The organism is Streptomyces sp. NPDC005794 (assembly GCF_042871445.1).
Taxonomy (GTDB): domain Bacteria; phylum Actinomycetota; class Actinomycetes; order Streptomycetales; family Streptomycetaceae; genus Streptomyces.
In genome coordinates, this window is sequence record NZ_JBIAIN010000015.1 from 57,148 (window position 1) to 113,930 (window position 56,783).

48 protein-coding genes, 1 tRNA gene, 4 pseudogenes and 1 riboswitch (2 of these 54 only partly in view) are annotated in these 56,783 nt (G+C 70.9%); of the genes and pseudogenes, 31 read left to right on the forward strand and 22 right to left on the reverse strand.

The genetic code is table 11. The features are described from left to right. Positions 1–888 carry the 5' portion of a sodium:solute symporter family protein gene (locus tag ACFYQ5_RS23765; protein WP_389200171.1) on the reverse strand. 783 nt of this gene lie to the left of the window's left edge, so 888 of the gene's 1,671 nt are visible here — the first part of the coding sequence; its start codon is at positions 886–888; the stop codon falls past the left edge of the window. A 237-nt stretch (positions 889–1,125) separates the two neighbouring features. Here ACFYQ5_RS23765 and galT point away from each other — a divergent pair, with 237 nt between their 5' ends. The 3 genes from galT to galK are packed head-to-tail and all read left to right on the forward strand — an operon-like array spanning position 1,126 to position 4,318. Next, positions 1,126–2,169: a galactose-1-phosphate uridylyltransferase gene (gene galT / locus ACFYQ5_RS23770; protein ID WP_389200173.1), complete on the forward strand. Its 1,044-nt coding sequence runs from the start codon at positions 1,126–1,128 to the stop codon at positions 2,167–2,169. Beyond that, positions 2,166–3,146, forward strand: a complete 981-nt coding sequence (gene galE / locus ACFYQ5_RS23775) for a UDP-glucose 4-epimerase GalE (protein ID WP_389200175.1) — start codon at positions 2,166–2,168, stop codon at positions 3,144–3,146. The genes galT and galE overlap by 4 nt, the downstream gene beginning before the upstream one ends. Continuing rightward, positions 3,143–4,318 carry a galactokinase gene (galK, locus tag ACFYQ5_RS23780; protein ID WP_389200177.1) on the forward strand — a complete coding sequence of 392 codons (1,176 nt, stop codon included), beginning with the start codon at positions 3,143–3,145 and terminating at the stop codon, positions 4,316–4,318. The genes galE and galK overlap by 4 nt, the downstream gene beginning before the upstream one ends. On the opposite strand, the pseudogene ACFYQ5_RS23785 reads toward galK, so the two are convergent. After that, positions 4,308–4,745: pseudogene (locus ACFYQ5_RS23785) on the reverse strand (GNAT family N-acetyltransferase); the annotation flags it as partial. The gene galK and the pseudogene ACFYQ5_RS23785 overlap by 11 nt on opposite strands. A 270-nt stretch (positions 4,746–5,015) precedes the next feature. Here ACFYQ5_RS23785 and ACFYQ5_RS23790 point away from each other — a divergent pair. Next, on the forward strand, positions 5,016–5,810 hold the full coding sequence (locus ACFYQ5_RS23790) for a LuxR C-terminal-related transcriptional regulator (protein ID WP_389200179.1): 795 nt from the start codon (positions 5,016–5,018) through the stop codon (positions 5,808–5,810). On the opposite strand, the gene ACFYQ5_RS23795 is transcribed toward ACFYQ5_RS23790, so the two are convergent. Then, positions 5,769–6,266: a MarR family winged helix-turn-helix transcriptional regulator gene (locus tag ACFYQ5_RS23795; RefSeq protein ID WP_389200180.1), complete on the reverse strand. Its 498-nt coding sequence runs from the start codon at positions 6,264–6,266 to the stop codon at positions 5,769–5,771. The two genes, ACFYQ5_RS23790 and ACFYQ5_RS23795, sit on opposite strands and share 42 nt — an antisense overlap. Before the next feature lie 88 nt (positions 6,267–6,354). On the opposite strand from ACFYQ5_RS23795, the gene ACFYQ5_RS23800 reads away from it, so the two are divergent. Further along, a complete protein-coding gene (locus tag ACFYQ5_RS23800; protein ID WP_389200182.1) occupies positions 6,355–7,152 on the forward strand; it encodes a trans-aconitate 2-methyltransferase in 798 nt (265 codons plus the stop codon). 16 nt (positions 7,153–7,168) lie between these two features. On the opposite strand, the gene ACFYQ5_RS23805 is transcribed toward ACFYQ5_RS23800, so the two are convergent. The 3 genes from ACFYQ5_RS23805 to ACFYQ5_RS23815 form a co-directional block, all read right to left on the reverse strand. Continuing rightward, on the reverse strand, positions 7,169–7,294 hold the full coding sequence (locus tag ACFYQ5_RS23805) for a hypothetical protein (RefSeq protein WP_389200184.1): 126 nt from the start codon (positions 7,292–7,294) through the stop codon (positions 7,169–7,171). Between the two features lie 77 nt (positions 7,295–7,371). Next, the gene (locus tag ACFYQ5_RS23810) at positions 7,372–8,058 is read right to left on the reverse strand and encodes a TetR family transcriptional regulator (RefSeq protein ID WP_389200186.1); all 687 of its coding nucleotides are present in this window, start codon (positions 8,056–8,058) and stop codon (positions 7,372–7,374) included. Further along, a complete protein-coding gene (locus ACFYQ5_RS23815) occupies positions 8,055–9,041 on the reverse strand; it encodes an acyl-CoA desaturase (protein ID WP_389200188.1) in 987 nt (328 codons plus the stop codon). The genes ACFYQ5_RS23810 and ACFYQ5_RS23815 overlap by 4 nt, the downstream gene beginning before the upstream one ends. A gap of 326 nt (positions 9,042–9,367) precedes the next feature. On the opposite strand from ACFYQ5_RS23815, the gene ppc reads away from it, so the two are divergent. Next, positions 9,368–12,097 (forward strand): phosphoenolpyruvate carboxylase, encoded by a 2,730-nt coding sequence (ppc, locus tag ACFYQ5_RS23820; protein ID WP_389200190.1) that lies wholly within the window; start codon positions 9,368–9,370, stop codon positions 12,095–12,097. A gap of 30 nt (positions 12,098–12,127) precedes the next feature. On the opposite strand, the gene ACFYQ5_RS23825 is transcribed toward ppc, so the two are convergent. From ACFYQ5_RS23825 to ACFYQ5_RS23850, 6 genes are all read right to left on the reverse strand, one after another. Then, positions 12,128–12,598, reverse strand: a complete 471-nt coding sequence (locus ACFYQ5_RS23825; protein ID WP_389200191.1) for a hypothetical protein — start codon at positions 12,596–12,598, stop codon at positions 12,128–12,130. Positions 12,599–12,673: 75 nt separating this feature from the next. Continuing rightward, positions 12,674–13,267, reverse strand: coding sequence for an aminoacyl-tRNA hydrolase (gene pth, locus ACFYQ5_RS23830; protein ID WP_389200193.1), 594 nt, complete (start codon positions 13,265–13,267; stop codon positions 12,674–12,676). 106 nt (positions 13,268–13,373) lie between these two features. Then, complete coding sequence (locus ACFYQ5_RS23835; RefSeq protein ID WP_389200195.1) at positions 13,374–13,952, reverse strand: 50S ribosomal protein L25/general stress protein Ctc; 579 nt, start codon at positions 13,950–13,952, stop codon at positions 13,374–13,376. Between the two features lie 199 nt (positions 13,953–14,151). Further along, the gene (locus ACFYQ5_RS23840) at positions 14,152–15,132 is read right to left on the reverse strand and encodes a ribose-phosphate diphosphokinase (protein ID WP_359477011.1); all 981 of its coding nucleotides are present in this window, start codon (positions 15,130–15,132) and stop codon (positions 14,152–14,154) included. A 119-nt stretch (positions 15,133–15,251) separates the two neighbouring features. Beyond that, the gene (gene glmU / locus ACFYQ5_RS23845) at positions 15,252–16,700 is read right to left on the reverse strand and encodes a bifunctional UDP-N-acetylglucosamine diphosphorylase/glucosamine-1-phosphate N-acetyltransferase GlmU (protein WP_389200197.1); all 1,449 of its coding nucleotides are present in this window, start codon (positions 16,698–16,700) and stop codon (positions 15,252–15,254) included. 107 nt (positions 16,701–16,807) lie between these two features. Continuing rightward, a tRNA-Gln gene (locus tag ACFYQ5_RS23850) sits at positions 16,808–16,879 on the reverse strand. 187 nt (positions 16,880–17,066) lie between these two features. Between ACFYQ5_RS23850 and ACFYQ5_RS23855 the strand changes: the two genes are divergently transcribed. Next, positions 17,067–18,380 (forward strand): sensor histidine kinase, encoded by a 1,314-nt coding sequence (locus ACFYQ5_RS23855; RefSeq protein WP_389200199.1) that lies wholly within the window; start codon positions 17,067–17,069, stop codon positions 18,378–18,380. Between the two features lie 6 nt (positions 18,381–18,386). On the opposite strand, the gene ACFYQ5_RS23860 is transcribed toward ACFYQ5_RS23855, so the two are convergent. Beyond that, complete coding sequence (locus ACFYQ5_RS23860; RefSeq protein WP_389200200.1) at positions 18,387–18,896, reverse strand: SUKH-3 domain-containing protein; 510 nt, start codon at positions 18,894–18,896, stop codon at positions 18,387–18,389. 10 nt (positions 18,897–18,906) lie between these two features. Next, a complete protein-coding gene (locus tag ACFYQ5_RS23865) occupies positions 18,907–19,428 on the reverse strand; it encodes a YwqJ-related putative deaminase (RefSeq protein ID WP_389200201.1) in 522 nt (173 codons plus the stop codon). Between the two features lie 237 nt (positions 19,429–19,665). Here ACFYQ5_RS23865 and ACFYQ5_RS23870 point away from each other — a divergent pair, with 237 nt between their 5' ends. The 4 genes from ACFYQ5_RS23870 (at position 19,666) to ACFYQ5_RS23885 (ending at position 26,159) form a co-directional block, all read left to right on the forward strand. Then, positions 19,666–20,643: an SMI1/KNR4 family protein gene (locus ACFYQ5_RS23870; RefSeq protein ID WP_389200203.1), complete on the forward strand. Its 978-nt coding sequence runs from the start codon at positions 19,666–19,668 to the stop codon at positions 20,641–20,643. A 5-nt stretch (positions 20,644–20,648) separates the two neighbouring features. Continuing rightward, positions 20,649–23,219: an SUKH-4 family immunity protein gene (locus tag ACFYQ5_RS23875; protein ID WP_389200204.1), complete on the forward strand. Its 2,571-nt coding sequence runs from the start codon at positions 20,649–20,651 to the stop codon at positions 23,217–23,219. Between the two features lie 203 nt (positions 23,220–23,422). Further along, a complete protein-coding gene (locus ACFYQ5_RS23880; protein ID WP_389200206.1) occupies positions 23,423–24,322 on the forward strand; it encodes a cellulose-binding protein in 900 nt (299 codons plus the stop codon). A 376-nt stretch (positions 24,323–24,698) separates the two neighbouring features. Beyond that, on the forward strand, positions 24,699–26,159 hold the full coding sequence (locus tag ACFYQ5_RS23885; RefSeq protein ID WP_389200208.1) for an MFS transporter: 1,461 nt from the start codon (positions 24,699–24,701) through the stop codon (positions 26,157–26,159). A gap of 109 nt (positions 26,160–26,268) precedes the next feature. Here the strand turns inward: ACFYQ5_RS23885 and ACFYQ5_RS23890 are convergent, their stop codons facing one another. The 4 genes and pseudogenes from ACFYQ5_RS23890 to ACFYQ5_RS23905 all read right to left on the reverse strand — a co-directional run bounded on the left by ACFYQ5_RS23890 (position 26,269) and on the right by ACFYQ5_RS23905 (position 28,929). Further along, complete coding sequence (locus ACFYQ5_RS23890) at positions 26,269–26,487, reverse strand: DUF397 domain-containing protein (protein ID WP_389200210.1); 219 nt, start codon at positions 26,485–26,487, stop codon at positions 26,269–26,271. Positions 26,488–26,521: 34 nt separating this feature from the next. Beyond that, a pseudogene (locus tag ACFYQ5_RS23895) lies at positions 26,522–26,770 on the reverse strand (Scr1 family TA system antitoxin-like transcriptional regulator); the annotation flags it as partial. Between the two features lie 97 nt (positions 26,771–26,867). After that, positions 26,868–27,374 (reverse strand): GNAT family N-acetyltransferase, encoded by a 507-nt coding sequence (locus ACFYQ5_RS23900; RefSeq protein WP_389200212.1) that lies wholly within the window; start codon positions 27,372–27,374, stop codon positions 26,868–26,870. 109 nt (positions 27,375–27,483) lie between these two features. Then, entirely contained in the window at positions 27,484–28,929 is a 1,446-nt protein-coding gene (locus ACFYQ5_RS23905; RefSeq protein WP_389200214.1) for an NCS2 family permease, read from the reverse strand. Between the two features lie 334 nt (positions 28,930–29,263). Here ACFYQ5_RS23905 and ACFYQ5_RS23910 point away from each other — a divergent pair, with 334 nt between their 5' ends. Next, positions 29,264–29,884 (forward strand): helix-turn-helix domain-containing protein, encoded by a 621-nt coding sequence (locus ACFYQ5_RS23910; RefSeq protein WP_389200215.1) that lies wholly within the window; start codon positions 29,264–29,266, stop codon positions 29,882–29,884. A 57-nt stretch (positions 29,885–29,941) separates the two neighbouring features. Here the strand turns inward: ACFYQ5_RS23910 and ACFYQ5_RS23915 are convergent, their stop codons facing one another. Beyond that, positions 29,942–31,561, reverse strand: a complete 1,620-nt coding sequence (locus ACFYQ5_RS23915; RefSeq protein ID WP_389200217.1) for an MFS transporter — start codon at positions 31,559–31,561, stop codon at positions 29,942–29,944. Positions 31,562–31,679: 118 nt separating this feature from the next. Here ACFYQ5_RS23915 and ACFYQ5_RS23920 point away from each other — a divergent pair. After that, positions 31,680–31,922: pseudogene (locus ACFYQ5_RS23920) on the forward strand (hypothetical protein); the annotation flags it as partial. Between the two features lie 407 nt (positions 31,923–32,329). Then, positions 32,330–35,860: a transcription-repair coupling factor gene (gene mfd, locus ACFYQ5_RS23925; protein ID WP_389200218.1), complete on the forward strand. Its 3,531-nt coding sequence runs from the start codon at positions 32,330–32,332 to the stop codon at positions 35,858–35,860. A 19-nt stretch (positions 35,861–35,879) separates the two neighbouring features. Here mfd and ACFYQ5_RS23930 read toward each other — a convergent pair whose 3' ends face one another. Next, positions 35,880–36,455, reverse strand: a complete 576-nt coding sequence (locus ACFYQ5_RS23930; RefSeq protein ID WP_389200220.1) for a TetR/AcrR family transcriptional regulator — start codon at positions 36,453–36,455, stop codon at positions 35,880–35,882. A 109-nt stretch (positions 36,456–36,564) separates the two neighbouring features. Between ACFYQ5_RS23930 and ACFYQ5_RS23935 the strand changes: the two genes are divergently transcribed. From ACFYQ5_RS23935 to ACFYQ5_RS23945, 3 genes and pseudogenes are all read left to right on the forward strand, one after another. Further along, the gene (locus ACFYQ5_RS23935) at positions 36,565–37,431 is read left to right on the forward strand and encodes a hypothetical protein (RefSeq protein WP_389200222.1); all 867 of its coding nucleotides are present in this window, start codon (positions 36,565–36,567) and stop codon (positions 37,429–37,431) included. Positions 37,432–37,484: 53 nt separating this feature from the next. Next, positions 37,485–38,237, forward strand: coding sequence for an HNH endonuclease family protein (locus ACFYQ5_RS23940; protein WP_389200224.1), 753 nt, complete (start codon positions 37,485–37,487; stop codon positions 38,235–38,237). A gap of 11 nt (positions 38,238–38,248) precedes the next feature. Then, positions 38,249–38,605 (forward strand): annotated as a pseudogene (locus ACFYQ5_RS23945) (N-acetyltransferase); the annotation flags it as partial. Positions 38,606–38,670: 65 nt separating this feature from the next. Here ACFYQ5_RS23945 and ACFYQ5_RS23950 read toward each other — a convergent pair. After that, positions 38,671–39,489: a DUF4352 domain-containing protein gene (locus ACFYQ5_RS23950; protein WP_389200225.1), complete on the reverse strand. Its 819-nt coding sequence runs from the start codon at positions 39,487–39,489 to the stop codon at positions 38,671–38,673. A 197-nt stretch (positions 39,490–39,686) separates the two neighbouring features. Between ACFYQ5_RS23950 and ACFYQ5_RS23955 the strand changes: the two genes are divergently transcribed. From ACFYQ5_RS23955 to ACFYQ5_RS24020, 14 genes are all read left to right on the forward strand, one after another. Then, positions 39,687–41,813, forward strand: a complete 2,127-nt coding sequence (locus ACFYQ5_RS23955) for an N-6 DNA methylase (protein ID WP_389200226.1) — start codon at positions 39,687–39,689, stop codon at positions 41,811–41,813. Between the two features lie 98 nt (positions 41,814–41,911). After that, on the forward strand, positions 41,912–42,544 hold the full coding sequence (locus ACFYQ5_RS23960) for a hypothetical protein (protein ID WP_389200228.1): 633 nt from the start codon (positions 41,912–41,914) through the stop codon (positions 42,542–42,544). Beyond that, positions 42,541–44,097, forward strand: coding sequence for a serine/threonine-protein kinase (locus ACFYQ5_RS23965; protein ID WP_389200230.1), 1,557 nt, complete (start codon positions 42,541–42,543; stop codon positions 44,095–44,097). Before ACFYQ5_RS23960 ends, ACFYQ5_RS23965 begins: the two co-directional genes overlap by 4 nt. A 190-nt stretch (positions 44,098–44,287) precedes the next feature. Beyond that, positions 44,288–44,944, forward strand: a complete 657-nt coding sequence (locus tag ACFYQ5_RS23970; protein WP_389200232.1) for a SurA N-terminal domain-containing protein — start codon at positions 44,288–44,290, stop codon at positions 44,942–44,944. A 29-nt stretch (positions 44,945–44,973) separates the two neighbouring features. Beyond that, positions 44,974–45,981 carry a nucleoside triphosphate pyrophosphohydrolase gene (locus tag ACFYQ5_RS23975; RefSeq protein WP_389200233.1) on the forward strand — a complete coding sequence of 336 codons (1,008 nt, stop codon included), beginning with the start codon at positions 44,974–44,976 and terminating at the stop codon, positions 45,979–45,981. Continuing rightward, positions 45,978–47,273, forward strand: a complete 1,296-nt coding sequence (locus tag ACFYQ5_RS23980) for a cytochrome P450 (protein ID WP_389200235.1) — start codon at positions 45,978–45,980, stop codon at positions 47,271–47,273. The genes ACFYQ5_RS23975 and ACFYQ5_RS23980 overlap by 4 nt, the downstream gene beginning before the upstream one ends. Positions 47,274–47,380: 107 nt before the next feature. Continuing rightward, entirely contained in the window at positions 47,381–48,370 is a 990-nt protein-coding gene (locus tag ACFYQ5_RS23985) for a transglycosylase family protein (RefSeq protein WP_389200237.1), read from the forward strand. A 290-nt stretch (positions 48,371–48,660) separates the two neighbouring features. Next, a riboswitch (cyclic di-AMP (ydaO/yuaA leader) is annotated at positions 48,661–48,832 on the forward strand. Beyond that, positions 48,833–49,525, forward strand: a complete 693-nt coding sequence (locus tag ACFYQ5_RS23990) for a transglycosylase family protein (RefSeq protein ID WP_389200238.1) — start codon at positions 48,833–48,835, stop codon at positions 49,523–49,525. It abuts the riboswitch before it with no gap. A gap of 317 nt (positions 49,526–49,842) precedes the next feature. Then, positions 49,843–51,129 carry a phosphopyruvate hydratase gene (eno, locus tag ACFYQ5_RS23995; protein ID WP_014155837.1) on the forward strand — a complete coding sequence of 429 codons (1,287 nt, stop codon included), beginning with the start codon at positions 49,843–49,845 and terminating at the stop codon, positions 51,127–51,129. Between the two features lie 94 nt (positions 51,130–51,223). Beyond that, positions 51,224–51,694: a septum formation initiator family protein gene (locus tag ACFYQ5_RS24000; protein WP_389200240.1), complete on the forward strand. Its 471-nt coding sequence runs from the start codon at positions 51,224–51,226 to the stop codon at positions 51,692–51,694. Positions 51,695–51,790: 96 nt separating this feature from the next. Further along, the gene (locus ACFYQ5_RS24005; protein WP_389200373.1) at positions 51,791–52,321 is read left to right on the forward strand and encodes a DUF501 domain-containing protein; all 531 of its coding nucleotides are present in this window, start codon (positions 51,791–51,793) and stop codon (positions 52,319–52,321) included. 50 nt (positions 52,322–52,371) lie between these two features. Further along, complete coding sequence (locus ACFYQ5_RS24010; RefSeq protein ID WP_389200242.1) at positions 52,372–53,313, forward strand: exopolyphosphatase; 942 nt, start codon at positions 52,372–52,374, stop codon at positions 53,311–53,313. A gap of 448 nt (positions 53,314–53,761) precedes the next feature. Continuing rightward, entirely contained in the window at positions 53,762–55,165 is a 1,404-nt protein-coding gene (locus ACFYQ5_RS24015; protein WP_389200243.1) for an NAD(P)/FAD-dependent oxidoreductase, read from the forward strand. A gap of 251 nt (positions 55,166–55,416) precedes the next feature. Next, on the forward strand, positions 55,417–56,721 hold the full coding sequence (locus tag ACFYQ5_RS24020) for a class I SAM-dependent methyltransferase (RefSeq protein ID WP_389200245.1): 1,305 nt from the start codon (positions 55,417–55,419) through the stop codon (positions 56,719–56,721). A gap of 60 nt (positions 56,722–56,781) precedes the next feature. On the opposite strand, the gene ACFYQ5_RS24025 is transcribed toward ACFYQ5_RS24020, so the two are convergent. Beyond that, on the reverse strand, positions 56,782–56,783 hold a 2-nt sliver of the coding sequence (locus ACFYQ5_RS24025) for an ABC transporter permease (protein ID WP_389200247.1). 2,536 nt of this gene lie beyond the right edge of the window; just 2 of its 2,538 coding nucleotides fall inside the window; its start codon lies off the right edge, out of view — the gene reads right to left on this strand; the stop codon is cut by the window's right edge — 2 of its three bases fall inside, at positions 56,782–56,783.

The following is a 56,783-nucleotide window of genomic DNA, read 5'->3' on the forward strand; positions in this document are numbered from 1 at the left end:
GAAGATCTTCGGGAAGGCGGCGATCAGCGGGGTGCGCTTGGCCGCCGAGAGGTTCTTCGCGGACAGGGCGCGCTGCACCTCGGCGAAGTTGGTGGTCCAGTAGCCGAAGGAGAGCACGAAGCCGAGGCCGAGGATGATCGTCAGCCAGTTGGCGCCGAGCGGGTTGGCGTCACCGATGCCGGTACCGCCCCAGGCGGACATGAAGTCCGTGCCGTGCTGCTTCTCCAGCGAGCCGCTCAGCCCGTCCCAGCCGCCGACGCGCTTGAGGCCCAGCAGGGTCAGCGGGATCAGCGCGGCGAGGATGACGAAGAACTGCAGCACCTCGTTGTAGATCGCCGAGGAGAGACCGCCGATGGTGATGTAGAGCAGGACGAACACGCCGGCGACGACGATCGCGACCGAGCGGTCCCAGCCCAGCAGCGCCTCCACGACGATCGACAGGGCGTAGAGGTTCACGCCCGCGATCAGGATCGCCGCGAAGGCGAAGAGCACGGAGCTCAGCAGGTGCGCCGACTTGTCGAAGCGCTGGAGCAGGAACTCCGGTACGGAACGGACCTTCGACCGGTAGTAGAAGGGCATCATCACCAGGCCGAGGAAGACCATGGCCGGGATGGCGCCGATCCAGTACCAGTGGACGACCGCGACGCCGTACTGCGCGCCGGTCGCCGCCATGCCGAGGATCTCGGTCGCCCCGAGATTCGCCGCGACGAAGGCCAGACCGGTCACCCAGGCGGGCAGCGACCGTCCGGAGAGGAAGAAGTCGAGGCTCGTCCTCACACTGGCCCGGGCGGCGAAGCCGATGCCGAGCACCACGACGAAGTAGATCGCCAGGATTGTGTAATCGAGCCCGTTCGTGGGGAGCCGGAGCCCTTCGGCCAGATAGTGCATGGGGGGTACTCGCTTCGTTGCGCGAACTGAACCCGTCGGAACCTACGCCTTTGTGTTCAGAAAATGAACAGCTTGTATGACGTTCTTTGTTTGATCGTGATCGGACAGGGTGGAATGTCCGGATCTTGGTGATCGTTTACACGGGACGGGCACAGGATCTGACGGCATTGACGCACCTGTTGGGTTGTGATTAGTTATGTGCGGTTCTGTTTAGAGGGCGTTACATGGAGGAGCCTGGTGAAGAAGACGGTTACGACCCTCGCCGACGGCCGTGAGCTGATCTATTACGACTCCGCGGATGACACCGTCCGCGACGCCGTCGACCTGCGGCCGCTGGATGCCGTATCGACGTCCTCGGAGATCCGCCACGACCCGCTGCTCGGCGACTCGGTGGCCATCGCCTCGCACCGGCAGGGGCGTACGTACCACCCGCCGGCCGACGAATGCCCGCTCTGCCCGTCGAGTGAGGGCCGGCTCAGCGAGATCCCCGACACCGGCTACGACGTCGCCGTCTTCGAGAACCGCTTCCCCTCCCTCGCCGGTGACTCGGGCCGCTGTGAGGTCGTCTGCTTCACCTCCGACCACGACGTGTCCTTCGCCGGCCTCACCGAGGACCAGGCCGCCCTGGTCCTGGAGGCCTGGACCGACCGCACGGCCGATCTCGCCGAGCTCCCGCAGGTCACCCAGGTGTTCTGCTTCGAGAACCGCGGCGCCGAGATCGGCGTCACCCTCGGCCACCCGCACGGGCAGATCTACGGCTACCCCTTCGTCACCCCGCGCACCGAGCTGATGATGCGCTCGGCGCAGACCCACCGCGCCGAGACCGGCCGCAACCTCTTCGACGACGTCGTCGCCCGGGAACTGGCCGACGGCGACCGTGTCGTCCTGGAGGGCGAGCACTGGGTCGCCTTCGTGCCGTACGCCGCGCACTGGCCCTACGAGGTCCACCTCCACCCGCGCCGCCGCGTCCCCGACCTGCGGGAGCTCGACGAGGGTGCCCGCACGGAGTTCCCACAGATCTATCTGGAACTCTTGAGGCGATTCGACCGGATCTTCGGCCCCGGCGAGCCGCCGACCCCGTACATCTCGGCCTGGCACCAGGCGCCCTTCAGGGTCCCCGGCCGCGAGGAGTTCGGGCTGCACCTCGAGCTCTTCACCATCAGGCGGACCACCGGCAAGCTGAAGTTCCTCGCGGGCTCCGAGTCCGGCATGGGCGTGTTCATCAACGACGTGCCGCCGGAGGCCGCGGCCCAGCGACTGCGAGAGGTAGCGAGCGAGTGAGCAACACCGGCAAGAAGTACCTGGTGACGGGTGGCGCGGGATACGTCGGCAGTGTCGTCGCCGCACACCTGCTGGAGGCCGGCCACACCGTGACCGTCCTCGACGACCTGTCGACCGGTTTCCGCGAAGGCGTCCCCACGGGCGCCGAGTTCATCGAGGGACGCATCCAGGACGCCGCGAAGTGGCTGGACCCCTCCTACGACGGAGTGCTGCACTTCGCCGCGTACTCCCAGGTCGGCGAGTCCGTCGCCGACCCCGAGAAGTACTGGGTCAACAACGTCGGCGGCACCACCGCACTCCTCGCCGCCATGCGCGACGCGGGGGTGCGCACCCTCGTCTTCTCCTCCACCGCGGCGACCTACGGAGAACCGGTCTCCAGCCCCATCACGGAGACCGACCCCACCGCGCCCACCAGCCCGTACGGCGCCTCCAAGCTGGCCGTCGACCACATGATCAGCGGCGAGGCGACCGCCCACGGCCTGGCCGCCGTCTCCCTGCGCTACTTCAACGTCGCCGGCGCCTACGGCAGCTGCGGCGAGCGCCACAGCCCCGAGTCGCACCTCATCCCGCTGGTCCTCCAGGTCGCCCTCGGACAGCGCGACTCGATCTCCGTCTACGGGGACGACTACCCGACCCCCGACGGCACCTGCGTACGCGACTACATCCACGTCGCCGACCTCGCCGAGGCCCATCTGCTGGCCCTGGACGCGGCCACCGCGGGCGAACACCTCATCTGCAACCTCGGCAACGGCAACGGCTTCTCCGTACGCGAAGTCATCGAGACCGTCCGCCAGGTCACCGGCCACCCGGTCCCCGAGACCGCGGCGCCCCGGCGCGGCGGCGACCCGGCCGTCCTCGTCGCCTCCGCCGCCACCGCCAGGGAGAGGCTCGGCTGGCAGCCGTCCCGCGCCGACCTGGCCGCCATCGTCGCCGACGCGTGGACGTTCGCCCGCCGAGAGGAGCCCACCGCACCATGACCGACAACGCCGACCTGACCGCCTCCTTCACCGAGCTCTACGGGACCGTCCCCGAGGGGATCTGGGCGGCACCCGGACGAGTGAACCTGATCGGTGAGTACACCGACTTCAACGACGGCTTCGTCATGCCGCTGGCCCTCCCGCACCACGCGCGCGCGGCCGTCGCCCGCCGCTCCGACGGACAGCTGCGCCTGCACTCCACCGACGTACCGGGTGGCGTCGTCTCCCTGCGCGTCGACGAGCTGGTCCCGCACTCCGGCCACGGCTGGGCCGCCTACCCGGCCGGTGTCGTCTGGGCGCTCCGCGAGGCGGGTCACGCGGTCACCGGGGCGGACATCCAGCTCACCTCCACCGTGCCGGTGGGCGCCGGACTCTCCTCGTCGGCCGCCCTCGAGGTCGTCACCGCGCTCGCCCTGAACGACCTCTTCGAACTCGGCCTGAGCGAACCGGAGATCGCCGTGCTCGGCCAGCGCGCCGAGAACTCCTTCGTCGGCGTGCCCTGCGGCGTCATGGACCAGATGGCCTCCGCGTGCTGCACCGAGGGCCACGCGCTGTACCTCGACACCCGCGATCTCACCCAGCGCCAGGTCCCCTTCGACCTGCCCGCACACGGGCTGCAACTGCTCGTCGTCGACACCCGGGTCAAGCACGCCCTGGGTGACGGCGCGTACGCGGAGCGCCGGGCCGGCTGCGAGGCGGGCGCCCGGGCGCTCGGCATCCCCACCCTCCGCGACCTTCCGTACGAGGGCCTGGACGCCGCACTGGAGACCCTCGCGGCGGCGGGCGAGGACGAGTCGGTCGTGCGGTACGTCCGTCATGTGGTGAGCGACAACCACCGGGTGGAACAGGTCATCTCGCTGCTCGACGCGGGCGAGGTGCGCGCGGCGGGCCCGGTCCTCAACCAGGGGCACCTCTCGCTCCGCGACGACCTGCGGGTCTCGTGCCCGGAGCTGGACCTCGTGGTCTCCACGGCGAACACCGCCGGGGCACTCGGGGCCAGGATGACCGGGGGCGGCTTCGGCGGCTCGGCGATCGTGCTGGTGGAGGAAGCGATGGCGGACACCGTCGCCAAGGCCGTTTCGGAGGCCTTCACCTCCGCCGGTCACGCCGCCCCGGGAATCTTCCCCGCGGTCCCTTCGGCGGGGGCCCGGCGGATCGCTCCAGCTGCTTGACCAGGATGAACTCCGCGACGCCGGGCGGGTAGTCCGCTACCTCGCCGACCACCTCGTACCCCTGCTTCCGGTAGAAGTCCGGGGCCTGGAAGCCCCAGGTCTCGAGCCGGGAGCGGGTACAGGCCCGGTCGTCGTGGGCGAGGCGTTCCGCCTCGGCGAGCAGTCGCGCGCCGAGGCCGGCGCGGCGGTGGGAGGCGTCCACCCAGAGCAGGTCCACATGGAGCCAGTAGGCCCAGGTCCGCCCGCTCAGCCCGCCGGCCAGCTCTCCGTCGTCGTCCAGGAGCCAGACCTCCAGCGGGACTTCGTGCTCGGCGGGGGTGGAGTGCAGGGCGCGCAGCTCCGGTGATCCGTCCCAGTTGTCGTCGTGCAGCCGACGGCCCAGCAGAATACGACGTTCCTTGTCCACTTCGGTCTCAAGACGGAACATGAACAACACCCTAAACACCTTCGGTGGTCAGTTCCGCGAATCACCTTCCCCCGCCCACCGCCCGCCGTACGCTGATGCTCAGCACCGGTGGGGGCCGGTGCCGTTTCAGGGGACGAGACAGTCGGATACGACGCCCGGGGCGGGTGGCGGCCGGCACACGGCGGCGGCCGTGCGCCGACGGACCACCGGAGTGCTCCGGGCGTCGTGTTCGCCGCGGTCCGTCCCCGTCGGGGCCGGCCTTGAACGAGGCGCCCCAGGAGCTCACGCAGCATGGGGGTGTCTGTGGCTCGTATCCGGGTTCTGGTGGTCGACGACCACCGCATCTTTGCCGAGTCCCTCGCGGCGGCCCTCGCCGCCGAACCGGACGTCGACGTGTCCGCGGCGGGCAGTGGCCCCGCCGCGCTGCGGTGTCTGGAGCGCGCGACCGCCGAGGGGCGCCGCTACGACGTGCTGCTGGTCGACGCCGAACTGGGCGTTCCGGCCCCGGGCGGGGCCCGGACCGTTCCCGCGCCGCGCGGCGCACCGGAGGACGCTGCCGGCGGTGCGCCGGTGGACGGCATCTCGCTGGTGGCCGGGGCTCGTGCGGGGCATCCGCACATGCGGACGGTGGTGCTCGCGGAGACGGACGACCCACGCCGGGCCGCGACGGCGCTGCAGGCCGGGGCGTCGGGCTGGGTCGCCAAGGACTGTTCGCTGCAACGGCTTCTGACGGTCATACGGGGTGTGCTGCGTGATGAGACGCATCTGCCGGCCGCCTTGCTGACCGGGGTCCTGCGGGAGCTGACCGCGGCCCGCAAGCACCGCACCGAGAGCGAGCAGCTCGTCGAGTCGCTGACGCCGCGCGAGCGAGAGGTGCTGCGCTGCATGGTGGCGGGCCTGGGGCGCAAGGCGGTCGCGGAGCGGCTCTTCCTGTCCCCGCACACGGTGCGTACCCATATGCAGAACGTGCTGGGGAAGCTGGGTGTGCACTCGACCCTGGCGGCCGTGGCGCTGGCCCGGCGGGCGGGGGTGGGCCCGGCCGCGCTAACCGGGGATGTTGTCGAACGGGGCGGTCAACTGGCGTAGCAGCCCGGCCAGTTCGGACCGCTGCTGACGGGAGAGCTCGCCCAGGATGGCCCGCTCCTGGTCGAGCAGCCCGGCCAGCGACTGGTCGGCCTTGTCACGGCCCAGGTCGGTCAGCCTCACCAGGACGCCGCGGCGGTCGCTCGGGTCGGGCAGCCGCTCCACCAGGTTCTTCTTGGTCAGCCGGTCGATGCGGTTCGTCATCGTGCCCGAGGTGACCAGGGTCTGGGTCAGGAGCTGGCCGGGGGAGAGCTGATACGGGGCACCGGCGCGGCGCAGGGACGTCAGGACGTCGAATTCCCAGGGCTCCAGCTCGTGCTCCGCGAAGGCGATCCTGCGGGCCCGGTCCAGATGCCGGGCCAGCCGGGAGACGCGGCTCAGGACCTCGAGTGGTTCCACGTCGAGGTCGGGGCGCTCTCGGCGCCATGCAGCGACCAGCCGGTCGACCTCGTCCTCCATGTCGATCAGTGTAGAGGGTCCCTCGACATGAAGTCTCTTGAATTCAAGTGTCTTGACATCAAGAGACTTTCTTGGTGATCCTGGGCTCATGACAGCACCCACCTGGGACCCCCTGCAATACCTCCGCCACGCCGACCACCGCACCCGCCCTTTCCATGACCTCCTGGCCCGGACCGGACCCCTGCCGCACGAACCCGCACCCCGGATCGCCGACCTCGGCTGCGGCGCGGGCAACGTCACCGCCCTCCTCGCGGCACGCTGGCCCGGCGCCCGCATCACCGGCTACGACAGTTCCCCCCAGATGCTCGAACGAGCCCGCGCCCACGCCGGCCCCCTCCTCGACTTCACCGAGGCCGACGCCACCACCTGGGCGCCCACCGAGACGTACGACCTCATCGTCTCCAACGCCCTGCTCCAATGGGTCCCCGGCCACACCGACCGCTTCCCGCACTGGCTGGACGCCCTCGCCCCCGGCGGCACCCTCGCCTTCCAGGTCCCCGGCAACTTCGACGCCCCCAGCCACACCCTCATGCGCGAACTCGCCGAATCCCCCCGCTGGCACGACCGCCTCGGCGGCCTCCTGCGCCACGGCGACGCCGTACACACACCCGCCGAGTACCTGGAGCACCTCACCGCACCCGGACGCACCGTCGACGTCTGGGAGACCACCTACCTGCACCTGCTCCAGGGCGAGGACCCCGTCCTCGACTGGGTCAAGGGCACCGGCCTGCGCCCCGTCCTCGACGCCCTCGCCGACGACCCGGAAGCGCACGACGCCTTCCTCGGCGAATACCGCGACCTGCTGCGCACGGCCTACCCGGCCGGCCCGCACGGCACGGTCTTCCCGTTCCGCCGCGTCTTCGCCGTGGCGCGCACGGCCGGGTGACCGTCCCGGCCGGCCGTCACAGCGCGTCGAGCGCCTCCGGCGAGATGCCGAGGTCGACGGGGAACGGGACCCCGGTCTTGAGCCGGTCGTGATGGATGCCCGTCACGGCGTACGTCTTGTTCACCGGGTCCAGCTCGTGCACCCGTACGGCCGGGTGCCGGTCGCTCCCGGCCGTCTCGACCGGCCGGAAGTTCGGAATGCCGGAAACACCGCGGCGGGTCAGTTCTTCCGGTGGCCTATCAGCCGCGGCTTCGACTCCAGGTTCTCCAGCCCGTGCCACGCCAGATTCACCAGGTGGGCCGCGACCTCGGCCTTCTTCGGCTTCCGCACGTCCAGCCACCACTGGCCGGTCAGTGCCACCATCCCGACCAGGGCCTGCGCGTACAGCGGGGCCAGCTTCGGGTCGAAACCCCGGGCCTTGAACTCCAGGCCCAGGATGTCCTCGACCTGCGTCGCGATGTCGCTGATCAGCGAGGCGAACGTGCCTGTCGACTGCGCGACGGGGGAGTCGCGGACCAGGATCCGGAAACCGTCCGTATACGTCTCGATGTAGTCGAGCAGCGCGAACGCCGCCTGTTCCAGCAGCTCACGCGGATGACCCGCCGTGAGTGCGCCCGTCACCAGATCCAGCAACTGGCGCATCTCACGGTCGACCACGACGGCGTACAGGCCCTCCTTGCCGCCGAAGTGCTCGTACACCACGGGCTTGGAGACCCCGGCACGCGCCGCGATCTCCTCCACCGAGGTGCCCTCGAAGCCCTTGTCGGCGAACAGGGCGCGGCCGATGTCCAGGAGTTGCTCGCGGCGCTCCTTGCCCGTCATCCGGACCCGCCGGACCCGTCGCGTGGGGGCAGGCATGCTCTTCTCGCCGCTGGTGCTTCCGTCGGTCGCCACGTCGTCAATCATGCCGGGTCGGCGGCCGGGGGCTTGCGCCGGGAGGCGATACGCGAGGCATCGGGCCACCGCACGTCATGTGCCCAGCCCAGCTGCTCGAACCAGCGGATCAACCGGGCGCTGGAATCGATCTGTCCCCTCATCACCCCGTGCCGGGCACTCGTCGGGTCCGCGTGGTGCAGGTTGTGCCAGGACTCGCCGCACGAGAGGACCGCCAGCCACCACACGTTCCCGGACCTGTCGCGGGACTTGAAGGGCCGCTTCCCGACCGCGTGACAGATGGAGTTGATGGACCACGTCACGTGGTGCAGCAGCGCGACACGGACCAGCGAGCCCCAGAAGAAGGCGGTGAACGCGCCCCACCACGACAGGGTGACCAGGCCGCCGACCAGCGGCGGGATCGCCAGCGAGAGGATCGTGAAGCTGAGGAAGTGACGCGAGATCGCACGGATCGCCGGGTCCCTGACCAGGTCAGGGGCGTACTTCTGCTGCGGTGTCTGCTCCTCGTTGAACATCCAGCCGATATGGGCCCACCACAGGCCCTTCATCAGCGCCGGGAGGTTCTCACCGAAGCGCCACGGCGAATGCGGGTCGCCCTCGGCGTCGGAGAACCGGTGGTGCTTGCGGTGGTCGGCCACCCAGCGCACCAGCGGACCCTCGACCGCCATGGAGCCGGCGACCGCCAGGGCGATACGGAGCGGACGCTTCGCCTTGAAGGAGCCGTGCGTGAAGTAGCGGTGGAAACCGATCGTCACGCCGTGGCAGCCCCAGTAGTACATGGCGACCAGCAGGCCCAGGTCGAGCCAGCTGACGCCACGGCCCCAGGCCAGCGGCACCGCCGCGACCAGGGCCGCGAACGGCACCACGATGAAGAGGAGCAGCGCGATCTGCTCGACCGAACGTTTCTTGTCCCCGCCGAGCGTGGCGGAGGGGGTTGCGGAGTCGCCTGCCGTCGCCGGCAGGCCGTCGTCGATCACATCGGGGCTGGTGGGCATTGGGGAGTCCCCTGTGTGGTGAGGAAATATGATGGTATGGGCGGGCTACGCTTCCGTAACCTACGGCATCGTAAGTATGACAGCGAAGAAGGCCGCGACACGAGAGCGCCGCCGCCGGAACCCCTCCGGCACGGGGCCCGTACCTCCCGCCTACCCCGGATCCGGACCACCCCGCAGGGCAACGAGCACGCCGAACCCCCGGACACCTATCCTGGGAGCGTCGGACAGCGCGGTCCGCACTCTGCATATCCGGGGTGACCCGTCAGCACCGCGAGCGCCCCGGCCCCCCTGACAGACGTGCTCAACCACTGCAAGGAGCCGCACCTGTGAGCAGTGCCGACCAGACCCCTGCCGCCACCACCGAACTGCGGGCCGACATCCGCCGCCTCGGCGACCTGCTGGGCGAGACCCTCGTACGCCAGGAAGGCCAGGACCTCCTCGACCTCGTCGAGCGCGTCCGCGCCCTGACCCGCACCGACGGCGAGGCAGCAGCCGAGCTCCTCGGCGACACGGACCTGGAGACCGCCGCGCAGCTCGTGCGCGCCTTCTCCACCTACTTCCACCTCGCCAACGTCACCGAGCAGGTCCACCGCGCCCACGAGATGCGCGACCGCCGGGCCGCCGAAGGCGGGCTCCTCGCCCGCACCGCCGACCGCCTCAAGGACGCCGACCCCGAACACCTGCGCGAGACGGTCAAGAACCTCAACGTACGGCCCGTCTTCACCGCACACCCCACGGAAGCCGCACGGCGCTCCGTGCTCAACAAGCTCCGCCGCATCGCCGAACTGCTCGAAACCCCCGTCATCGAGGCCGACCGCCGACGCCACGACCTCCGGCTCGCCGAGAACATCGACCTCATCTGGCAGACCGACGAGCTGCGCGTCGTACGCCCCGAGCCCGCCGACGAAGCCCGCAACGCCATCTACTACCTCGACGAACTCCACGCCAACGCCGTCGGCGACGTCCTCGAGGACCTCGCCGCCGAACTGGAGCGCGTCGGCGTCGAACTCCCCGCCGGCACCCGCCCCCTCACCTTCGGCACCTGGATCGGCGGCGACCGCGACGGCAACCCCAACGTGACGCCCGCCGTCACCTGGGACGTGCTGATCCTCCAGCACGAGCACGGCATCACCGACGCCCTCGAACTCGTCGACTACCTGCGCGGACTCCTCTCCAACTCCATCCGCTACACCGGAGCCACCGACGAGCTCCTCACCTCCCTCCAGACCGACCTGGAGCGGCTGCCCGAGATCAGCCCCCGCTACAAGCGGCTGAACGCCGAAGAGCCCTACCGGCTCAAGGCCACCTGCATCCGGCAGAAGCTCGTCAACACCCGCGAGCGGCTCGCCACCGGCACCCCGCACCGCCCCGGCTGCGACTACCTCGGCACCGCCGAGCTCATCGCCGACCTGGCCCTCATCCAGACCTCCCTGCGCGAACACCGCGGCGGACTCTTCGCCGACGGCCGCATGAACCGCACCATCCGCACGCTGTCCGCGTTCGGCCTCCAGCTCGCCACCATGGACGTCCGTGAGCACGCCGACGCCCACCACCACGCCCTCGGTCAGCTCTTCGACCGCCTCGGCGAGGAGTCCTGGCGCTACGCCGACATGCCCCGCGACTACCGGCAGAAGCTCCTCGCCAAGGAACTCCGCTCCCGCCGCCCCCTCGCCCCCACCCCGGCACCGCTCGACGCCGCCGGCGAGAAGACCCTCGGCGTCTTCCACACCATCAAGCAGGCCTTCGAACGCTTCGGCCCCGAAGTCATCGAGTCCTACATCATCTCGATGTGCCAGGGCGCCGACGACGTCTTCGCCGCAGCCGTCCTGGCCCGCGAAGCCGGACTCGTCGACCTCCACGGCGGCTGGGCCAAGATCGGCATCGTCCCGCTCCTGGAGACCACCGACGAACTCCGCGCGGCCGACGTCATCCTCGACGAGATGCTCGCCGACCCCTCCTACCGCCGGCTCGTCTCGCTCCGCGGCGACGTCCAGGAGGTCATGCTCGGATACTCCGACTCCTCCAAGTTCGGCGGCATCACCACCTCCCAGTGGGAGATCCACCGCGCCCAGCGCCGGCTCCGCGACGTGGCCCACCGCTACGGCGTACGCCTGCGCCTCTTCCACGGCCGCGGCGGCACCGTCGGCCGAGGCGGCGGCCCCTCCCACGACGCGATCCTCGCCCAGCCCTGGGGAACGCTCGAAGGCGAGATCAAGGTGACCGAGCAGGGCGAGGTCATCTCCGACAAGTACCTCATCCCCGCACTGGCACGGGAGAACCTGGAACTGACCGTCGCGGCCACCCTCCAGGCATCCGCCCTGCACACGGCACCCCGCCAGTCCGACGAGGCACTCGCCCGCTGGGACGCGGCCATGGACACCGTGTCCGACGCCGCCCACGCCGCCTACCGCAAGCTCGTCGAGGACCCGGACCTGCCCGCCTACTTCCTCGCCTCCACCCCGGTGGACCAGCTCGCCGACCTGCACCTGGGCTCGCGGCCCTCCCGCCGCCCCGGCTCCGGCGTCTCGCTCGACGGCCTGCGCGCCATCCCCTGGGTGTTCGGCTGGACCCAGTCACGCCAGATCGTCCCCGGCTGGTTCGGCGTCGGCTCCGGCCTCAAGGCACTCAGGGAGGCCGGTCTCGACACCGTCCTGGAAGAGATGCACGGTCAGTGGCACTTCTTCCAGAACTTCCTCTCCAACGTCGAGATGACCCTCGCCAAGACCGACCTGCGCATCGCCCGGCACTACGTCGACACCCTCGTCCCCGACGAGCTCAAGCACGTCTTCGACGTCATCCAGGCCGAGCACGAGCTCACCGTCCAGGAAGTCCTCAAGGTCACCGGCGGCAGGGAACTCCTCGGCACCAGCCCGGTGCTCCAGCAGACCTTCGCCATCCGTGACGCCTACCTGGACCCGATCTCCTACCTCCAGGTGTCCCTGCTCGCCCGCCAGCGTCAGGCGGCCGAACGCGGCGAGGAAGCCGACCCGCTCCTCGCCCGCGCCCTGCTGCTGACCGTCAACGGCGTAGCGGCGGGCCTCCGCAACACCGGCTGACCCGCACCGGAGTGACCGGGTGCGGTCCTGTCAGAGGGCGAAGAACGTCGCCGTCAGCAGGACCGCACCCGCGATCCCCGCACCCCAGGCGGTCCGCGTCAGCCGCATACCGCCGCCGATCACGAGCGCGGCCAGCACCAGCGCACCGCCCAACGGCACCCAGGCGTGCAGGAAGCCCGGCGTTCCGGTGCGTACGACATCACCGGTGCCGGGCTTCACCACGACAGGGAAACGGGCCCCCTTCTTCACCGCCACGGACCGCTGGATCGTCACGGCGGACCGGTCCCGCGCCTCCGCGTCGGCCGTGAACGACCCCGTGCACACGTCCTCGTCGCACGCGGTCACCACCATCGTCCCGTGCTCACGGCCCTCGGACAGAACGATGTGATGCGCGCTGTTCCACGACGACCACACACCCGCGACCAGCAGCAACAGGACGACACAGCCCGCGGCGAACATCCGGCCATGAGCCAGCAGTCGGTGGGACGAACTCCGTTTCATGGGGGCCGATCCTTGGGCAGAGCCCTGCCCTCGGTCAACCTGTGGCCGGAAATGGCCCAAGAAGCAGCAGGAATGTCAGGAGTTGTACGTGGACTGGGCCCGCTCCAGCCCGTCCGCCAGCAACGACTCCACCGAATCCGCCGCCCGGTCGACCAGATACGCCAGCTCCTTGCGCTCCGTACCCGAGAAATCCTTCAGCACGAAGTCCGCGACCTGCATGCGCCCCGGAGGCCGGCCGATCCCGAACCGCACCCGGTGATAATCCGGCCCCATCGCCTTCGTCATCGACTTCAACCCGTTGTGCCCGTTGTCGCCACCACCCAGCTTCAGCCGCAGCATGCCGAAGTCGATGTCCAACTCGTCGTGCACCGCCACGACATGGTCCAAGGGCACCTTGTAGAAGTCCCGCAACGCCGTGACCGGCCCACCGGACAGATTCATGTACGACATCGGCTTCGCCAGCACCACCCGCCGGCTCCCAGGGCCGGGCGGACCGATCCGCCCCTCCAGCACCTGCGCCTGCGCCTTCTGCGCCCGCTTGAACTTCCCGCCGATCCGCTCCGCCAGGAGGTCGGCCACCATGAACCCGACATTGTGCCGGTTCGCCGCGTACTCGGGGCCGGGGTTGCCGAGGCCCACGATCAGCCAGGGGTCGGTGACGTCGGACATCTGCGCTCGGTCTCCTCGCATACGAACCAGTGATGACAGGCGAACGGGGCGGCGGATCCCCCGGAAGGGAACCGCCACCCCGTCAGTGAAGCAGGTGGGGCGAGGATCAGGCCTCGGTGGAAGCCTCCTCGGCGGGGGCCTCCTCGACCTGCGCGGAGACGACCTGGAGCACGACAGCGTCCTCGTCGCCGGCGAGCACGGAGCCCTTGGGCAGCGGAACGTCCTTCGCCAGGATCGAGTCACCGGCGTCCAGGCCCGCGATGGAGACCGTGACGGACTCCGGGATGTGGGTGGCCTCGGCCTCGACGAGCAGGGTGTTCTGCACGTACTCGAGAAGGTTGCCGCCCGGGGCCAGCTCGCCCTCGACGTGCACCGCGATCTCGACCTCGACCTTCTCGCCGCGCTTCACGGTGAGGAGGTCGACGTGCTCGATGTTGCCCTTGATCGCGTTGCGCTGCACGGCCTTCGGGATCACCAGGGCGTCCTTGCCGTCGATCTCGAGACCGATCAGGACGTTGGCCGTACGCAGAGCGAGAAGCAGCTCGTGGCCCGGCAGGTTGATGTGAACCGGCTCAGCACCGTGGCCGTAGACGACCCCGGGAACCAGGTTGGCGCGACGGGTGCGACGGGCAGCGCCCTTGCCGAACTCCGTACGGACCGTTGCGTCGAGCTTGATCTCAGCCATGCTGCACTCCTCGTAAGGTGACGAAAAACCGATGGTCACCCGGCCCACGACAGGCCTGCTACGAAGAGCGCGTCGATAACGGACCACCGACCCCGTGCCTACACACGAGAACGGCCTCCCTCGCCGAGCAACTCACTGAGTCTACCCGGCGGGGAGGCCACACCCAAAGTGGATCACCCGCAGGTGGTCCTGCAGGCGGTCAGTCGCCCTGCTCCTCGAAGAGGCTCGTCACCGAACCGTCCTCGAAGACCTCCCGCACCGCGCGCGCGATGGTCGGGGCGATCGAGAGAACCGTGATCTTGTCGATCTCCAGCTCACCCGGTGTCGGCAGCGTGTCCGTGAAGACGAACTCGCTGACCTTGGAGTTCTTCAGGCGGTCCGCGGCGGGGCCCGACAGGACACCGTGCGTCGCCGTCACTATGACGTCCTCGGCGCCGTGCGCGAACAGGGCGTCCGCAGCCGCACAGATGGTGCCACCCGTGTCGATCATGTCATCGACCAGGACACAGACCCGGCCCTCGACGTTGCCCACGACCTCATGGACGCTGACCTGATTGGGGACGTCCTTGTCGCGGCGCTTGTGCACGATCGCCAGCGGGGCGTCCAGACGGTCGCACCAGCGGTCGGCGACGCGCACCCGGCCGGCGTCCGGGGAGACGATCGTCAGCTTCGAGCGGTCGACCTTCGCACCGACGTAGTCGGCCAGGATCGGCAGCGCGAACAGGTGATCCACCGGACCGTCGAAGAAGCCCTGGATCTGGTCGGTGTGCAGATCGACGGTGAGGATGCGGTCCGCACCCGCCGTCTTCATCAGGTCGGCGATCAGACGCGCGGAGATCGGCTCACGGCCACGGTGCTTCTTGTCCTGACGGGCATAGCCGTAGAACGGCACGATCACCGTGATCGAACGGGCGGACGCGCGCTTCAGCGCGTCCAGCATGATCAACTGCTCCATGATCCACTTGTTGATCGGAGCCGTGTGGCTCTGGATCAGGAAGCAGTCGGCGCCACGGGCGGACTCCTGGAAACGCACGTAGATCTCACCGTTGGCGAAATCGAAGGCCTTCGTCGGCACGAGACCGACACCCAGCTGATGTGCGACCTCCTCGGCCAGCTCGGGGTGGGCGCGGCCGGAGAAGAGCATCAGTTTCTTCTCGCCGGTCGTCTTGATCCCGGTCACAGCACAGTCTCCTCAGACGTGTATCTGGCACCGCGCGCATGTGTCCCGATGTGCGACGAGCCAGCCGAAATGGGTGAGCATCTATCACGGTACGCCGAGTCAGGCGCGGCTGTTTCCGGTCAGCTTTCTCCGCCAGGCTCCTGAACGGCGGCCTGAGCCGCCTGCGCGGCCGCGCTGCCAGGACGCTTCCGGGCCACCCAGCCCTCGATATTCCGCTGCTGGCCTCGGGCCACGGCCAGCGAACCCGCCGGTACGTCCTTGGTGATGACCGAACCGGCAGCGGTGTAAACGCCGTCCCCGACCGTGACGGGTGCCACAAACATATTGTCCGACCCGGTCCGGCAGTGGGATCCGATCGTGGTGTGGTGCTTGGCCACCCCGTCGTAGTTCACGAACACGCTCGCCGCGCCGATGTTGGTGTGATCACCGATCGTCGCGTCCCCGACGTAACTCAGGTGCGGCACCTTCGTGCCCTCGCCGATCGTCGCGTTCTTCATCTCGACGTACGTACCCGCCTTGGACTTCGCGCCCAGCCTCGTCCCCGGCCGCAGATAGGCGAACGGCCCCACGGAGGCACCGGGCCCCACCTCGGCGCTGTCCGCGACCGTGTTGTCCACCCGCGCGCCCGCGTGCACGACCGTGTCCTTCAACCGCGAGTTCGGGCCCACCTCGGCGTCCTCCGCCAGGTGCGTCGCACCCAGCAGCTGGGTACCCGGGTGCACGATCGCGTCACGCTCGTACGTCACCGCCGCGTCGATCAGCGTGGACGCCGGGTCCACGACCGTCACGCCCGCCAGCATCGCCCGCTCCAGGAGCCGCCCGTTGAGCAGGCGCCTGGCCTCGGCCAGCTGGAGCCGGTTGTTGATGCCCAGGATCTCCCGGTGATCGCCGGCTACCGAGGCACCCACCCGGTGCCCGGCCTCACGCAGGATCGACAGCACGTCGGTGAGGTACTCCTCGCCCTGGCTGTTGTCCGTACGCACCTTGCCGAGCGCCTCGCCGAGCAGCCGGCCGTCGAACGCGAAGACCCCGGAGTTGATCTCCCGGATCGCGCGCTGCGCGTCGGTGGCGTCCTTGTGCTCGACGATCTCGGTGACCGCTCCGGTGGCCGCGTCACGGACGATCCGGCCGTAGCCGGTCGAGTCCGGGACCTCGGCGGTCAGCACGGTGACCGCGTTCGCGTCGGCGGCGTGGGTGGCGGCGAGCGCGGAGAGGGTCTCGCCGGAGAGCAGCGGAGTGTCCCCGCAGACGACGATGACGGTGCCGTCCACGGCGCCGCCGAGCTCCGCCAGACCGATCCGGACCGCGTGGCCGGTGCCCTTCTGCTCGGCCTGGAAGGCGGTGCGTACGGGGGTGTCCCCGGCGGAGAGGTGCGCGGTGACCTGCTCGGCGGCGTGGCCGACCACGACCACGAGGTGCTGGGGGCCGAGCTCGCGGGAGGCGGCGACGACATGTCCGACGAGCGAGCGCCCGGAGATCTCGTGCAGGACCTTGGGGGTCTTCGACTTCATGCGGGTGCCCTCACCCGCTGCGAGGACGACGACGGCTGCCGGGGGGTTGGCGCTCACGGATGTGCCCTTCGGCTTCGGGTGGTGGACATCCGCAGGATACCGGGGGCGTTTACGCCCGAAACGAGCGCGGGCCCCGACCATGAGGTCGGGGCCCGCGCGTGCAGCTCCCCCACCAGGACTTGAACCCGGACAAATAGCACCAAAAGCTACTGTGCTGCCAATTACACCATGGGGGAACGAAGCGGACATTCCTTCAATCCGCTCGATTGGCACCCAACACTATGCCGTACGGAGCCCCCTGCGCGCGACGGCACAACTCCCCGCTCCCCGCCGCGGAGATGGTCCGGCAGCCCATGACCGGTCGCTTCCCGTGCTGGAGGAGTCTCCCGGAAAAGAGATGCGTCCGCCCGTAGGCTGGACGCCATGACCGCAACGGGGGCAGACCGGGAAGCGGCGGGACCGACCACCCGCGGCTACTGGTGGTGGGAGCGGCGGCGGAGTGTCGCCCTGGACGTGGGGCTGGCGCTGGTCTCGGCGCTGGAGTGCGCGCTGGAGGGGGTGGCGTTCGCCGGGGACACCGGGTTGCCGGTGCCGCTCGGGGTGCTCTTCGGGCTGCTGGCGGGTTCGGTGCTGGTGCTGCGCAGGCGCTGGCCGATCGCCGTGGTGCTGGTGTCGATAGCGACGACGCCGGCCGAGATGGGCTTCCTGATGGGGCTCGTCGGGTTGTACACCCTGGCGGCTTCCGAGGTGCCGCGCAGGATCACGGTCGTGCTGACGGGGATGACGCTGGTCGGCACGTTCATCGTGTCGTACGTGCGGTTGCGGCAGAGCGTGAGTGAGCATGCCGAGTTCGGCCCGTTCTGGTACGTCCCGGTGGTGTCGCTCTTCATGTCGCTGGGGCTGACGGCGCCCTCGGTGCTCTTCGGCCTCTACATCGGGGCCAGGCGCAGGCTGATGGAGAGCCTGCGGGAGCGTGCGGATTCGCTGGAGCGGGAGCTGTCGCTGCTGGCGGACCGGGCGGAGGAGCGGGCCGAGTGGGCGCGTACGGAGGAGCGGGGCCGGATCGCCCGGGAGATGCATGACGTGGTGGCGCACCGGGTGAGTCTGATGGTGGTGCACGCGGCGGCGTTGCAGGCGGTGGCTCCGAAGGATCCGGCGAAGGCGGTGCGTAACGCGGCGCTGGTGGGGGACATGGGCCGGCAGGCGCTGACGGAGCTGCGGGAGATGCTCGGGGTGCTGCGGAGTGGGGACGCTCTGGTGGCTCCGCGGGCGGGGCAGGTGCCGTTGGCCTCGGTGGGGCGGGCGGCGGCTGCGGCTGCGGCGGCCGTGGCTGAGGACGGGCCGCGGTTGCGTGAGGTGGAGGCGCTGGTGGCGCAGTCCCGTGAGGCGGGGATGACGGTGGAGCTGTCGGTGGAGGGGGAGTTGCGCCCGTACGCGCCGGAGGTGGAGCAGACGGCGTACCGGGTGGTGCAGGAGGCGTTGACGAACGTGCACAAGCATGCGGCGGGTGCGAAGACGTGGGTGCGGCTGGCGCATCGGGGGGCGGAGGTGGCGATGCAGGTGGAGAACGGTCCGACGGACGGTGTGACGGCGGATGCGGGGCTGCCGAGTGGTGGCAACGGTCTGGTGGGGATGCGGGAGCGGGTGCTGGGGCTGGGGGGTGTGTTCGTGTCGGGGCCGACGGAAGTGGGGGGTTTCCGGGTGTCGGCGGTCCTGCCGGACGGTGACGCGGCGTGAGGGGCGTCAGCTGGAGGTGAGGCGTGCGGGCTGTATGCCGGTCATGAGGGTTTCGAGGGCGCGGTCGATGTCGGAGCCGAGGTACCAGTCGCCGGTGTGGTCGATGGAGTAGACGCGTCCTTCGCTGTCGATGGCGAGGACCGCTTGGCCGTTGCCTTCTTCGCCGAGGGGGGCGACTTCGGTTTCGAGGGCGCGTCCGAGGTCGCCGAGTGTGCGTGCCAGGTGGAGTCCGCTGAGCGGGTCGACGCGCACGGTGGCGGGGGCGATCTGCCGGCCGGGTGCTGTCGAGCTGATGCGGAGTCCGCCGAATTCGGCCCAGGCTTCGACGGCTGCGGGGAAGACGGCGTGCTGGTGTCCGGCGGGGGAGGCGTGGGAGCGGAGGGCGTCGGCCCATTCCTCGGCCTGGCGGATGTCCCAGCGTCCTGGTCGCCATCCGGCGTCGCGGAGTGCGGCGTCGACCGCGACGGGGAAGCGGGTGGTGGAGGTGCGGCTCTGTTGGCCGGGTACGTCGCGCATGGTGGTGTGCTCAGCCCTTCTCGGCTGTGGTCGCCGCACCGTTGGTGAGGTCGACGGGGCGTACGCCGAAGTGGGCGAGCATCTCCGTGCAGGAACGGCAGGGGGGCGCGTAGCTGCCGTGGAGGGGGTCGCCGTCCTCGCGGATGCGGCGGGCGGTGAGGCGGGCGTGCTTGAGCGCGCGGCGGGCTTCACCGTTGGTGAGGGGCTTGCGCTGGGCGCGTTTGGAGCGGCTTTCGTCGGCTGCGGTGAGTTGGCGTGACAGGAGTATGGCTTCGGGGCAGCGTCCGGTGAAGCGTTCGCGCTGGTTGCTGGAGAGGGTGTCGAGGAAGTCCTGCACGAGGGGGTGGAGGACGGGTGGCTGGTCGCCTTTGCCCGCGGTGCAGGTGAGTGTTTCTCCGCGTACGGACAGGGCTGCGGCCACGGCGGGCAGGATGCCGTCGCGGCGGTGGTGGAGCTGGGGTGGGCGGCTTGGCTCGGTGGCGCTCCAACTGAGTCGCGGATCTCCGGATGTGACTGTTTGTGCTGTGTGCATGGCGCTGGTGTCCCTCCCTGCAATCCCCCGAGTTGCGGGGGACAGCCTGCCAAATATGCAGGGTGGTGGGGAAGCGGGGTGGGTGAAACGTGTCCGCGTGTCGCGGCTCGGTGGCCGGGTTGTCGCGTGTCCGTCACGCGTCGGTGACGTTCGGTGAGTGGGGTGCGGGGGCGGGGGGCGTTGTTGCGTCACCGCATAGGCTGTGCGGAACACCAGACGCAGCAGGGGGCAACCGCCATGACGACAGGTCGGCTCGGGCAGCAAGCCGCGCCACCGAATGCGGCCTATGCCGGGCAGGTCGTGCATTTCCCGGATCCTGTCCGGGCGTCCCGCCACCCCAGGGGTGTGCGCGTGGACGGGAACGGCTTTCCGGTGCTTTCGCCGTATGCGCGTGCGGCCGCGGAGATCGCGGATCCGCCTCCGGGTTTCGGTGTCGATGAGTTGCGGCTGACGGATTACGTGTCGGCGAACGCGGCGTTGTCGGCGAGTGGGCATGAGCTGTGGGGCACGATTCCGGCGGTGGCGACTCCGCACGGGTGGACGTGGCATCACGTGGCGGGTGGCCGGCGGATGGAGTTGGTGCCGGTCGAGGTGAAGGCGCTGTTGCGTCATCACGGTGGTCTGGCGACTGCTTCGGTGGATCAGAACCGTCGGGGTACGCGGCCGCTGCAGGAGACGCGGCCCGCTCATTTCCGGCTGCCGAAGGGTTCTGTGGCGGTGGGTGAGCAGCAGATCCTGGGTGTCGAGGAGGATCTGGGGTACCGGCTTCCGGGTGCGTACCGGTCGTTCCTGAAGGCGGCCGGTGGGTCGGCGCCGGTGGGTGCGGCGTTGGACGCGGAGCTGGGACTGCTCGTGGACCAGCCGTTCTTCACGGTGCGCGAGGAAGCCGCCATGAATGATCTGGTGTACGTCAACAAGTGTCTGCGTGATCACTTCACGAAGGATTTTCTGGGCGTGGGTTTCGTCCAGGGCGGGATTCTCGCGGTGAAGGTGCGTGGTGCCGGCGTGGGGTCGGTCTGGTTCTGCGCGTACGACGATGCGCGGGATTCGGATGGCCTGGGCGTGCAGGAGCGGGTGGATCGGCTTCTGCTGCCGTGCGGTGAGGATTTCGATGCTTTCCTGCAGCGGCTGGCGGGTAATCCGCCGGAGCTGGAGACGGTGGCGAACCTGATGGTGGACGGTGGCTTCGCGCGGGCCGTCCCGGTGGAGGGGTGAGCGCGGTGGTGACGTTCGCGCAGGCGCAGGAGCGGGCGGATGAGTGGGTCAACGGTGACGTGCCCGCGTATCAGCAGCGTGAGGTCCGGGTCCGTGAGTTCGAGCTGGGTTTCGTGGTGTGGGCCGAGGACCGTGCGGAGGGCCCTGTTTCGGATGGGGGCCGTCAGCGGTTGGTGATCGCCCGGGACAGCGGTGAGGCCACGTTGTGGCCGGGGTTGCCGGTGGGCGAGGTGATTCGGCGGTACGAGGAGGATTACGGGGCTTCCGTGGAGGTGCGGGCTGCTCCGGAGCCACCGCAGCGCATTGATCTGAACCAGACGTCGTTCTTGCTGACTCCGCCGGAGTGGTTGCAGGAGGCGGCGGACAAGCTGGGGATTCCGGACGGGCGGGCGGAGGGGGACGCGTCGTCTTCGGCGTCGGCGTCGGTGTCGGCGCCCGTTGCTGAGCCCGCTCCGTCCTCTCCTCCGCCTCCTCCGTCTCCGTCTCTTTCTCCTTCCGTTCCCGGGCCGGTTCGTGCCGATTCGGGGGCCGGGTGGCCGGCTGCCGGTGGGCAGCGGGATCACGAGCCGACGGCCAATGACGGGGTGCCGGCCGGGGGGACTCCCTGGGCGGGTACGGACACGAGTGCGAGTGGTGACGGGGGCGGGGTGCCGCTGCCGGCGACGGTGTTCGCGCCGCCGCTTTCGGGGTCGGACGATGACGGGACTCCTCCGCCGGTGGTTCCGGCGGAGGCACCTACGGCGCTGATGTCGGGTGGCAGTCAGCTGCCGCCGACCGCTGTCGTTCCCGGTCTGGACCCGCAGGCGCCGCCTCCGGGGGCTCCTGCCCCTGTGCCTGCTGCCGCGGGTCCCGCTACCCCTGCTCCGGTTGCTCCGGGGCCCGGAGCGGGAGACATCGCGGACGCGGCGACGAGCAAGGCCGTCGTGCCGCCGCGGGGTGCGCGGGGGACGGGCGCGACGCCTCCGCCGCCACCCGGGGCGCCCGGTATGCCGGGCATGCGGCCGGGGGCGACTCCGCCGCCCTCGGGGCCGGGTGCGCCGGGCGCGCCTGCGGGGGGTTATCTCCCGACGCAGCTCGTCTCGCAGGTCGGCCCTCCCGGGGCGCCTGCGCCGCCGCCTCCCGGTGCGACGCCGCCTCCGGGTGCGCCACGGCCGCCTGCTCCTCCCGGGCCGCCTGCTCCTCCCGGGCCGCCTGCTCCTCCCGGGCCTCCTGGGCCTCCTGGTGCCACGCCGCCTCCGGGTGGCGGGGTGCATCAGGCCGTGACGATGTTCGCCGACGCGAGCATCGGTGGCCCGAACGGGCTGCGTCCTCCTGGCCCGCCCGGCCCTCCCGCTCCTCCGGGTCCGCCCGGTGCTCCAGGGGCTCATGGCGCGCCTCCGCCTCCTCCTGGTTCCACACCGCCGCCTGCTCCTCCTGGCCCGCCCGGGCCTCCTCCGGGTGGTGGGGTGCACCATGCCGCGACGATGCTGGCGGGGCCGGGGCAGGTCGGCCCGGCCGCGCCGCAGCCGCCGGGTCCTCCTGGCCCGCCCGGGATGCCTGGGCAGGGCCCGCACACTCCGCCGCCGCCCTCCGGGGCGTACGGCTATCCGCAGCAGCCGACCGGGCAGCCGACGGTCGGCCCGGGCTATCAGGCCGTGCTGCGTTTCCGTGCGGCCGACGGCAGTGAGCAGCAGCTGATCCGGCGTTCGGCGCCGGGTACGCCGCATCCGGAGTGGCAGATGCTGCATGAGCTGCGTGCGATGAACGTGCCGCCGCAGCAGGTCATAGAGCTGCACACGGAGCTGGAGTCGTGTGAGCTTCCGGGTGGTTACTGTGCGCGGATGATCCGGGAGACCTGGCCGCAGGTCCGGATCACGAGTGTGGCGCCGTACGGTACGGATCATGCGAGCCGGCAGCAGGGCATGCAGCATCTGCTGACGCATCAGGGCGAGCTGCATCAGGTGGCCGACGGTCCGGCGCGGCCGGCTCCGGTGCGGGCGCCGTTGCCGCAGGTGCCGCCTGCCATGGCGGTGCCTCCGGAGGCGCTGGCGGAGGAGCTGCACGGGGCGTTCGGTCCTGGTGTGCTGCGCTTCGATCAGCGGGCGGTGTCGCGCCAGGGTGTGCCGGAGGTGGTGGCGCGGACGTTGGTGTGGGCGGGTCTGCCTGCTGATTTCGGGCCGTTCTTCTGGGCGCAGCCGGGTCACCCGGTGGTGCCGACGCTGGCGGAGCTGGCGGCGCAGCGGCAGGTGCAGCCGGCGTCGGACGCGGGTTCGTATCTGGTGATGGGTTCGGACTTCGGCCGTGCGATCTGTGTGCAGTACGGGACGGCGAACATCGTTGCTGTTCCGGTGGAGGCCGGTCCGGGTGGTCAGCCGGTGGCGCCGCAGTTCGTGAACACGGGGTTGCCCGAGTTCGTGCGGTCCATGGCGTTGCTGGGCCGGATGTGGCGGTTGCGGTTCGGGCTGAATCCGGAGCAGGCGGGTCGTTGGACGGTCGATTTCCAGGCGCAGTTGGTGGCCATCGATCCGGCGGCGCTGGCGTCGCCGGAGGGCTGGTGGTCGGTTCTGCTGGAGCAGATGTGGGACGGGCTTCTGTGACCCCGCCTGATCAGGCTTGATCAGTTGTGTACGAAAGGCGCTTGCCCTGTGGTGGGGCAGGCGTCTTTTGTGTGGGTTTTTGTGATGCGTGTCGCTTCGGTCTTGATTGCAGCTGATCGATTCCGACTTCCGGGCCAATTACCGCATCCTTGACCTATTGCTTCGTGGTCGGGGAGTCGGAGAGCGGAAAGAGGGCTTCAGGGATGAGTGGTGGACCGGTGTCCGCGCACGGTTTTGTCGGTGTACGGGGGCGTGGCTACCGTCCTGAGCAGGTGGACCGCGTGGTGGCCTCGCTGTCGGCGGAGCGGGACGGTGCCCAGGAGCGGCTGTCCCGGCTGACGGATCTGGCCGAGGAGCTGGCGGCGGAGTCGGCGCGGCTGGCCGAGGTGGTGGCCTCGCTCGCGCCGCAGACGTTCGTGTCGCTGGGGGAGCGGGCGCAGCAGATCCTGGCGCTGGCGGAGGCCGAGGCGGAGGCCGCGCGGGGGGCGGCGCTGGAGGAGGCGCAGGGGCTGCGGGACGCGGCTGACGTGGCGGGCCGGGAAGTCCGTGAGGCGGCGCGTGAGCAGGCGGATGCCGTGCGGGCGGCGGCGGACGCCCATGCGGAGCAGGTGCTTGCCGCGGCGCAGGAGGCTGCCGGGGCGCTGGTGGAGGGGGCGCGCCAGGAGGCCGGTGAGGTGCGTGGGGCCGCGGAGGCGGAGATGGCCGAGACGCGCCGCCGTACGGCGGGTGTGCTGGCGCATCAGGAGCAGGAGCATGCCGAGCGGGGCAAGGCGGCGGATGCGGAGATCGCCGGAGCGGAGGCCACGGTGGCGGCGCGTGAGGCCGAACTGGTCGCCCGTGGGGAGGAGTTGCTCGCCCTGGCGAGGCGTGAGCTCGCGGAGACGGAGGAAGCGGCCCGGCACGGTCAGGAGGACGCGGAGGCGCGGGCGGCGGAGCTGCTGTCGGGGGCCGGGGTGGCGGAGGAGCGCGTGGTGCGGGAGACGGAGCGCGTCCTGCGGGAGCACGAGGAGAGCCGCGAGGAGGTCCAGGCGCACATGGCGCACGTACGCACGTCGCTGGCGGCCCTGACGGGGCGTGCGGTCGTGGGGTCGGCTGAGGACTGAGGCCGCGTCCGCGTGCGGGCCTGCCGGGGTCAGGGGCGCGGCCAGGGGCGCTCGGAGAGGTGCTCGATGCCGCTGTTGAAGCGCTTGAGGCGTCGCTGAGTTCGCCGTTGGACATCGGCCCCTGGGTGCGGATGCGACTCGGCAGGACGTAGGCGCTCCGCTCCAGGGGTGCGTTCCTGGGGCGTCCGCTCCGGTGGTACGAGAGGTCGTGATGCGGCTCCTGCTCCTGCACGGGGTCGGCCGCACGTCGGTGAACGGCGGTTCATGCTCTCATGAGGTGTGCACTAGACATATAGCGTGTATGACCCACTGAGCATGTACGATGCACATCGCTATCCGGTAGACGAGACACCGACCCCCGAGGAGTTCCACCCTCATGGATGACCCCCAGCCGACCGTCAGATCAGGTGCTGTGATCGCCACGCTCGCCTTCGCGGGCACCGTGGCGGCGGTCATGCAGACCCTGGTCACTCCGCTCATCGCGGAGCTGCCGCAGCTCCTCGGCACCACGTCCTCGAACGCCGCCTGGGTGATCACCGTGACCCTGCTGGTCTCGGCGGTGTGTGTGCCGGTCTCCGGACGGCTGGGCGACCTGCTGGGCAAGCGCCGGATGCTGCTCGTGTGCGCGGTGCCGCTGGTCGTCGGGTCGGTGGTGTGTGCGCTCGCGTCCTCCGTCGTCCCCATGATCGTCGGACGCGGTCTGCAGGGCATGGGCATGGGCATGGTGCCGCTCGGCATCGCCCTGCTGCGTGACGTGGTGCCGAAGGAGAAGATGAGCTCCTCCATCGCCCTGGTCAGCGCTTCCCTCGGCATCGGCGGCGCTCTCGGCCTCCCGATCGCCGCGGCGGTCGCCCAGTACGCGAACTGGCGGGTGCTGTTCTGGGGCTCCGCCGTGCTGGCCCTCGTCATCTTCGCCCTGATCTGGTTCCTGATCCCGGACGTCCCGGCCGCCGCCAAGGGGCAGCGTTTCGACGCACCCGGCGCTCTCGGCCTCGCCGTCGGTCTGGTCTGCCTGCTCCTCGCCGTCTCCAAGGGCGCCGAGTGGGGCTGGACCTCCACGACGACGGTCGGCCTGTTCGTCGCCGCCCTCGTGGTGCTCCTCGCCTGGGGCTTCTGGGAGCTGCGGACCAAGGACCCGCTGGTCGACCTGCGCACCACGGCCCGCCCCCGGGTGCTCATCACCAACCTCGCGTCGCTCTTCGTCGGCTTCGGCATGTACGCCGGCATGCTGATCGCGCCGCAGCTGCTGCAGTTCCCCGAGGCCACCGGCTACGGTCTGGGCCAGTCGATGCTCGCTGCCGGCCTGTGGATGGCCCCCGGCGGCATCATGATGATGATCATCTCCCCGCTCGGCGGAAAGCTCACCGACTCCCGCGGCCCGAAGTTCACGCTGATCTGCGGTGTGCTGGTCATCGCGGCGGCCTACGGACTGGGGATCCTCCTGATGGGCTCAGCCTGGGGGCTGATGCTGTTCCTCATGGTCAGCAGCGGCGGCGTCGGCCTCGCCTACGGTGCGATGCCCGCCCTGATCATGAGCTCGGTCCCGGTGTCCGAGACGGCCGCCGCCAACGGGTTCAACACCCTCATGCGCGCGCTCGGCACATCGATCGGCGCCGCCGTGATCGGCGCGGTCCTCGCCCAGATGACCACGGAGACGGCCGGCCACACCTTCACCTCCGAGGCCGGGTTCCGTACCGGCCTGATGTTCGGCTGTGGTGTCGCCCTGGTCGCCGTGGTGATCGCGGCGTTCATCCCGGCCCTCCGGCGTTCCGCCGCCGACCCCGGCGAGAAGGCCGACGCGGCCACCTCGCCGGAGACGGCCCCAGCCACGAGCTGACCCGGCCCGCACGCCGAACTGCCCGGCCCTCACCCCCTCGTGGGGGCGGAGGCCGGGCAGTTCGCTGTCGCGGTCAGCGGATGCGGCAGCGTGTGTACGGATACGCCGACTACCGAACGGTGTGGTCCTTCGCCAACTCGCCTATGAACGCCGCCCAGGCGTCGGCACGGAAAGCCGGCGACGGGCCGAGGACGTTCTTGCTGTCACGGACGGGGACGACTCCGGGGAAGCCGTCCGCCACCTCCACGCAGTCGCCCCCCTCCTGATTGCTGCAGCTGCTTCCGCGCCAGGCCGCGTCGGTCAGATCGAGACGGGACAGTCGCTTCACGGTGGTTGTCCTCCATCGCGGATCGGATCATGTCGAGTGACATGCGAGGGGGCAGGGCTGCCGCCCGGAGCCGATCGTGGGTCACCGCGAAGCGCCTGACCTCCTGCGGATCCTCGATCAACTGGCCGTAATGGGCGCCTTCCGTGTAGCTGACCTCCGTGCCGTCCGGCAGGGCCAGAACGGTCAGAGAGCCGCCCAGGGCATCGTGCTGCCCGGAGCTGCCGCCGGTCGATCCGCCCACGCCGGGTGACGGAGAGGAGTCCGGGCGCGGACTGCCTCTCATCGGTGTGCTCGCCGCACGGTGGGGGCTGATCCCCGTTCTCCGGCCGGGAAGACGGTGTGGGCGGAGTGCGTGGTCGCACCGTGACGGCGCCGTGGGGTCACAGGGCTCGGCGCATGCAGGCCCGAGGCCACCGGTCCAGGCCGTGTGCCGCTTCGCGTTCCCGGATCTCTCGCAGGCCGGGGGTGAGCTCGCTGTCGTCCAGGAGCCGAAATCCCAGGCGTTCGTAGTAGGGGGCGTTCCACGGGACTTCGGTGAATGTGGTGAGGGTCAGGGCGGGTGCCCCCTCCTGTGCGGCGTGGCCGGCCAGACGGTCCAGCAGGGACCGGCCGATACCGTGGCGGGCGCTGCCCGGGTGCACCGATACCTGCTCGACGTGCAGGTTGCCGTCGACGCGGTCGGCGATCAGGTAGGCGGCCGGAGCGTCGGCGTCGTCGGCCGCGACCCAGGCGAGCCCGGAGCGCTGGTAACGGGCGAGCTCGCCGAGCGGAAGCGGCTCGTCCGCGGCGATGTCCGGCATGCCGATGTCTCCGAAGCACTGCCCGGCGGCTCTCTCGATGTCCTGGAGGAGAGGCAGTTCGCCCAGGCGCGCGGAGCGGATATGCATGCACGCATTGTCCATGGCCGTGCCGTCTCGTCGGACGCTGTCCACGGAGGCGGCCTCCCGGGGTGGCGTGGTCCGCACCCGGGGGGCCGCTCAGGCCGTGGGCTGCGTGCTACTTGACGCCGAGGATCTGTTCCAGCGGGTCGATGGCGAAGTAGACGAGGAAGAGCGCCGCGGTGCCCCAGAGCAGCCAGTGGACTTCACGGGCCTTGCCCAGGCATGCCTTGATGATGACGTAGGCGACGAAGCCGGCGCCGATGCCGTTGGTGATGGAGTAGGTGAACGGCATGACGACGATGGTGAGGAACGCCGGGACGGCGAGTTCGTAGCGGTCCCAGTCGATGTGCTTGACCTGGGTCATCATCAGGAATCCGACCGCGACGAGTGCGGGCGACGCGGCCTGCATGGGCACGATGGTCAGGACGGGCGCGAAGAAGAGGGCCAGGGCGAACATGCCGCCCGTGACGAGGTTGGCGAAGCCGGTGCGGGCTCCTTCGCCGACACCTGCGGCGGACTCGACGTAGGTGGTGGCGGACGACGAGGAGGCGGCACCGCCGGCGACCGCGGCCGCGCCGTCGATGAGCAGGACCCGGCCCAGGCCCGGTACCTGACCCCGTTCGTCGAGGAGTCCGGCTTCGGCGGTGACGCCGACGACGGTGCCCATCGTGTCGAAGAAGTCGGACAGGATGAGGGTGAAGATGAGCAGGACGACGGTCAGGACGCTGATCTGGCCGAACGACCCGAGCAGGTCGAACCGGCCGAGCAGTCCGAAGTCGGGTGCGGCGAGGGGGTCGTCGGGCAGGGCGGGGGCGGTCAGGCCCCAGGACTTCACATCGGCGAGCGAGTTGATGACGAGCGAGAGGACGGTCATCACGACGATGCTGATGAGGATGGCGCCCTTGACCTTGCGGGCGAGGAGGACGACCGTCATGATCACGCCGAGGCAGAAGACGAGCATGGGCCAGCCCGTGAGGGTTCCGGTGCCGAGCTGGACGGGGACCGTGGAGTTCGCGGCGTCCGGGATGCGGGTGACGAACCCGGCGTCGACGAAGCCGATGAAGGCGATGAACAGGCCGATGCCGACACTGATGGCTTGTTTGAGGGCTTGCGGGATGGCGTGCATGATCGCTTCGCGTAGGCCCGTCACCACGAGTACGCAGATCAGCAGGCCCTCGAGCACGATGAGGCCCATCGCGTCGTCCCAAGCCATCAGCGGGGCGACCTGGTAGGCGACGACGGCGTTGATGCCCAGGCCGGCGGCCAGGGCGAGCGGCAGGTTGCCGCCCACACCCATGATCAGGGTCATGACCGCGGCCACGAGGGCGGTGGCGGTCACCAGCTGAACGGCGTCCAGCTGTTCGCCGAACTTGTCTTTCGCGCTGCCGAGGATGATCGGGTTGAGCACGAGGATGTACGCCATGGTGAAGAAGGTGGCGAAGCCGCCGCGAACTTCCCGGCCGTAGGTCGATCCGCGTTCGGTGATGCGGAAGAACCGGTCGAGCGGACCGCCGGATCTGTTCGGCGGTATCTCGGCCGGGGCGGTGCTGCTGGGGTGCATGAGGGCGTCTCCTGGGCCTGCGACGGACAAGGGGAGGGGGTGCCGCCGCTGCCCGGCGTGGGTGACAGCAGGTGTGCGAACACACGAGCGGCGCCTTGCGAGCGGATCTTACGTGTCAGGGCCGCAACCTCAAGTGCCTTGGCAGAGAACGCAGTTGGCGGCTCGCTCGCCTCTGTCGGTTCCTACGGAACCGCCGGTGATCTATTGCGTCAAACCGTGATTCAGGCGACAGGCGCCATGGATTTTTCGGTGACTGTGCCCTTACGTTCTGTGCGTGCACCCTCCACTCCCCTTCAATGCGCGTGCTGCCCGAGCCCTGCGTGAAAAGCTCGGGATGGCCCACGGTCACGTCGCTTACGGAATGCGGGCCTCCTTCGGGACGGCTCATGTCACCCCCGACCACATCGCGGCTTGGGAACGCGGTGCGGCTCTGCCTGATGCGCATGAACTCGCGGCCCTGGCCGGTGTGTTGTGGTGTCACCCCCGCGAGATCATGGGACGCCCCCGTACGTTGCGCGAGCATCGCGTCGCCTGCGGGTTGCCGCCCGAGGACGTCGCCCGCGGTACAGGTCTGCCCCTGGACGTCTACGTCCGTATGGAGGAGACCGGCCGGTGGACCGGTGACAAGAGGCAGTCCGCGAAGCTCGGCGATCTGCTCCGTCTCCCTCCGCGCGACTTCATCGCCATCACCGGGCTCGAGGGTGAACTCGCCCGCCTGCTCACCGAGGCCGTCAGCACCCGGTGGCAGGCGCACGCGCGTGCCGTCGCCAAGCTCATCTCCGTGGAGCGCAAGCAGCTGAACGAGCCGCTGGCCGCCATGTATCACGAGTACCAGGCCCTCATGACGGCCACGCTCAGCCGGGCCAGCGGCAGCACCGCCTCCGGCGAGGACGGGCGACGCTACGTCGAGGAGATCGTCGACCACTTCTGGGCCCGGCTGCCGGACGGGTCCTAGCTGCCGGCCGGGTCCTCGCCGGCCCCCGGCCGGCCGGGCCGGGGCTGTTCTCGCGGCTCAGCCCTTGAGGGCCGGGGCGTCGTCCTCGTGCTCCTTCAGGACCGGGAAGCGGCGTGGGGCCACGAGGACGAGCACCAGCAGGGCGAGCGCGGCGGCGATCGCGGCGCCGGCGAATACGTGGTCGACGGCGGTGTCGACGGCCCGCCGCAGATGGGCCGCCGCCGCGACGGAGAGGGCGGCCGGGTCATCGAGGGCGTGCGAGATCGCGTCCAGGTCGCCGGGCAGGCCAGGGACGGGGGAGTCGGCCAGCCGGGAGGCCAGCACGCCGTTGGCGACGGCGCCGAAGAGCGCGGCGCCCAGGCTCTGGCCGACCTGGCGGCAGAAGAGCACGGACGCCGTCGTCGTGCCCCGCTCGGCCCAGCCCACCGTCGACTGGACCCCGATGATCAGCGGGAGCTGGAAGAGGCCGAGCGCCGCGCCGAGCAGCAGCATGAGCAGGGCGGGCTGCCAGGCGGCGCCGGGGTAGGGCAGCAGCGGGAAGCAGAGCAGGACCAGCAGCGCCCCGGACATGCCGATGATCGCGGTGCGGCGGAAGCCGATGCGGTTGTAGACCCGGTCGGAGAGGGCGGCGGAGACGGGCCAGCTCAGGGTCATCACGGACAGGACGAAGCCGGCCGCGATCGGGCCGAGTCCGAGGACGGACTGGGCGTAGGTCGGCAGGAAGACGGTCGGCGCGACCATGAGCAGTCCCATGGCGCCGAGGGCGAGATTGACCGAGGCGATGGTGCGGCGCCGCCAGACCCAGCCGGGTATGACGGGCTCGGCGGCGCGGCGCTCGATGAGGACGGTCAGGGCGGCCAGCGCGGCGCTCGCCCCCAGCAGCCCCAGCGAGGGCGCGGAGAGCCACGGCCAGGCGACGCCGCCCTGGACGAGCGCGGTCAGCAGGAGCGCACCGGTGGCGAAGACCGCGAGGGCGCCCGCCCAGTCGATGCGGGGACGGGTGTCGGGGCGCGGCCGGGCCGGTTCATGGAGGTGACGGACCACCAGCCAGAGGGCGACGGCACCGACCGGCAGATTGATCAGGAAGATCCAGCGCCAGTCGGCGTACGCGGCGAGCAGCCCGCCGACCGCGGGTCCGGCCACGGCCGATGTGGCCCAGACGGTGGACAGTTTCGCCTGGATCTTCGGACGTTCCTTGAGCGGGTACAGGTCGGCGGCGATGGTCTGCACCGTGCCCTGGAGGGCGCCGCCGCCGAGGCCCTGGACGACGCGGAAGGCGATGAGGGCGGCCATGTTCCAGGCGGCGGCGCAGAGCAGCGAACCGGCCAGGAAGAGGATGATGCCGGCGATCAGGACGGGCTTGCGGCCGAAGGTGTCGGAGAGCTTCCCGTACACCGGCAGGGTGACGGTCACGGCGAGCAGGTAACCGGAGAAGAGCCAGGAGAAGACGGAGAAGCCGCCGAGGTCGCCGACGATCTGCGGGACCGCGGTCGCGACGATGGTGCCGTCGATGGCGGCGAGGCCCATGCCGAGCATGAGGGCCGCCGCGACCGGGCGGCGGCCGCGGTCGGTGGCCGGTGCGGGGCCCGGTGCCGCGGCTTCCCCGTGGACCGCTTCCGGGCTGTCCGTGTCGCCGATGCCGTCCGTGCCGCCCACAGAGGTCCCTTCCGTATGCATCTATTTCCCGGGGGACACTGTCTCACCGCCCGCGCCCGGCCGGGAGTGGCAGGCCGGAGGGTGAGACCCCTGCACCGGTCTCGTCCCTGGGTGCCGGGGGACGGGGTGAGGGAAACCCATCGCCGCGATCACCTCGGACGACACGACCGTCGACCAGGGCGCGACGTACCTCGACGTCACCACCGCCGAGCGTCATGTCGGCGCCGACAGGATGCCCGAGAACATGCTCATGTTCGCGACGGCGCAGGACGGCAGGGAGAAGGAGGCGTACGCGGCCCTCAAGAGCTCGCTCGCCGCGCTGGTCCCGGCCTTCCGGGCCGGCCGGATGAACGTCCTGCACGCGATCGCCACGGACGGGTGACGGAGCCCGCCGTAGGATGACTGATCCGGCCCCGGGGCGTTCCTCCAAACGCCTCGGGGCCGGATCGCGTCCCGCCGTCGCCGGCAGGCGCGCACGACCGGCACGTCGTGCCGGGGGATCCACGGGTCGCGGGTGACGACCGTCAGGTCTTCGGTCAGGGCCCGGGTGACGAGGACGCGGTCGAAGGCCGCGGTGGTGGGGCGGGGGAGGCGGGCTGCTTCCCTGGCTGCCTCACGGGGGCAAGGGCGGACCGGCCGCCGGACCAGGGCCGGCCCCGCTGCCGCTGTCCGGACAACGCCGTTCCCTCGCGCGAGTGACACACCGGCGTCGTACGCTGGACACCCCGGCCCGTCCCACGTGTCGGGCCCTTCGCGTTGCTCACTCGCCACACCGGACGGAATCCCTTCATGAGCCTGCACGGTCTGCTGGATGTCGTCGTCACCGACCCGGCGCTCTCCGAAGCGGTGAAGGCCGCCGCCGACGGCCACCGGACCCATGTCGACCTGGTCGGCCCGCCCGCCGCCCGCCCCTTCGCCGTGGCCGCGCTGGCACGTGAGGCCGGGCGTACGGTGCTCGCCGTCACCGCGACCGGCCGCGAGGCCGAGGACCTGGCGGCGGCGCTGCGGACCCTGCTGCCCCCCGACACCGTCGCGGAGTTCCCGTCCTGGGAGACCCTGCCCCACGAGCGGCTCTCGCCGCGCTCGGACACCGTGGGCCGCCGCCTCGCCGTGCTGCGCAGGCTCGCGCACCCCCGGCAGGACGACCCGGAGACCGGGCCGGTCAGCGTGGTCGTCGCGCCGGTCCGCTCCGTGCTCCAGCCGCAGGTCAAGGGGCTCGGCGACCTGGAGCCCGTCGCGCTGAGCAGCGGACAGACCGCGGATCTGGGCGAGGTCGTGGAGGCGCTCGCGGCAGCGGCGTACGCCCGTGTCGAGCTGGTCGAGAAGCGCGGGGAGTTCGCCGTGCGCGGCGGCATCCTGGACGTCTTCCCGCCGACCGAGGAGCACCCCCTCCGGGTGGAGTTCTGGGGTGACGACGTCGAGGAGATCCGCTACTTCAAGATCGCCGACCAGCGGTCCCTGGAGGTGGCCGAGCACGGGCTGTGGGCGCCGCCCTGCCGTGAGCTGCTGCTCACCGAGGACGTGCGGTCCCGGGCGGCGGCCCTCGCGGAGGCGCACCCGGAGCTGGGCGAACTGCTGGGGAAGATCGCGGAGGGGATCGCCGTCGAGGGCATGGAGTCCCTCGCGCCGGTCCTCGTCGACGAGATGGAGCTGCTGCTCGACGTCCTGCCGAAGGGTTCGATGGCGCTGGTCTGTGACCCGGAGCGGGTGCGGACCAGGGCGGCGGACCTCGTCGCGACGAGCCAGGAGTTCCTCCAGGCGTCCTGGGCGGCCACGGCGGGCGGCGGCGAGGCTCCGATCGATGTCGGCGCGGCCTCCTTGTGGGGCATCGCCGATGTCCGGGACCGGGCCCGTGAGCTGGGCATGATGTGGTGGTCCACCTCCCCGTTCGCCGCCGACGAGGAGCTGGACGGCGACACCCTGAAGCTCGGGATGCACGCCCCGGAGGCGTACCGCGGTGACACCGCCCGGGCGCTCGCCGACACCAAGGGCTGGCTGGCCGGGGGCTGGCGCACGGTGTACGTCACCGAGGGGCAGGGCCCCGCCTCCCGTACGGTCGAGGTACTCGGCGGCGAGGGCATCGCGGCCCGCCTCGACCAGGATCTGACCGAGCTCACGCCGTCGCTCGTCCACGTCTCGTGCGGTGCCATCGACCACGGATTCGTCGACCCGGCCCTGAAGCTGGCCGTGCTGACCGAGACGGATCTGACCGGGCAGCGCACCGCCAGCAAGGACCTGGGGCGGATGCCGGCCCGCCGCCGTAAGTCCGTCGACCCGTTGACGTTGCAGGCGGGCGACTTCATCGTCCATGAACAGCACGGTGTCGGCCGCTACATCGAGATGGTCCAGCGCACGGTGCAGGGCGCGACCCGTGAGTACCTCCTCGTCGAGTACGCCCCCGCCAAGCGCGGCCAGCCCGGGGACCGCCTCTACATCCCCACCGATCAGCTGGAGCAGGTCACCAAGTACGTCGGCGGCGAGGCCCCGACCCTGCACCGGCTCGGCGGCGCGGACTGGACGAAGACGAAGCAGCGGGCCAAGAAGGCGGTCAAGGAGATCGCCGCGGACCTGATCAAGCTGTACTCGGCGCGGATGGCGGCCCCCGGGCACGCCTTCGGCCCGGACACTCCGTGGCAGCGCGAACTGGAGGACGCGTTCCCGTACGCGGAGACGCCCGACCAGCTCTCCACGATCGCCGAGGTCAAGGAGGACATGGAGAAGTCCGTCCCGATGGACCGGCTGATCTGCGGCGACGTCGGCTACGGCAAGACGGAGATCGCGGTGCGCGCGGCGTTCAAAGCGGTCCAGGACGGCAAGCAGGTCGCCGTCCTGGTGCCCACGACGCTGCTGGTCCAGCAGCACTTCGGCACGTTCACCGAGCGGTACGCCCAGTTCCCCGTCAACGTGCGGGCGTTGAGCCGTTTCCAGTCGGACACCGAGTCGAAGGCGACGCTGGAGGGGCTGAAGGACGGGTCCGTCGACCTGGTCATCGGCACGCACCGGCTGTTCTCGTCGGAGACGAAGTTCAAGGACCTGGGCCTGGTCATCGTCGACGAGGAGCAGCGCTTCGGCGTCGAGCACAAGGAGCAGCTGAAGAAGCTGCGGGCCAATGTGGACGTGCTCACGATGTCGGCGACGCCCATCCCCCGTACGCTCGAGATGGCCGTCACGGGCATCCGCGAGATGTCGACGATCACGACGCCTCCCGAGGAGCGGCACCCGGTCCTCACCTTCGTCGGACCGTACGAGGAGAAGCAGATCGGCGCGGCCGTGCGGCGTGAACTCCTGCGTGAGGGCCAGGTGTTCTACATCCACAACCGGGTCGAGTCCATCGACCGGGCGGCGGCGCGGCTGCGGGAGATCGTGCCCGAGGCGCGGATCGCGACGGCGCACGGGCAGATGGGGGAGAACCAGCTGGAGCAGGTCGTCGTCGACTTCTGGGAGAAGAGGTTCGACGTGCTGGTCTCCACGACGATCGTCGAGTCCGGCATCGACATCTCCAACGCCAACACGCTGATCGTGGAGCGCGGCGACAACTTCGGGCTGTCCCAGCTGCACCAGCTGCGCGGCCGTGTCGGCCGTGGCCGGGACCGGGGTTACTCCTACTTCCTGTATCCGCCGGAGAAGCCGCTGACCGAGACCGCGCACGAGCGTCTGGCGACCATCGCCCAGCACACCGAGATGGGTGCGGGCATGTACGTGGCGATGAAGGACCTGGAGATCCGCGGGGCGGGAAACCTGCTGGGCGGTGAGCAGTCCGGCCACATCGCGGGTGTCGGCTTCGACCTGTACATCCGGATGGTCGGCGAGGCGGTGGCGGACTACCGGGCGGCGGTGGACGGCGGGGTCGAGGAGGAGCCGCCGCTGGAGGTCAAGATCGAGCTCCCGGTCGACGCGCACGTCCCGCACGACTACGCCCCGGGCGAGCGGCTGCGTCTGCAGGCGTACCGGGCGATCGCCTCGGCGAACGCGGAGGAGGACATCAGGGCGGTGCGCGAGGAGCTCACCGACCGCTACGGCAAGCTCCCGGAGCCGGTGGAGAACCTCCTGCTGGTGGCGGGTCTGCGGATGCTGGCCCGGGCCTGCGGGGTGGGCGAGATCGTGCTGCAGGGGCCGAACATCCGCTTCGCGCCGGTGGAGCTGCGGGAGTCGCAGGAGCTGCGGCTGAAGCGGCTGCACCCGAAGACGGTCATCAAGCCGGCCGCCCACCAGATCCTGGTCCCGCGCCCGACGGCGGGCCGGATCGGCGGAAAGCCGGTGGTGGGGCGCGAACTCCTGTCGTGGACCGGGGAGTTCCTCACGACGATCCTGGGGTCGTAGGGCGCGGGGCCTCGCCGCGTCAGCTGCCGGGGCGGGCCGGCCCGAAGGCGGTTCCGGCCGCCGTCCTGAACGCCTCCTCCGGGGTGCGGCCTTCGAGGGCGTCCGTCAGGTTGCCGCTGAGCAGCAGGGTCGCGAAGCCGTGGGCCAGGGACCAGGCGGCGACGCCGGTGAGGCGGGCGTCGTCCTCGACCGCGCCGGGCAGGCCGCCGACGCCGGCGCGCAGTGCCTCGGTGGCGCGGGCCTTCGCGGCGAGCAGGGCGGGGTCGTCGGCGCGGTGCAGTTCAGGGCGGAACATCACCTGGAAGTGCGCGGGGTGCGCGGCGGCGAACCGTACGTAGGCCACGCCTCGTTCCTGGAGGTCGGGGGCGGCGGCCAGGGCGTCGGCGAAGAGCGCGTAGCCCTCGGCGGCGACGGCGGTGAGCAGGCCGGTCCGGTCCTTGAAGTGGTGGGCCGGCGCGGCGTGCGAGACGCCCGCCCGGCGGGCGAGGTCGCGCAGGGACAGGGCGTCGGGGCCGTCGGCCGCGATGACGTCGAGTGCGGCCGTCAGGACCGCCCGCCGCAGGTCGCCGTGGTGATAGGTGCGCTCGCTGCTCATGGGATCCACGGTACGCGAGATCTAGTCATTGACAAGTTCCGGAGGCGGCCGCATGCTGGGGTCCGTATCTAGTCGTTGACAAGTTTCAGGATGACGGGAGGCCGGGGTCATGGCCGACGAGCTGGGGCACGTACGTCAGATGTGGCACCTGCTGGAGCCGCTGCACGCCGTCTTCTACTACGCGCCGCAGGTGACCGAGGAGGCCGCGGCCCTCGGATACGCCACGGACGAGCGCTGGCCCTCCTACTTCGCGTGGCGTGCGGCGCCGCTGGGGGCGGTGGACGCGGACCGGGTGACGGCCGTTTTCCACAGCTTCAGCCCGGGCGTGGTGGCCCGCCACGTCCCGGCCGCGTGGGACGTGGCGGAGCCTCGGGAGGTCCTCGCGGCGCGTACGAGGGCGGTCGACCGGGCGTACCGGGCGCTGTTCGGCGACCGGGTGGAGGGCGCGGAGCTCGCCGAGGCCGCCGCACTGGCGCGCCGGGCCGCCGAGGCGGTGGACGTCACGGGGCTGCCGCTCGCCGGGGCCAATGCCGCGCTGCCGTGGCCCGAGGAGCCGCACCTGGTGCTGTGGCAGGCCGCCACGGTGCTGCGGGAGCACCGGGGGGACGGGCACGTCGCGGCGCTGGTCGCGGCGGGACTGGACCCGGTGGAGTCCCTGGTGTCGTTCGCGGCGGTCGGCGCAGCCCCGCCCGAGGTGTTCGCGAGCCGGGGCTGGAGCCGCGGGGAATGGGCGGCCGGCCGCGAACGGCTGGCCGCCAGAGGGCTCTTGGCGGCGGACGGCTCGGCCACCGAGGCCGGGCGGGCGCTGCGGGCGCGGGTGGAGCGGCGTACGGACGAGGCGGCGTCGCCGCCCTGGGCGGCTCTCGGGGCCGAAGGGCGGGAGCGGCTGGTGGAGTTGCTGGGCCCGCTGTGGATGGCGGCGATCGGCTCCGGTCTTTTGCCGTCCGAGACGACGCTGGGGATCGGAAAGGTCTGAACGGGGCCCCTGGCGAGCGGGGCCCTTGCGCCCGGCGCCTACGCTGGACCGCCGTGACGCCTCTTCCTTCCGTACGCCGCCCGAGCCGCCCGCACCGCTACCGTCCGGCCGCGTTGCTGACGCTGGCCCTGACCGGATCGCTTGCCCTGACGGGCTGCGACGCCCTGAGCGATCCGCCCGGATCCTCGGCCACCCCGGCCGCACCGGCCGCCGGCGGTACGGCACTTCAGGCGGTGGGGGCGCTCACCGTGAAGGGCCGGGCGCCGAAAACGGGCTACGACCGGGACGAGTTCGGGTCCGCCTGGGCGGACACCGACCGCAACGGGTGCGGGACCAGGGACGACATACTGGCGGAGCAGCTGTCCGGTGTCGCGCGGGACGCGGACGGCTGCAAGGTGCTCAGCGGGGTCCTCGACCCCGATCCGTACACCGGCACCCGCATCTCGTTCGTGCGGGGCCGCAGCAAGGTGGACATAGACCATCTGGTGGCCCTGTCCGACGCGTGGCAGAAGGGCGCCCAGCAGTGGAGCGCCGGGAAGCGACGGGCCTTCGCCAACGACGTGCTCAACCTGGTGGCCGCCGATTCGTCCACCAATCGCCGCAAGGGGGACGGGGACACGGCGACCTGGCTGCCGCCCAACAAGGCGTACCGCTGTACGTATGTGGCGGGTCAGGTGTCGGTGAAGGCGAAGTACGGGCTGTGGGTGACGAAGGCCGAGAAGGCCGCGATGACCGAGGTGCTGTCCGGCTGCCCGGAGCAGAAGCTGCCGGCCGGCGACAGCCCGACCGAGGCGCCCGTACGGTGAGATGAGTTGGCGCCCGGCGGCTGGGTTTCCGGGAGCTCGTCGTCCCGGTCCGGCCGAGTGCGAAGCACGCCGAGGCCGCGGTGCCGATGGAGGAGTACGCCCGGCGGACCCGCCCGGAGGACGGGCTGCCCGTCGACCCGTGGCTGCGGGTCCACGTCCGGGCGGGCGGGGTGATCGACTCGGTGGCGCCGGTGTCGATGACGGTGAGCGGTTCGCTCGCCCGGTGGCGCGACTGGACGGGTCTGCCGTTCGACAGGGACGGGCCGGTGGAGGTCGCGGGGGGCCTGGTGCCGGTGCACTGTTCGCTCGCCCACGGGTACGCCGTGTACGTCGAACCGAACGTCTGGGTGCGGCACCGGGTGGCCTGATGCCGCGGGGCCGGCCCGCCCGTCGAGGGGTGGCCGGCCCCGGAAGGGGGTCGCGCGCTCGTCCGTCAGAGAGCGAGGTCCCACTGGCTCGCGTCCCAGTCGAGGCCGGGGCTGACCTCGACGGTCAGGTTCTTGGCGTCGGCGGGGGCGTCGAACGCGTACGTGGCCGTGATCTTCTTGCCCGGCATGACCGTGGTGCCGGTGAACCCCTCACCGATCTTGTCGTCGAAGATCTGCTCGGCGTTCACACCGTCCTCACCGGCGCGGGCGTCGACGCTGAGGAGCGTCGCGTCGAACTTCTCCTTGCCCTTGTTCTCGATGACGACCGAGACCTCGTAGGCGCTGTTGCCCTTGGTGTGGCCGACCGCGAACTCGGAGGCGGTGTACGGCGCCGGGGCGTCCACCGTGATCTCCAGGCCGTCGTCGTACGCCGCGGCGTCCCCCGCTCTCAGGATGTCGTCCTCCTTGCCCTCGGTGCCGCCCGCCGCCCCGCCGCCGGCGGCAGGCTTCGCGGAGGCCGATGTGTCCGCGACCGCCTTGTTGATGTCGGTCACCACGTCGTCCACGGCCTTGAAGGTCAGGACGGCCCCGACGAACGACAGGATCAGCGAGACCAGGCCGAGAACCGCGCCGAACGTCGTCACGCCCTTGTTCGTGGCCTCGCCGCGCTTGGCGCGGCCCCGCCCCGCCAGGCCCAGGATCAGGGCGATGAGGCCGAGGATCCCCGCGAGCCAGAAGAAGAACGGGATCAGCCCGGAGACCGTGCCGATGATGCCGAGGACGAGAGCGGAGATGCCGAGGCCGTTGCGGGCGGGGCGGGTGCCCGGCGTCTGCGCGGGGGTGTACGGCTGCTGGGGCTGTGTCGGCTGCGTGTACTGGGACATGGCTGTGCCCTTCCGATGAACGACGGGGAGTGTGAGCGGAACGCTTCGCCGCATCGGTGTGCGGCAGGTCAATAAGACCAGCTGCTGTGAACCGAGTCAACACAAGAAGCGTTGTGAACCGACAAGGGAGGCTGTGTCGGTATGCTCGCCCCCACACAGCAGGCGACACCGACGTGCGCGGAACGGGAGACAGGCCAGTGCCGGATGACTCGACAGAGGTGACCGCGGCCGGAATCGCCAGGCTCGCGGGTGTGGGGCGCGCGGCCGTCAGCAACTGGCGCCGCCGGCACGCCGGATTCCCGAAACCTGTCGGGGGCACCGAGGCCAGCCCGTCCTTCGCCCTGCCCGAGGTCGAGCAGTGGCTGCGCGAGCAGGGCAAGCTCGCCGAAGTACCCCTGCGCGAGCGCCTCTGGCAGCAGGTGGCGAGCCACCCCGACGGTGCCGTGACCGCGCTGGTCCACACGGGATGCGCCCTGCTGCTCGTCCGGGACAGGCCCACCGCCTGGCTGGAGATCACCGCCGTCTCGGACGCCCGGATGGCCGGCGTGCTGCCGGGAGCCATGGACCACGTACTCGCGGACCGCTTCGGAGCGGGACACGCGGTCCCCACGCCCACGGCGTCCGCCCTCCTGCCGTCCGTCCCGCTGCTGCGCGCCGCGGCCGAACTGGCGGCGGAGACCGGCGCCCGGCAGGCCTTCGACTTCCTCTTCGGCCGCCAGCTCGACGCCAACCCGCGTCAGTACACGCTCACACCCCCCGGCCTCGCCGAGCTGATGGCCGACCTCGCGCAGCCGAGGGACGCCGCTCGGCGGAGCGGCAAGCGGGGCTCCCGTACCGTCCTCGACCCCGCCGCCGGAACCGGCGCCCTGCTGTGCGCCGTCGGCGGGCCCACCGCGCTGTACGCGCAGGAGGCCGATCCCGACCTGGCGGCTCTCACCGCGCTCCGGCTGGCCCTGCACGCCACGGGGAGCGGAGCCGACGGGCCCACGCTCGCGGTGCGTACCGGTGACACCCTGCGCACCGACGCGTTCCCCCGGCTCACGGTGGACGCGGTGCTCTGCCACCCGCCGTTCAACGAGCGCAACTGGGGGCACGAGGAACTGGCCTACGACCCGCGCTGGGAGTACGGCTTCCCCGCCCGCACCGAGTCCGAACTCGCCTGGGTCCAGCACGCCCTCGCCCACCTCCGCGAGGGCGGCACCGCCGTGGTGCTGATGCCTCCGGCCGCCGCCTCCCGCCGTTCGGGGCGCCGGATCCGCGCCGATCTGCTCCGTCGCGGTGCCCTCCGCGCCGTCATCGCGCTCCCGGCCGGAGCGGCACCCCCGTACGGCGTGCCGCTCCACATCTGGGTCCTCCGCAAGCCGGGCGCCGAGCAGCCCCCGGCGCCCGAACTGCTCGTCGTCGACACGGCGGAGCCCGAAGCCGCCGGCGCCCCGTCCGGCCGTGGCCGGCTGGACTGGCCGGTCGTGCGTGGCGCGGTGCTCGACGCGTGGACCCCCTTCGACGTGCCGGGGCGCCGTGAGCCCGTCGAGGAGCGGCCGGGGACCAGCCGGGCCGTCCCCGTCATCGAACTCCTCGACGACGACGTGGACCTGGCCCCCGCCCGCCATCTGCCACCCCCGGCCGCCGGCGGTGGCGCGGCCGAGCTGGTTCGCGTACGGGAGCGGCTCGACGACACCCTGAAGCTGACGGCCCGGCTCACGCCGCCGCCCGCCGTCCCCCGCGAACCGGCCAGGCGGCCCTTCACCACGGTCGGTGAACTGGCCCGCGCGGGCGCCCTGCGCCTGCGGACCGGCTCCGGCACGGGCAGCGGCACGGCGCCGGTCCTCACCGAGCACGACGTCCTCGCCGGCACGGCCCCCAGCGGTACGCCCTCCACGCAGGCCACGGCACCGGACGACGAACCGCTCCTCCTGGAACCGGGCGACGTCGTCGTGCCCGTACTCGGCGGCGGTTCGGCCGCCAGGGTCGTCGACGACGCCACGGCCGGTGCCGTACTCGGGCGCAACCTCCAGCTGCTGCGTCCCGATCCGGCCGCCCTGGACCCCTGGTTCCTCGCCGGCTTCCTGCGCGGCACCGCCAACAACCGGCAGGCCAGCAGCTACGCCTCCACCGCGACACGGCTCGACGCCCGTCGCCTCCAGGTGCCCCGCCTGCCGCTGGCCGAACAGCGGACGTACGGCGAACAGTTCAGCGCGCTCGCCGCGTTCGAGGACGCGCTGCGCACGGCGGGGCGGCTCGGCGGGCAGCTGGTGCAGGGGATGTACGACGGGCTGACGGACGGTTCGGTCGCTCCGGAACGAGGCGGAGCCGCCCCGGAGTGACGGGAAGCACAACGGTTGCGCACAACTCGGGACCGATGGTCCGTGTCGGTGTATACGCTCACTGCACACGTCCGATCCACGCCCTCCGGGAGCAGCACATGCACGGCTACGGCTATCCGCCGGAGCAGCCGCCGACGCGTCGCCCGTCCTCGGCCACCCTCGTCACGCTGCGCGTGGTCTTCGTAGCACTCGCGCTGCTGAGCTGTGGAGTTCTCGCCTGGGTGGCCATGCTGAGACTGGCGATCGTCACCCGGAAGCAGCGCGACTGGTGGCTGTTCGGCCTGGTGCTGGCGCTGAACGTCGGACTCGTCTTCTACATCGAGTCGTTGCCGGAGGACGAGGTCGTGATGACGGACGGGCAGGCGGTCATCCTGCTGTCCTGGATCCTGGCCGTCTTCGTCGGCACGGTCACCTACTACCTGTACACGGAGATACGGCATTACGGCGCGTACGGCGGCCCCCGGAGCGCTCCTCACGCCGGGCCGCGGACCGTGCCGTACGCCGGCCCGTACAGCGGGTACGCGGCGCAGCACGTGGCCGCGACGCCCGCCCCTTCCTACGGCTCCACGCCGCCCCCGCGGCAGGGCCCCGCGGCCACGCCGCCCCCGGCCGCGCCACTCGCTCCGCCCTCCGACGCGCCGAGGGCGCCGGCGCCCCAGCGTCTCGACCAGGTGCGCGCCGAGCTCGACGAGCTGAGCGACTACCTCCGCAAGGAGGGCGACAGCCGGTGAACGGGCGTGTCATCGCCGGGCGTTACGAGCTGGCGACCATTCTCGGCCAGGGCGGCATGGGCCAGGTCTGGACGGCGTACGACCAGCGCCTCGACCGCAGGGTCGCGGTGAAGCTGCTGCGCCCCGACCGGGTCGCGGGCCCCTCCGGCAGCGTGGCCGCCGACGATCTGCGCCGGCGGTTCGTCCGCGAGTGCCGGGTCACCGCGCAGGTCGACCACCCCGGTCTGGTCACCGTCCATGACGCGGGGAGCGACGGCGAGGACCTCTACCTCGTCATGCAGTACGTCGAGGGCGCCGACCTCGCCGACCACCTCGCCGAGCACGACCCCTACCCGTGGCCCTGGGCCGTGGCGATCGCCGCCCAGCTGTGCGCGGTGCTCTCCGCCGTGCACGCCGTGCCGATCGTCCACCGCGACCTCAAGCCCCGCAACGCGATGGTGAAGCCCGACGGCACCCTCACGGTGCTCGACCTCGGCATCGCCTCCGTCATGGACACCGACACCACCCGCCTGACCCACACGGGCTCCCCGATCGGTTCCCCCGCCTACATGGCCCCCGAACAGGCGATGGGCGGCGCCGTCGGCCCGTACACCGACCTGTACGCACTCGGTGTGCTCCTGCACGAACTCCTCAGCGGAGACGTGCCGTTCGCCGGGTCCACCGCCCTGGGCGTCCTGCACCGCCATCTCTACGAGCCGCCCCTCCCGGTCCGTCACCTCCGGCCCGAGGTCCCCGAGGCGCTCGAAGCCCTGGTCCTGCGGCTGCTCTCCAAGGACCCGCAGCACCGCCCGGCCTCCGCCCAGGAGGTCTACGAGGCCCTGCGGCCCCTGCTGCCCGCCGGTGGCGCGCCGTCCGGACCCCTCGACCCGACCAGGCCCTTCCTCCGCCCGCACGCCCCCTGGCCCGACCGTGCGGCCGTGCCGGCGCCCGCGCCCGTCCCCGCCCAGCAGGCGCCCGCCCCGCCTCAGGAGCCGCCCTCCCGGCCGAACGTGGCCCAGGCCGTCGACGACGTGAAGCGGCTGCTCGGCGAAGGCCGCATCACCCAGGCCGTCGACATCCTCGGGGGGATCCTGCCGGCCGCCGCCCAGGAGCACGGCGAGCACTCACCGGTCGTAAGGATCCTGCGCAAGCAGTACGCCGCCACGCTGATGGACGACGGCCAGTACCGCCGCGCGCTTCCGGAGCTCCGCCGCCTCGCCGACGACCGCGCGGCGGAGGCGGGCCCCGCCGACTCCCAGACCCTGCAATACCGTTACGACGCCGCGCAGTGTCTGGAACAGCTCGGTGAGGCGGCCGCCGCGCTCGCCGAGTACCGGGCCGTCCTCCCCGCCTACGCGAACGGCTACGCGAACTCCGCCGGCCCCGGCCGGGCCTTCGACATCCGTCACCGCATAGGCCACCTCCTGTTGGCGGTCGGCGACCACACGGCGGGCCGCGGTCAGTTGCAGGGCCTGCTGTACGACACGGAGCGCGCCTACGGACCCCACCACCCGCTCCCCACGGAGCTCCGCCGGCAACTGACCCACCACCGGGACGTACGCGGTTCGATGTGAGGCGGAGGGGCGGCGGGAAAGGGCGATCCGGGAGGGAACGGCAGGGAACGGGAGGGATTCCGTGCCGACCCCACACTGACCGGTCCGGAAATCGTTGGTCGAAGCAGTGGCCCGAATCACGTCCACTGCCTAACATCGATCACCGCAAGGCTTTGTGCACTGATGCACAAACTCTCCCCGGGAGGCTCCTTTGCACCGCCGACGTCGCACCGCGCTCGCCCTGTCCGCCGCAACGCTCGTCGCGGCGCCGCTCCTGACCGCCTGCGGCAGCGAGGCCCATCCGGGTGCCGCGGCGGTGGTCGGGGGCGACCGGATCGACGTGGCCACGGTCCAGCAGCAGGCGTCGGACGTACGCAGCGCGCAGCAGACGTCGGAACGGTCCGCGGACCTGGTGAAGGAGTCCGGGCAGCTGAACCGCGTCAAGCTGCACAACCTGATCTTCGGACGGGTCCTGGACCGGGCCGCGAAGGACGCCGGGGTGAGCGTCAGCCGCAAGGAGATCCAGCGGGTCCGGGCGGCGGCCACCGCTCAGTACGGTGGTGACACGGGGCTGAAGGCGGTGATGCTGGAGCAGCGCTGGGTCGCCGCCGGCCAGATCGAGGAGGACCTGCGCAAGGAGGTCCAGCTCCCGAAGCTCGCCCAGGCACTCGGCGCCGATCTGCAGACCCCGGCCGGTCAGCAGACGGTGGGGAAGGCGCTCACCGAGGCGTCGAAGGCGCTGCACATCGACGTCAATCCGCGCTACGGCAGCTGGGACGACCAGAAGATCCAGCTCAGCACCTACAAGGTCCCGTGGATCACGCAGGTCACCGCCGTCCCGGGGCAGGAGCCCGAGGCAGGCGCCTGACCCCGCCCGCCCGGGGGTAGGTTCGGGGTGTGAACGCTGAAGACCCCGGCCGTATCGTCCTGCTCACCGCCAGCCACCGGGTCGCCCCCGGTCTGCTGTCCTGGCCCGCCTGGCAGACACTGCACGCCGCGGACCGGGTGCTGTGCGCCGAGCGGGACCACCCGCAGCTGCCGTATCTGCGGGAGGCGGGGGTCGCCGTCGAGTACACCGCGCCCTCGGCCGAGGAACTGGTGGACGACTGCGCGGGCGGCCGGACCGTGGTGGTGCTCGTGGGCGGCGAGGGCAACCAGCCGCTGACCGACGGCCTGGCCCGGCTCGGCGGTTCGGGCCGGGTGCAGATGCCGGACCTGGAGCTGCTGCCCGGTTCGTACGACCTGCCCGGCGCGCGGCTCCTGGATCTGGTCCAGGTCATGGACCGGATCCGGCTCGCATGCCCGTGGACCTCGCAGAAGACGCACAAGGGCCTCGCGAAGTACGCCATCGAGGAGGCGTACGAACTGGTCGAGGCCATCGAGGACGGTGACCGCGAGGAACTCCGCGAGGAGCTCGGCGACGTCCTGCTCCAGGTCGTCTTCCACGCGCGCATCGCGCAGGAGGACCAGGACGAGCCGTTCGGCATCGACGACGTCGCGGCCACGATCGTCGAGAAGCTGATCCACCGGCATCCGCATGTGTTCGGCGACGAGACCGCCGAGACCCCGGAGGACGTCCACGCGCACTGGCTGCGGACGAAGGCGATCGAGAAGCAGCGGGAATCGGTCACCGACGGGGTGCCGCTCGGCCAGCCCGGTCTGGCGCTGGCGGCCAAGCTCGGCGGCCGGGTCCGTGCCGCGGGTCTCGACGCCGCGCTCCCCGAGGGCGACGGGGTCGGCTACCGGCTGCTCGCCCTGGCCGTGCGGGCCGAACAGGACGGCACCGACCCGGAGGCCGCCCTGCGGGCCGCCGCCCGTGCCTACCGGGACGCGATCCGGGCGGCGGAGGGGCTCGGGACCGCTCCGGACGGCGTGAGTACCGCTCCGGATAGCGTCGAGGAGTGAACGACAGCCCCGAGACGGCCTCCGCGCCCGACGCAGCGCCCGAACTCTTCACCTGGGAGTTCGCCACCGACCCGTATCCGGCCTACGCCTGGCTCCGCGAGCACAGCCCCGTGCACCGCACGGCGCTGCCCAGCGGTGTCGAGGCCTGGCTGGTGACCCGGTACGCCGATGCCAAACAGGCCCTCGCCGACACCCGGCTCTCCAAGAACCCGGCCCACCACGCGGGGTCCGCGAACGCCAAGGGCAAGACGGGCATCCCGGGGGAGCGCAAGGCGGAGCTGATGACGCACCTGCTGAACATCGACCCCCCGGACCACACCCGGCTGCGCCGGCTCGTGTCCAAGGCGTTCACCCCGCGCCGGGTAGCCGAGTTCGCGCCGCGCGTGCAGGAACTGACGGACCGCCTCATCGACGACTTCATCGAGAAGGGGAACGCGGACCTCATCCATGACTTCGCCTTCCCGCTCCCCATCTACGCGATCTGCGACCTGCTGGGGGTGCCGCGCGAGGACCAGGACGACTTCCGCGACTGGGCGGGCATGATGATCCGCCACGGCGGCGGACCACGGGGCGGGGTGGCCAGGTCGGTCAAGAAGATGCGCGGCTACCTCGCCGAACTCATCCACCGCAAAAGGGAGAATCCCGGCGACGACCTGATCTCCGGGCTGATCCGGGCGAGCGACCACGGCGAGCACCTCAGCGAGAACGAGGCCGCGGCCATGGCCTTCATCCTCCTGTTCGCCGGTTTCGAGACAACCGTGAACCTCATCGGTAACGGCACCTACGCGCTGCTGCGCAACCCGTCCCAGCGCGAACGCCTGGAGCGCTCGCTGGCCGCGGGCGAGACGGAACTGCTCGACACGGGCCTCGAGGAGCTGCTGCGCTACGACGGGCCGGTGGAGCTCGCCACATGGCGCTACGCCACCGGACCCGTGACGCTGGGAGGACAGGACATCGCGGCGGGGGAGCCCGTTCTCGTGGTGCTGGCGGCCGCCGACCGGGACCCGGAACGATTCCAGGATGCGGACGCCCTGGATCTCGCACGGAGTGACAATCAGCACCTCGGATACGGGCACGGCATCCACTACTGCCTGGGGGCGCCACTGGCCCGACTGGAGGGCCGGGTGGCGCTGGCGACCCTGCTGCGACGCCTCCCCGACCTGCGGCTCGCTGCGGAACCTGCCGATTTGCGATGGCGCGGCGGGCTCATCATGCGTGGACTGCGCACACTTCCGGTCGAGTTCGATCCCGGGCATCCGGCCGTAGAAAGTGACAGCCTGTCAACTCCGTGACTTTCGCGTGATCTCCGCTGCATCGACTTGTGACACACGTTCGAGTACGGCTAGGTTCACCGTTCGACTCACCCGTCACACATGTCAGTCACACGGAAGGCAATCCCATGGGCTCCGCGACCGGCAGACACCGTCGCCCTCGCCAGGCACCCGCCATCGTCGTCGCCGCAGGCGTCACGGGATCGGCCATCGCCATCCCGCTCCTCGGCGCGGGCAGCGCACAAGCCGCAGACGCGTCGACCTGGGACCGGGTCGCCGAGTGCGAGAGCGGTGGCATGTGGAGCGCCGACCTCGGCAACGGCTACTACGGCGGCCTGCAGTTCTCGCAGGACGACTGGTCGGCCTACGACGGCACGGACTACGCGCCCCGCGCCGACCTCGCGAGCCGCTCGCAGCAGATAGCCGTCGCGGAGAAGGTGCTGGCCGACAAGGGTCCCCAGGCGTGGGCCAGTTGCTCGGTGATTTCCGGGCTCGCCCTGGACGAGGGGCTGCCCGGCGTCGACCCGGGCGACGAGCCGGCCGCCGAGCCCTCGGACACCGCGACCCCGTCCGGGACCCCCTCGTCCGAAACGCCGGACCCGGCGGACGGGACGGCGGACACGGACGACGAGGCGAACGGCTCCGAGGACTCCGACGTCAAGGACGGCGTGGACGAGAGTGCGCCCGAGGACACGGCGGACCAGGGCGAGGAGGCCGGCGCTTCGCCGTCCGCCACTCCGTCGCCCGAGGCCTCTGGGGCGCCCGGCGCCTCGAAGGGTGACGGGGAGAAGGGCGGAAAGCACCGCGGCACCCCGGCCCCCGAGGCGAGTGCCGGGACCGGTGCGGACGACGGGCGGGACTCCGGCCGGCACGCGTCGCGCGGCGACTCCGGGGCGCGTGAGGGCGCGGAGGGGACGTACGTCGTCCGTGAGGGCGACAACCTCTGGTCGATCGCCGACTCGCAGGAGCTCTCCGGCGGCTGGTCCGCGCTCTACGAGGCCAACAAGGCCGAACTGGGCTCCGACCCGGACCTGATCCTTCCCGGCCAGAACCTGGACCTCGACCTCGTCGGGGCGGACGCGCGGGGCGACCAGGCGGAGACCACGGCCGCCAACTGATCAAAAGCGCGAAAACGCCCCGAAAGCAGGGGCAGTTCAGAGGCCTATGTCCACTTATGCGTAAGTGAGACATGGGTCTCTTTGCTTCAACTGGCGCGCCCCGTCCGTCCGATCCGTCCATATTGGCTCCGACCTGCGGAAACACCTCACTCAGTCAGGCCGGTACGCGCTGATTGGGTGTTATGTCCATCTTTGAATGTGAGGGTTGGGTGTGTTTACGGTCGGAGCCGCTCGCACCGCGGGCACCTTCGACCGTCACGCCGAATCCTGCCGTCGGCCGAAGGGGACCGACGCGTAAAGCGCCGTAGGCAGGAGCGGGGGACCCAGGTAAGTGCCGGACCCGGCCGTCGGGAGACGGATGGGGGTACGGCTAGGGGTGAAGTCGTCCGCGGGAGCGGGCGGCCGGGCAACTCACAGGCCCGAACCCGACAGCTCACCTCGTAGGCGTCGGTGAGGAGAACCATGCTGCTTTCCAGCAAGGGCAAGCACCGTCGCCCGTCCAAGGCCGTCCGCATCGCGACCCTGGCCGGTGTCACCGGTGCCGCCGTCGCCGTACCGCTCATGGGTGCGACCGGCGCCTCTGCCGCCTCCGTCGACACCTGGGACGCCGTCGCCCAGTGCGAGTCCGGTGGCAACTGGTCCATCAACACCGGCAACGGCTACTACGGCGGCCTGCAGTTCTCGCAGTCCAGCTGGGCAGCGGCCGGCGGCACCCAGTACGCCGCCCGCGCCGACCTGGCCACCAAGGACCAGCAGATAGCCGCCGCCGAGAAGCTCCTCGACCTGCAGGGCCCGGGCGCCTGGGCGTGTGCCGGTGCCGGCGGCCTGACGAACGACGGTGTGGACCCGGGTGTCGACACCGGCTCCGAGAAGAACGGCGACACGGCCCCGCAGGCCGCGCCGGAGCGCGAGGCCGAGCAGCCCGCCACGCGCAGCGAGAAGCGTGAGGCCCCCGCCGCGACCGTCACCACCCCGACCGGCGAGAAGGTCGAGAAGGGTGACGGCGAGTACAAGGTGAAGGCCGGCGACACCCTCAGCAAGATCGCCGACGCGAAGAAGGTCAAGGGCGGCTGGGAGAAGCTCTTCGAGCTGAACGACGACATCGTCGACGACGCCGACCTGATCTTCCCGGGTCAGCAGCTCCACCTGAAGTAGCCACCATCGGTCCGGGGCCCCCTCCTGCCCCGGATGCCCGGCCCGGCACGCTGACCCCCCGCGTGCCGGGCCGGGGCCGTGCCGGCCGCCCACGGGTGGGGCCCGGTCGCGGGCCCGCCGTGAGCGGGAGCGTTCGATCCTTGTGGTTACCTGCCAGTAGAATTCTGGAGCTTTGCCCGGAATGCAGGTCCTCGGGTCCTTTTTCGTCCCAGGGGACGGGCGGACGGCCGACGGAGCGGGCCGAGCCGGTTAGGCTCGTGGCGCAAGGCCACAGTGACCCTGCACAACCAGTGTCAGATCCCAGAAGGAGATGCCTCGTGCCGTCCATCGACGTCGTCGTAGCCAGGGAAATCCTCGACTCCCGGGGGAACCCCACGGTCGAGGTCGAGGTCGGCCTCGACGACGGCAGCACGGGTCGTGCTGCTGTTCCGTCCGGAGCCTCCACCGGAGCGTTCGAGGCCATCGAGCTCCGCGACGGCGACCCCAACCGTTACCAGGGCAAGGGCGTCGAGAAGGCCGTCCTCGCCGTGATCGAGCAGATCGGCCCGGAGCTCGTCGGGTACGACGCCACCGAGCAGCGCCTCATCGACCAGGCGATGTTCGACCTGGACGCGACCGAGAACAAGGGCTCGCTCGGCGCCAACGCCATCCTCGGTGTCTCGCTGGCCGTGGCGCACGCCGCCTCCGAGGCCTCCGACCTCCCGCTGTTCCGCTACCTCGGCGGCCCGAACGCGCACCTGCTGCCCGTTCCGATGATGAACATCCTGAACGGCGGCTCGCACGCCGACTCCAACGTGGACATCCAGGAGTTCATGATCGCGCCGATCGGCGCCGAGTCCTTCTCCGAGGCCCTTCGCTGGGGTGCGGAGATCTACCACACGCTGAAGAAGGTCCTGAAGACCAAGGGCCTGTCCACGGGTCTCGGTGACGAGGGCGGCTTCGCCCCCAACCTCGAGTCCAACCGCGCCGCCCTCGACCTCATCCTCGAGGCCGTCAAGGAGGCCGGTTACGTCCCGGGCCGTGACATCGCGCTCGCGCTCGACGTCGCCGCGTCCGAGTTCTACAAGGACGGCGTCTACGAGTTCGAGGGCAAGTCCCGCTCGGCCGCCGAGATGACCGAGTACTACGAGGAGCTCGTCTCCGCGTATCCGCTGGTCTCCATCGAGGACCCGCTGTACGAGGACGACTGGGCGGGCTGGAAGGTCATCACCGACAAGCTCGGCTCCAAGGTGCAGATCGTCGGTGACGACCTGTTCGTCACCAACCCCGAGCGCCTCGCCCGTGGCATCGAGGAGGGCTCGGCCAACGCCCTGCTCGTCAAGGTCAACCAGATCGGTTCGCTGACCGAGACCCTGGACGCCGTGGAGCTGGCCCAGCGCAACGGCTTCAAGTGCATGATGTCCCACCGTTCCGGTGAGACCGAGGACGTCACCATCGCCGACCTCGCCGTCGCCGTGAACTGTGGCCAGATCAAGACCGGCGCCCCGGCCCGCTCGGACCGCGTCGCCAAGTACAACCAGCTGCTGCGCATCGAGGAGATCCTCGACGACGCCGCGGTGTACGCCGGACGTTCGGCGTTCCCGCGGTTCCGCTTCGAGGGCTGACAGCCCGAGTCCGGAGCACCAGCCTCCGTCCGTCCCCGCATCCGGTCCCGTACCGTGTGCGGGGACGGACGTGCGTAACGGGGAGGCGTGAGACATGGCCGGGAAGGACCGCGACCGGTTCTCCACCGCGACCAGGCTGCGGCTGCTCGGCGAGCAGACGGCGGCCCGCGTCTACCGGTCCCAGAACCGACGGCAGGACCGCCCTTCCCGGCTCACCGGCCGGGCCGCGTTCCTCGCGCTGATCGTCTGCTCCATGGTGGTCGCCCTCGCGTATCCCATGCGGCAGTACGTCTCCCAACGCGACCAGATCGCGGAGCAGGAGAGGCTCTCGCAGGAGGCCCGCCGGCGGACGGAGGAGCTGCGCGACGAGAAGGCGCGGCTCAAGGACGACGCGTACATCCGCCGTCTCGCACGCCAGCACCTCCACTACGTGCTGCCCGGCGAGACCGGTTATACGGTGGTCGACCCGGACGCGGCCGAGGTGCGGAAGGGTGAGCCGGGGGCGTCGGGGAGGCCGTGGCACTCGAACCTCTGGGACGGCGTCGACAGCGCGGACCGGGAGTGACCCCGCCCGGACCGGCCCCGTCGACGTACCGGGCCCTCTCCCCACAACGATTCACACAGTCCGACCGATGACATTCAAGTGACCTTCAAGGCAGGCATGGACACGCCCCCTCCGCAGACCGAATCCACCACGCCCACCGACGTGGACATCGCCGCGTTCGAGCTCCAGCTCGGCCGGCCGCCGCGTGGGCTGCGCGCCATCGCGCACCGCTGCCCGTGCGGCAACCCGGACGTGGTCGAGACACAGCCCCGTCTGGAGGACGGCACGCCGTTCCCGACGACGTACTACCTGACCTGCCCGCGTGCCGCGTCCGCGATCGGCACGCTGGAGGCCAACGGGGTCATGAAGGAGATGACCGAGCGGCTCGCCACGGACCCCGAGCTGGCCGCGGCCTACCGCGCCGCGCACGAGGACTACCTCGCGCGGCGCGACGCCATCGAGGTCCTGGAGGGCTTCCCGAGCGCGGGTGGCATGCCGGACCGGGTGAAGTGCCTGCACGTCCTGGTCGGCCACTCGCTGGTGGCGGGGCCCGGTGTGAACCCGCTGGGCGACGAGGCGATCGCGATGCTGCCGCAGTGGTGGGCCAAGGGACCGTGCGTCACCCCGTGCGGGTCCGACGACGCCTGACCCGACGCGTCCTGTCCCCCGCGAGGTACACGTACAACCACAGGAGCCCCATGACCCGCGTTGCCGCCATCGACTGCGGTACCAACTCCATCCGCCTGCTCGTCGCGGACGTGGACCCCGCCACCGGGGACTTCGCCGAGCTCGACCGCCGGATGAAGATCGTCCGTCTCGGCCAGGGCGTCGACCGGACCGGCCGGCTGGCCCCCGAGGCGCTGGAGCGCACCTTCGACGCCTGCCGTGAGTACGCGGCCGTGATCAAAGAGCTCGGCGCCGAACGGATCCGGTTCGTCGCCACGTCCGCCTCCCGCGACGCGGAGAACAGCGACACGTTCGTCCGTGGCGTCCTGGACATCCTGGGCGTCGAGCCCGAGGTCGTCACCGGGGACCAGGAGGCGCAGCTCTCCTTCGACGGTGCCACCAAGGAACTGGTGGGCAGCGACCACCTGGAGAAGCCGTACCTGGTCGTGGACATCGGCGGCGGCTCGACCGAGTTCGTCGTCGGTGACGACCGCGTCCTTGCCGCACGGTCCGTGGACATCGGCTGCGTACGCATGACCGAGCGTCACCTCGTCCTGGACGGGGTCGTCGTGGATCCGCCCACGCCCGACCGGATCGCCGCGATCCGCGCGGACATCGGTGCCGCTCTGGACCTGGCCGGGGAAACCGTGCCGATCTCCTCGGCGGCGACGCTCGTCGGCCTGGCCGGGACGGTCACCACCGTCGCCGCGATGGCGCTCGGGCTGAAGGAGTACGACTCCGAGGCGATCCACCACTCCCGGGTCTCCGTCGAGCAGGTACGGGAGATCACCGAGCGGCTGCTCGCCTCGACGCACGCGGAGCGCGCCGCGATCCCCGCGATGCATCCGGGCCGGGTCGATGTGATCGCGTCGGGGGCGCTCGTCCTGCTCGCGGTGATGGAGCGGGCCGGGGCCGGGGAGGTCGTCGTCAGCGAGCACGACATCCTCGACGGGATCGCCTGGTCGGTCGTCTGATCACAGGGCTGCGGCAGCAGCGGTGAGACGCCGCTCAAACGCATTCCGGCCTGCACCTTTGAGCTTGCCAAGGCCCCTCCGGGTCTCTCCGGAGGGGCCTTCCGCGAGGTCTCGCCACGAAGTTCGTGAACTTCTTCACAAGGAATTCGGCCCCTCTGGGGGAAGTTCTTCCGCCGAGGGGCCGTGCGGGTCGCCCGCGACGTCGCGCGGCGGGGCTTCGGGGAGGTTTCGGGGGTGTGGCAGGAGCGTGTCCCGGGCGGGTGGTTCACCGTGCCGGGCGGCTCAAGGGCCAGCTCACAAGTGGTGAACAACGTTCGCCAGGGCGGGGTGGTTCCCCATGCGCACCATGACCTGGGTCACGTGGGCGGCGAAGTGTAGCAGAGGGTGGCGCATACCTTGTGAAGGGGCTCACGAGCATGCCCCCCGAGGGGGGTGGATACTCGATGGCATGAGCACCACGGAGCGTCCCAGGATCCTCGTTGTAGGCGGTGGGTACGTAGGCCTGTACGCAGCTCGTCGCATTCTGAAGAAGATGCGGTATGGAGAGGCGACCGTCACGGTCGTCGACCCGCGCTCGTACATGACGTACCAGCCCTTCCTCCCCGAAGCTGCTGCCGGCAGCATCTCGCCTCGGCATGTCGTCGTCCCGCTGCGACGCGTGCTGCCCAAGGCAGAGGTTCTCACCGGCCGTGTCACGACCATCGATCAGGACCGCAAGGTCGCCACGGTCGCGCCGCTCGTCGGCGAGGCCTACGAGCTGCCCTTCGACTACCTGGTCATCGCGATGGGCGCGGTCTCCCGTACCTTCCCGATCCCCGGCCTCGCCGAGCAGGGCATCGGCATGAAGGGCATCGAGGAGTCCATCGGTCTGCGCAACCACGTCCTCGAGCAGCTGGACAAGGCTGACTCGACGACCGATGAGGACGTCCGCCGCAAGGCGCTGACGTTCGTCTTCGTGGGTGGCGGCTTCGCCGGCGCGGAGACCATCGGCGAGGTCGAGGACATGGCCCGGGACGCCGCGAAGTACTACACGAGCGTGAAGCGCGAGGACATGCGCTTCGTCCTGGTCGACGCGGCCGACAAGATCCTTCCCGAGGTCGGCCCGAAGCTGGGCGCGTACGGCAAGGAGCACCTGGAGAGCCGCGGTGTCGAGGTCTACCTCTCGACCTCCATGGACTCCTGTGTCGACGGCCACGTGGTGCTGAAGAACGGCCTCGAGGTCGACTCCAGCACGATCGTGTGGACGGCCGGCGTGAAGCCGAACCCGGCGCTGGCCCGCTTCGGTCTGCCGCTCGGCCCGCGTGGTCACGTGGACACCTCCGAGAAGCTCCAGGTGCAGGGAACCGACTACATCTGGGCCGCGGGCGACAACGCCCAGGTGCCGGACCTGGTCGGCCGCCGCGCCGGCAACCCGAACGCCTGGTGCCCGCCGAACGCCCAGCACGCGCTGCGTCAGGCCAAGGTCCTCGGCGACAACGTCATCTCCGGCATGCGGGGCTTCCCGCAGAAGGAGTACAGCCACGCCAACAAGGGTGCGGTGGCCGGACTCGGCCTGCACAAGGGCGTCGCGATGATCGTCGTCGGCAAGATGAAGATCAAGGTCAAGGGCCGTCTCGCCTGGTACATGCACCGTGGCTACCACGGCATGGCCATGCCGACCTGGAACCGTAAGATCCGGATCTTCGCGGACTGGACGCTGGCCATGTTCCTGAAGCGCGAGGTCGTCTCGCTCGGCGCCATGGAGACTCCGCGCGAGGAGTTCTACGAGGCCGCCAAGCCGAACCCCGCGCCGGTCGCGGCCAAGGCCGACGGCGACAAGAGCAAGGCCGGCGAAACGGCCAAGGCTTCCTAGCGCCTGTACGTCACCGAAGGGGTCGTCCGCCATCCGTGGTGCGGACGGCCCCTTCGGCGTGCCTGGGGCCGCCAAGTAGATGGTGAGTGCAGGCATTTTGCCGTTCCGTTGCCGTGGAGCGGGATGGCATGGCTGCCGGACGGCGTTGACGACGGTGTACCTCGCCGCCGCCCCGAGGTGTCGCGGCCCGGTCGAGGTGCGGGTATGCGAATTTAGGCACGTTCGGAAACACCACCACGGAGGTGTGCACCATGGCCGACGCCGCATCGCGGCTGACCGCTCTTGCCGAAGAGTTGCTGGGAGAACCCCTGCCGGTCCGGATCCGGGCCTGGGACGGCAGCGAGTACGGGCCGCCGGGTGCCCCCACTCTCGTCCTGCGCCATCGCCGCGCCCTGCGCCGACTGCTCTGGAAACCGGGCGAACTGGGCCTGGCCCGCGCCTGGGTGGCCGGGGAGATCGACATCGACGGGGATCTGTACGAGGCCCTCGACGCCCTCGCCGCGCTGCTCTGGGAGCGCGGGGCCGACGCGAAGGACACCGTCCACCCCGTACGTGACCCGAGGGTACGGGCGTTCGCCCGCGGGCTCGTCCAGTTGGCCGGACCCTGGCCGCCGCCGCCCCCGCCCGCCGAGGAGATCCGCCGCCGCACCGGCGCACTCCACACCAAGCGCCGGGACAAGGAGGCCATCAGCCACCACTACGACGTGGGCAACGACTTCTACGCGATGGTCCTCGGCCCTTCCATGGTCTACTCCTGCGCCTACTGGCAGGACGGGGCCACGCTCGAGGACGCCCAGCGCGACAAGCTCGACCTCGTCTGCCGCAAGCTCGCGCTCAAGGAGGGCGACCGCCTCCTCGACGTCGGCTGCGGCTGGGGCTCCATGGCGATCCACGCGGCCCGTGAGTACGGCGCCCGGGTCACCGGAGTGACCCTCTCCACCGAACAGGCGGCGTTCGCCCGCAAGCGGATCGCCGAAGAGGGCCTCACCGACCGGATCGAGATCCGGGTCCAGGACTACCGGGACGTCCGGGACGGTCCGTACGACGCCATCTCCTCGATCGGCATGGCGGAGCACGTGGGCTCGGTCCGCTTCCGGGAGTACGCCGACGACCTCTACGCGCTCCTCGAGCCCGGCGGCCGGCTGCTCAACCACCAGATCGCCCGCCGTCCCGAGAAGGACGAGTCGGCCTACCACGTCGACGAATTCATCGACGCGTACGTCTTCCCCGACGGCGAACTGGCTCCGGTCGGCCGCACCGTCGCCACCCTGGAGGAGGCCGGCTTCGAGGCCAGGGACGTCGAGGTGATCCGCGAGCACTACGCACTGACCCTGCGTCAGTGGGTGGCCAATCTGGAGAAGCACTGGAAGGAGGCCGTCCGGGCCACCTCGCCCGGACGGGCCAGGGTGTGGCGGCTCTACATGGCCGCCTCCGCGCTCTCCTTCGAGCACAACAAGATCGGCGTCAACCAGATCCTCGCGGTGCGTCCCAGGGAGGGCGGTGCCGTGGGCATGCCGCTGCGGACCCGTGACTGGACGGCGTCGGCGCACGGCTGATCCGGAAAGCGTGAAGGGGCGGTACCCGCGCCGCGGGTACCGCCCCTTCACGCCGTTCGCCT

Bases quoted from the DNA above. Each gene is read 5' to 3' on its own strand.
- galK (WP_389200177.1), top strand. From the start codon at position 3,143: ATGACCGACAACGCCGACCTGACCGCCTCCTTCACCGAGCTCTACGGG.
- ACFYQ5_RS23790 (WP_389200179.1), top strand. From the start codon at position 5,016: ATGGGGGTGTCTGTGGCTCGTATCCGGGTTCTGGTGGTCGACGACCAC.
- ACFYQ5_RS23795 (WP_389200180.1), bottom strand. From the start codon at position 6,266: ATGGAGGACGAGGTCGACCGGCTGGTCGCTGCATGGCGCCGAGAGCGC.
- ACFYQ5_RS23800 (WP_389200182.1), top strand. From the start codon at position 6,355: ATGACAGCACCCACCTGGGACCCCCTGCAATACCTCCGCCACGCCGAC.
- ACFYQ5_RS23810 (WP_389200186.1), bottom strand. From the start codon at position 8,058: ATGATTGACGACGTGGCGACCGACGGAAGCACCAGCGGCGAGAAGAGC.
- ACFYQ5_RS23815 (WP_389200188.1), bottom strand. From the start codon at position 9,041: ATGCCCACCAGCCCCGATGTGATCGACGACGGCCTGCCGGCGACGGCA.
- ACFYQ5_RS23825 (WP_389200191.1), bottom strand. From the start codon at position 12,598: ATGAAACGGAGTTCGTCCCACCGACTGCTGGCTCATGGCCGGATGTTC.
- pth (WP_389200193.1), bottom strand. From the start codon at position 13,267: ATGTCCGACGTCACCGACCCCTGGCTGATCGTGGGCCTCGGCAACCCC.
- ACFYQ5_RS23835 (WP_389200195.1), bottom strand. From the start codon at position 13,952: ATGGCTGAGATCAAGCTCGACGCAACGGTCCGTACGGAGTTCGGCAAG.
- ACFYQ5_RS23855 (WP_389200199.1), top strand. From the start codon at position 17,067: ATGACCGCAACGGGGGCAGACCGGGAAGCGGCGGGACCGACCACCCGC.
- ACFYQ5_RS23860 (WP_389200200.1), bottom strand. From the start codon at position 18,896: ATGCGCGACGTACCCGGCCAACAGAGCCGCACCTCCACCACCCGCTTC.
- ACFYQ5_RS23865 (WP_389200201.1), bottom strand. From the start codon at position 19,428: ATGCACACAGCACAAACAGTCACATCCGGAGATCCGCGACTCAGTTGG.
- ACFYQ5_RS23870 (WP_389200203.1), top strand. From the start codon at position 19,666: ATGACGACAGGTCGGCTCGGGCAGCAAGCCGCGCCACCGAATGCGGCC.
- ACFYQ5_RS23880 (WP_389200206.1), top strand. From the start codon at position 23,423: ATGAGTGGTGGACCGGTGTCCGCGCACGGTTTTGTCGGTGTACGGGGG.
- ACFYQ5_RS23885 (WP_389200208.1), top strand. From the start codon at position 24,699: ATGGATGACCCCCAGCCGACCGTCAGATCAGGTGCTGTGATCGCCACG.
- ACFYQ5_RS23900 (WP_389200212.1), bottom strand. From the start codon at position 27,374: ATGCATATCCGCTCCGCGCGCCTGGGCGAACTGCCTCTCCTCCAGGAC.
- ACFYQ5_RS23905 (WP_389200214.1), bottom strand. From the start codon at position 28,929: ATGCACCCCAGCAGCACCGCCCCGGCCGAGATACCGCCGAACAGATCC.
- ACFYQ5_RS23910 (WP_389200215.1), top strand. From the start codon at position 29,264: ATGGCCCACGGTCACGTCGCTTACGGAATGCGGGCCTCCTTCGGGACG.
- ACFYQ5_RS23915 (WP_389200217.1), bottom strand. From the start codon at position 31,561: ATGCATACGGAAGGGACCTCTGTGGGCGGCACGGACGGCATCGGCGAC.
- mfd (WP_389200218.1), top strand. From the start codon at position 32,330: ATGAGCCTGCACGGTCTGCTGGATGTCGTCGTCACCGACCCGGCGCTC.
- ACFYQ5_RS23930 (WP_389200220.1), bottom strand. From the start codon at position 36,455: ATGAGCAGCGAGCGCACCTATCACCACGGCGACCTGCGGCGGGCGGTC.
- ACFYQ5_RS23935 (WP_389200222.1), top strand. From the start codon at position 36,565: ATGGCCGACGAGCTGGGGCACGTACGTCAGATGTGGCACCTGCTGGAG.
- ACFYQ5_RS23950 (WP_389200225.1), bottom strand. From the start codon at position 39,489: ATGTCCCAGTACACGCAGCCGACACAGCCCCAGCAGCCGTACACCCCC.
- ACFYQ5_RS23960 (WP_389200228.1), top strand. From the start codon at position 41,912: ATGCACGGCTACGGCTATCCGCCGGAGCAGCCGCCGACGCGTCGCCCG.
- ACFYQ5_RS23985 (WP_389200237.1), top strand. From the start codon at position 47,381: ATGGGCTCCGCGACCGGCAGACACCGTCGCCCTCGCCAGGCACCCGCC.
- ACFYQ5_RS23990 (WP_389200238.1), top strand. From the start codon at position 48,833: ATGCTGCTTTCCAGCAAGGGCAAGCACCGTCGCCCGTCCAAGGCCGTC.
- ACFYQ5_RS24000 (WP_389200240.1), top strand. From the start codon at position 51,224: ATGGCCGGGAAGGACCGCGACCGGTTCTCCACCGCGACCAGGCTGCGG.
- ACFYQ5_RS24005 (WP_389200373.1), top strand. From the start codon at position 51,791: ATGGACACGCCCCCTCCGCAGACCGAATCCACCACGCCCACCGACGTG.
- ACFYQ5_RS24010 (WP_389200242.1), top strand. From the start codon at position 52,372: ATGACCCGCGTTGCCGCCATCGACTGCGGTACCAACTCCATCCGCCTG.
- ACFYQ5_RS24015 (WP_389200243.1), top strand. From the start codon at position 53,762: ATGAGCACCACGGAGCGTCCCAGGATCCTCGTTGTAGGCGGTGGGTAC.
- ACFYQ5_RS24020 (WP_389200245.1), top strand. From the start codon at position 55,417: ATGGCCGACGCCGCATCGCGGCTGACCGCTCTTGCCGAAGAGTTGCTG.